The organism is Hansschlegelia sp., from assembly GCF_035538955.1.
Classification (GTDB): domain Bacteria; phylum Pseudomonadota; class Alphaproteobacteria; order Rhizobiales; family Methylopilaceae; genus Methylopila.
Genome location: NZ_DATLJK010000003.1, coordinates 1 through 55,610, shown reverse-complemented (window position 1 = coordinate 55,610; position 55,610 = coordinate 1). Strand labels below are relative to the sequence as shown.

At 69.4% G+C, this 55,610-nt stretch carries 54 protein-coding genes, 2 tRNA genes and 1 pseudogene (1 of these 57 running past the window's edge); 35 read left to right on the top strand and 22 right to left on the bottom strand.

Going from position 1 to position 55,610, the window contains the following annotated elements; all coding sequences use genetic code 11:
• Positions 1–1,028, top strand: partial view of a 3-isopropylmalate dehydratase large subunit gene (leuC, locus tag VM780_RS01190; RefSeq protein WP_325444268.1) — the 3' portion only. Its footprint begins 388 nt before the window's first position; the window shows 1,028 of its 1,416 coding nt (coding positions 389–1,416); its start codon lies beyond the left edge, outside the window; it ends in the stop codon at positions 1,026–1,028.
• Between the two features lie 57 nt (positions 1,029–1,085).
• Positions 1,086–1,544: a GNAT family N-acetyltransferase gene (locus VM780_RS01185; protein WP_325444266.1), complete on the top strand. Its 459-nt coding sequence runs from the start codon at positions 1,086–1,088 to the stop codon at positions 1,542–1,544.
• 3 nt (positions 1,545–1,547) lie between these two features.
• Here VM780_RS01185 and VM780_RS01180 read toward each other — a convergent pair whose 3' ends face one another.
• The 3 genes from VM780_RS01180 to VM780_RS01170 form a co-directional block, all read right to left on the bottom strand.
• Positions 1,548–1,826, bottom strand: a complete 279-nt coding sequence (locus VM780_RS01180; RefSeq protein WP_325444264.1) for a hypothetical protein — start codon at positions 1,824–1,826, stop codon at positions 1,548–1,550.
• A gap of 92 nt (positions 1,827–1,918) precedes the next feature.
• Positions 1,919–2,200 carry a hypothetical protein gene (locus VM780_RS01175; protein ID WP_325444262.1) on the bottom strand — a complete coding sequence of 94 codons (282 nt, stop codon included), beginning with the start codon at positions 2,198–2,200 and terminating at the stop codon, positions 1,919–1,921.
• Between the two features lie 246 nt (positions 2,201–2,446).
• Positions 2,447–2,740 carry a hypothetical protein gene (locus tag VM780_RS01170; protein ID WP_325444260.1) on the bottom strand — a complete coding sequence of 98 codons (294 nt, stop codon included), beginning with the start codon at positions 2,738–2,740 and terminating at the stop codon, positions 2,447–2,449.
• Between the two features lie 257 nt (positions 2,741–2,997).
• Here VM780_RS01170 and VM780_RS01165 point away from each other — a divergent pair, with 257 nt between their 5' ends.
• The 3 genes from VM780_RS01165 (at position 2,998) to VM780_RS01155 (ending at position 5,893) form a co-directional block, all read left to right on the top strand.
• A complete protein-coding gene (locus VM780_RS01165; RefSeq protein WP_325444258.1) occupies positions 2,998–3,411 on the top strand; it encodes a metallopeptidase family protein in 414 nt (137 codons plus the stop codon).
• Between the two features lie 53 nt (positions 3,412–3,464).
• Positions 3,465–3,806 (top strand): YkvA family protein, encoded by a 342-nt coding sequence (locus tag VM780_RS01160; protein WP_325444256.1) that lies wholly within the window; start codon positions 3,465–3,467, stop codon positions 3,804–3,806.
• A 95-nt stretch (positions 3,807–3,901) separates the two neighbouring features.
• A complete protein-coding gene (locus tag VM780_RS01155; RefSeq protein ID WP_325444254.1) occupies positions 3,902–5,893 on the top strand; it encodes a protein meaA in 1,992 nt (663 codons plus the stop codon).
• Positions 5,894–5,926: 33 nt separating this feature from the next.
• On the opposite strand, the gene VM780_RS01150 is transcribed toward VM780_RS01155, so the two are convergent.
• On the bottom strand, positions 5,927–7,030 hold the full coding sequence (locus VM780_RS01150) for a response regulator (RefSeq protein WP_325444252.1): 1,104 nt from the start codon (positions 7,028–7,030) through the stop codon (positions 5,927–5,929).
• 210 nt (positions 7,031–7,240) lie between these two features.
• Here VM780_RS01150 and VM780_RS01145 point away from each other — a divergent pair, with 210 nt between their 5' ends.
• Positions 7,241–8,176 (top strand): AEC family transporter, encoded by a 936-nt coding sequence (locus VM780_RS01145; RefSeq protein WP_325444250.1) that lies wholly within the window; start codon positions 7,241–7,243, stop codon positions 8,174–8,176.
• A gap of 1 nt (position 8,177) precedes the next feature.
• On the opposite strand, the gene hrpB is transcribed toward VM780_RS01145, so the two are convergent.
• Positions 8,178–10,658, bottom strand: a complete 2,481-nt coding sequence (hrpB, locus tag VM780_RS01140) for an ATP-dependent helicase HrpB (protein ID WP_325444248.1) — start codon at positions 10,656–10,658, stop codon at positions 8,178–8,180.
• Between the two features lie 73 nt (positions 10,659–10,731).
• On the opposite strand from hrpB, the gene ppa reads away from it, so the two are divergent.
• The gene (ppa, locus tag VM780_RS01135; RefSeq protein ID WP_325444246.1) at positions 10,732–11,271 is read left to right on the top strand and encodes an inorganic diphosphatase; all 540 of its coding nucleotides are present in this window, start codon (positions 10,732–10,734) and stop codon (positions 11,269–11,271) included.
• A 51-nt stretch (positions 11,272–11,322) separates the two neighbouring features.
• Here ppa and lptE read toward each other — a convergent pair whose 3' ends face one another.
• On the bottom strand, positions 11,323–11,868 hold the full coding sequence (gene lptE, locus VM780_RS01130; protein WP_325444244.1) for an LPS assembly lipoprotein LptE: 546 nt from the start codon (positions 11,866–11,868) through the stop codon (positions 11,323–11,325).
• On the bottom strand, positions 11,855–14,473 hold the full coding sequence (gene leuS / locus VM780_RS01125; protein ID WP_325444242.1) for a leucine--tRNA ligase: 2,619 nt from the start codon (positions 14,471–14,473) through the stop codon (positions 11,855–11,857). Before leuS ends, lptE begins: the two co-directional genes overlap by 14 nt.
• A gap of 168 nt (positions 14,474–14,641) precedes the next feature.
• Between leuS and VM780_RS01120 the strand changes: the two genes are divergently transcribed.
• Positions 14,642–15,331: a YggS family pyridoxal phosphate-dependent enzyme gene (locus tag VM780_RS01120; protein WP_414652761.1), complete on the top strand. Its 690-nt coding sequence runs from the start codon at positions 14,642–14,644 to the stop codon at positions 15,329–15,331.
• Between the two features lie 267 nt (positions 15,332–15,598).
• Here the strand turns inward: VM780_RS01120 and VM780_RS01115 are convergent, their stop codons facing one another.
• The 4 genes from VM780_RS01115 to VM780_RS01100 form a co-directional block, all read right to left on the bottom strand.
• On the bottom strand, positions 15,599–16,075 hold the full coding sequence (locus VM780_RS01115) for a TerB family tellurite resistance protein (protein ID WP_325444240.1): 477 nt from the start codon (positions 16,073–16,075) through the stop codon (positions 15,599–15,601).
• A gap of 116 nt (positions 16,076–16,191) precedes the next feature.
• Positions 16,192–16,267, bottom strand: a tRNA-Thr gene (locus VM780_RS01110).
• 62 nt (positions 16,268–16,329) lie between these two features.
• Entirely contained in the window at positions 16,330–17,970 is a 1,641-nt protein-coding gene (locus tag VM780_RS01105; protein ID WP_325444238.1) for a heme biosynthesis protein HemY, read from the bottom strand.
• Positions 17,971–17,985: 15 nt separating this feature from the next.
• A complete protein-coding gene (locus VM780_RS01100; RefSeq protein WP_325444236.1) occupies positions 17,986–19,059 on the bottom strand; it encodes a hypothetical protein in 1,074 nt (357 codons plus the stop codon).
• Between VM780_RS01100 and VM780_RS01095 the strand changes: the two genes are divergently transcribed.
• The gene (locus tag VM780_RS01095) at positions 19,049–19,255 is read left to right on the top strand and encodes a hypothetical protein (protein ID WP_325444234.1); all 207 of its coding nucleotides are present in this window, start codon (positions 19,049–19,051) and stop codon (positions 19,253–19,255) included. The genes VM780_RS01100 and VM780_RS01095 overlap by 11 nt on opposite strands.
• 459 nt (positions 19,256–19,714) lie before the next feature.
• Here the strand turns inward: VM780_RS01095 and VM780_RS01090 are convergent, their stop codons facing one another.
• Positions 19,715–20,464: a uroporphyrinogen-III synthase gene (locus VM780_RS01090; RefSeq protein ID WP_325444232.1), complete on the bottom strand. Its 750-nt coding sequence runs from the start codon at positions 20,462–20,464 to the stop codon at positions 19,715–19,717.
• 7 nt (positions 20,465–20,471) lie between these two features.
• Positions 20,472–21,401 (bottom strand): hydroxymethylbilane synthase, encoded by a 930-nt coding sequence (gene hemC, locus VM780_RS01085; protein WP_325444231.1) that lies wholly within the window; start codon positions 21,399–21,401, stop codon positions 20,472–20,474.
• Positions 21,402–21,514: 113 nt separating this feature from the next.
• Between hemC and tsaD the strand changes: the two genes are divergently transcribed.
• From tsaD to acs, 5 genes are all read left to right on the top strand, one after another.
• On the top strand, positions 21,515–22,570 hold the full coding sequence (gene tsaD / locus VM780_RS01080; protein ID WP_325444228.1) for a tRNA (adenosine(37)-N6)-threonylcarbamoyltransferase complex transferase subunit TsaD: 1,056 nt from the start codon (positions 21,515–21,517) through the stop codon (positions 22,568–22,570).
• The gene (locus tag VM780_RS01075; protein WP_325444226.1) at positions 22,525–23,538 is read left to right on the top strand and encodes an NAD(P)H-dependent glycerol-3-phosphate dehydrogenase; all 1,014 of its coding nucleotides are present in this window, start codon (positions 22,525–22,527) and stop codon (positions 23,536–23,538) included. The genes tsaD and VM780_RS01075 overlap by 46 nt, the downstream gene beginning before the upstream one ends.
• Positions 23,539–23,541: 3 nt before the next feature.
• Positions 23,542–23,967 (top strand): EVE domain-containing protein, encoded by a 426-nt coding sequence (locus VM780_RS01070; RefSeq protein ID WP_325444224.1) that lies wholly within the window; start codon positions 23,542–23,544, stop codon positions 23,965–23,967.
• Positions 23,922–24,629: a methyltransferase gene (locus tag VM780_RS01065; RefSeq protein WP_325444222.1), complete on the top strand. Its 708-nt coding sequence runs from the start codon at positions 23,922–23,924 to the stop codon at positions 24,627–24,629. Before VM780_RS01070 ends, VM780_RS01065 begins: the two co-directional genes overlap by 46 nt.
• Positions 24,630–24,748: 119 nt before the next feature.
• On the top strand, positions 24,749–26,704 hold the full coding sequence (gene acs, locus VM780_RS01060) for an acetate--CoA ligase (protein WP_325444220.1): 1,956 nt from the start codon (positions 24,749–24,751) through the stop codon (positions 26,702–26,704).
• 51 nt (positions 26,705–26,755) lie between these two features.
• Here the strand turns inward: acs and VM780_RS01055 are convergent, their stop codons facing one another.
• Positions 26,756–27,265, bottom strand: coding sequence for a thermonuclease family protein (locus VM780_RS01055; protein ID WP_325444217.1), 510 nt, complete (start codon positions 27,263–27,265; stop codon positions 26,756–26,758).
• Positions 27,266–27,451: 186 nt separating this feature from the next.
• On the opposite strand from VM780_RS01055, the gene VM780_RS01050 reads away from it, so the two are divergent.
• Entirely contained in the window at positions 27,452–27,970 is a 519-nt protein-coding gene (locus tag VM780_RS01050; RefSeq protein ID WP_325444215.1) for a L,D-transpeptidase, read from the top strand.
• Between the two features lie 2 nt (positions 27,971–27,972).
• On the opposite strand, the gene VM780_RS01045 is transcribed toward VM780_RS01050, so the two are convergent.
• Both VM780_RS01045 and VM780_RS01040 read right to left on the bottom strand, forming a co-directional pair.
• Positions 27,973–28,608: an extensin family protein gene (locus tag VM780_RS01045; RefSeq protein ID WP_325444213.1), complete on the bottom strand. Its 636-nt coding sequence runs from the start codon at positions 28,606–28,608 to the stop codon at positions 27,973–27,975.
• Between the two features lie 76 nt (positions 28,609–28,684).
• Positions 28,685–28,876 (bottom strand): DUF1674 domain-containing protein, encoded by a 192-nt coding sequence (locus VM780_RS01040; protein ID WP_325444211.1) that lies wholly within the window; start codon positions 28,874–28,876, stop codon positions 28,685–28,687.
• 117 nt (positions 28,877–28,993) lie between these two features.
• On the opposite strand from VM780_RS01040, the gene htpX reads away from it, so the two are divergent.
• The 6 genes from htpX to VM780_RS01010 all read left to right on the top strand — a co-directional run bounded on the left by htpX (position 28,994) and on the right by VM780_RS01010 (position 36,116).
• Complete coding sequence (gene htpX, locus VM780_RS01035) at positions 28,994–29,929, top strand: zinc metalloprotease HtpX (protein ID WP_325444209.1); 936 nt, start codon at positions 28,994–28,996, stop codon at positions 29,927–29,929.
• 71 nt (positions 29,930–30,000) lie between these two features.
• Positions 30,001–31,296, top strand: coding sequence for an RsmB/NOP family class I SAM-dependent RNA methyltransferase (locus tag VM780_RS01030; protein ID WP_325444355.1), 1,296 nt, complete (start codon positions 30,001–30,003; stop codon positions 31,294–31,296).
• A gap of 85 nt (positions 31,297–31,381) precedes the next feature.
• Positions 31,382–33,145, top strand: a complete 1,764-nt coding sequence (locus tag VM780_RS01025) for a heparinase II/III family protein (RefSeq protein ID WP_325444207.1) — start codon at positions 31,382–31,384, stop codon at positions 33,143–33,145.
• 83 nt (positions 33,146–33,228) lie between these two features.
• Positions 33,229–34,815 carry a bifunctional phosphoribosylaminoimidazolecarboxamide formyltransferase/IMP cyclohydrolase gene (gene purH / locus VM780_RS01020; RefSeq protein ID WP_325444205.1) on the top strand — a complete coding sequence of 529 codons (1,587 nt, stop codon included), beginning with the start codon at positions 33,229–33,231 and terminating at the stop codon, positions 34,813–34,815.
• Positions 34,816–34,955: 140 nt separating this feature from the next.
• Positions 34,956–35,732: an SGNH/GDSL hydrolase family protein gene (locus VM780_RS01015; RefSeq protein WP_325444203.1), complete on the top strand. Its 777-nt coding sequence runs from the start codon at positions 34,956–34,958 to the stop codon at positions 35,730–35,732.
• Positions 35,733–35,795: 63 nt separating this feature from the next.
• Positions 35,796–36,116 carry a heavy metal-binding domain-containing protein gene (locus VM780_RS01010; protein WP_325444201.1) on the top strand — a complete coding sequence of 107 codons (321 nt, stop codon included), beginning with the start codon at positions 35,796–35,798 and terminating at the stop codon, positions 36,114–36,116.
• A gap of 10 nt (positions 36,117–36,126) precedes the next feature.
• On the opposite strand, the gene VM780_RS01005 is transcribed toward VM780_RS01010, so the two are convergent.
• Positions 36,127–40,941: an NAD-glutamate dehydrogenase gene (locus tag VM780_RS01005; RefSeq protein WP_325444199.1), complete on the bottom strand. Its 4,815-nt coding sequence runs from the start codon at positions 40,939–40,941 to the stop codon at positions 36,127–36,129.
• A gap of 38 nt (positions 40,942–40,979) precedes the next feature.
• Positions 40,980–41,888, bottom strand: coding sequence for a tRNA glutamyl-Q(34) synthetase GluQRS (gluQRS, locus tag VM780_RS01000; RefSeq protein ID WP_325444197.1), 909 nt, complete (start codon positions 41,886–41,888; stop codon positions 40,980–40,982).
• Positions 41,889–41,948: 60 nt separating this feature from the next.
• Between gluQRS and VM780_RS00995 the strand changes: the two genes are divergently transcribed.
• The 4 genes from VM780_RS00995 (at position 41,949) to VM780_RS00980 (ending at position 44,906) form a co-directional block, all read left to right on the top strand.
• Entirely contained in the window at positions 41,949–42,635 is a 687-nt protein-coding gene (locus tag VM780_RS00995) for a DNA-3-methyladenine glycosylase 2 family protein (RefSeq protein WP_325444195.1), read from the top strand.
• On the top strand, positions 42,632–43,318 hold the full coding sequence (locus VM780_RS00990) for an alpha/beta hydrolase (RefSeq protein WP_325444193.1): 687 nt from the start codon (positions 42,632–42,634) through the stop codon (positions 43,316–43,318). Before VM780_RS00995 ends, VM780_RS00990 begins: the two co-directional genes overlap by 4 nt.
• A gap of 66 nt (positions 43,319–43,384) precedes the next feature.
• On the top strand, positions 43,385–43,942 hold the full coding sequence (locus tag VM780_RS00985; protein WP_325444191.1) for an HNH endonuclease: 558 nt from the start codon (positions 43,385–43,387) through the stop codon (positions 43,940–43,942).
• 232 nt (positions 43,943–44,174) lie between these two features.
• Positions 44,175–44,906 carry a L,D-transpeptidase gene (locus VM780_RS00980; RefSeq protein WP_325444189.1) on the top strand — a complete coding sequence of 244 codons (732 nt, stop codon included), beginning with the start codon at positions 44,175–44,177 and terminating at the stop codon, positions 44,904–44,906.
• On the opposite strand, the gene VM780_RS00975 is transcribed toward VM780_RS00980, so the two are convergent.
• Positions 44,884–45,384 (bottom strand): disulfide bond formation protein B, encoded by a 501-nt coding sequence (locus VM780_RS00975; RefSeq protein WP_325444187.1) that lies wholly within the window; start codon positions 45,382–45,384, stop codon positions 44,884–44,886. The two genes, VM780_RS00980 and VM780_RS00975, sit on opposite strands and share 23 nt — an antisense overlap.
• Before the next feature lie 61 nt (positions 45,385–45,445).
• Positions 45,446–46,027: a YqaA family protein gene (locus VM780_RS00970; protein WP_325444186.1), complete on the bottom strand. Its 582-nt coding sequence runs from the start codon at positions 46,025–46,027 to the stop codon at positions 45,446–45,448.
• A gap of 303 nt (positions 46,028–46,330) precedes the next feature.
• On the opposite strand from VM780_RS00970, the gene VM780_RS00965 reads away from it, so the two are divergent.
• Positions 46,331–46,726 (top strand): ester cyclase, encoded by a 396-nt coding sequence (locus tag VM780_RS00965; RefSeq protein WP_325444184.1) that lies wholly within the window; start codon positions 46,331–46,333, stop codon positions 46,724–46,726.
• Between the two features lie 74 nt (positions 46,727–46,800).
• Positions 46,801–46,887: transfer RNA gene (locus tag VM780_RS00960), tRNA-Leu, on the top strand.
• 47 nt (positions 46,888–46,934) lie between these two features.
• Here VM780_RS00960 and VM780_RS00955 read toward each other — a convergent pair.
• Both VM780_RS00955 and VM780_RS00950 read right to left on the bottom strand, forming a co-directional pair.
• Entirely contained in the window at positions 46,935–48,176 is a 1,242-nt protein-coding gene (locus tag VM780_RS00955) for an NAD(P)/FAD-dependent oxidoreductase (protein WP_325444182.1), read from the bottom strand.
• 125 nt (positions 48,177–48,301) lie between these two features.
• The gene (locus tag VM780_RS00950; protein ID WP_325444180.1) at positions 48,302–49,666 is read right to left on the bottom strand and encodes an NAD(P)/FAD-dependent oxidoreductase; all 1,365 of its coding nucleotides are present in this window, start codon (positions 49,664–49,666) and stop codon (positions 48,302–48,304) included.
• A gap of 306 nt (positions 49,667–49,972) precedes the next feature.
• On the opposite strand from VM780_RS00950, the gene VM780_RS00945 reads away from it, so the two are divergent.
• The 8 genes and pseudogenes from VM780_RS00945 to VM780_RS00910 all read left to right on the top strand — a co-directional run.
• On the top strand, positions 49,973–50,269 hold the full coding sequence (locus tag VM780_RS00945) for a hypothetical protein (RefSeq protein WP_325444178.1): 297 nt from the start codon (positions 49,973–49,975) through the stop codon (positions 50,267–50,269).
• A complete protein-coding gene (locus VM780_RS00940) occupies positions 50,266–50,661 on the top strand; it encodes a hypothetical protein (protein ID WP_325444176.1) in 396 nt (131 codons plus the stop codon). Before VM780_RS00945 ends, VM780_RS00940 begins: the two co-directional genes overlap by 4 nt.
• A 49-nt stretch (positions 50,662–50,710) precedes the next feature.
• Positions 50,711–50,869: a hypothetical protein gene (locus VM780_RS00935; protein WP_325444174.1), complete on the top strand. Its 159-nt coding sequence runs from the start codon at positions 50,711–50,713 to the stop codon at positions 50,867–50,869.
• On the top strand, positions 50,869–52,296 hold the full coding sequence (locus VM780_RS00930) for an APC family permease (protein ID WP_325444172.1): 1,428 nt from the start codon (positions 50,869–50,871) through the stop codon (positions 52,294–52,296). Before VM780_RS00935 ends, VM780_RS00930 begins: the two co-directional genes overlap by 1 nt.
• A gap of 7 nt (positions 52,297–52,303) precedes the next feature.
• Complete coding sequence (locus tag VM780_RS00925) at positions 52,304–53,008, top strand: hypothetical protein (RefSeq protein ID WP_325444170.1); 705 nt, start codon at positions 52,304–52,306, stop codon at positions 53,006–53,008.
• A complete protein-coding gene (locus VM780_RS00920; RefSeq protein WP_325444168.1) occupies positions 52,986–53,258 on the top strand; it encodes a hypothetical protein in 273 nt (90 codons plus the stop codon). Before VM780_RS00925 ends, VM780_RS00920 begins: the two co-directional genes overlap by 23 nt.
• Before the next feature lie 334 nt (positions 53,259–53,592).
• Entirely contained in the window at positions 53,593–55,212 is a 1,620-nt protein-coding gene (locus VM780_RS00915) for an APC family permease (RefSeq protein ID WP_325444166.1), read from the top strand.
• Between the two features lie 65 nt (positions 55,213–55,277).
• A pseudogene (locus tag VM780_RS00910) lies at positions 55,278–55,610 on the top strand (hypothetical protein); the annotation flags it as partial.

The following is a 55,610-nucleotide window of genomic DNA, read 5'->3' as shown; positions in this document are numbered from 1 at the left end:
TCTGCGGCGACAGCCACACCTCGACCCATGGCGCGTTTGGGGCCCTCGCCCATGGCATCGGGACGTCGGAGGTCGAGCATGTGCTCGCCACCCAGACGCTGATCCAGACGAAGGCGAAGAACATGCGCATCGTCGTCGACGGCAAGCTGCCGGAAGGCGTCGGGGCGAAGGACGTGATTCTCGCGATCATCGGCGAGATCGGCACGGCCGGCGGCACCGGTCACGTGATGGAATACGCCGGCGACGTCATCGAGAGCCTCTCGATGGAAGGCCGCATGACCGTCTGCAACATGTCGATCGAGGGCGGCGCCCGCGCCGGCATGATCGCGCCGGACGAGAAGGCCTACGCGTTCCTCAAGGACCGCCCGATGGCTCCGAAGGGCGCCGACTGGGACGCCGCGCGCCGCTACTGGGACACGCTGCGGACCGACGACGGCGCGCATTTCGATCGCGTCGTCCGGCTCGACGGCGCCAACCTGCCGCCGATCGTGTCCTGGGGCACCAGCCCGCAGGACGTCGTCGCCATCACCGGCGTGGTGCCCGATCCGGACGCGGCGGCCGACGAGGGCAAGCGCGCCGCGATCAAGCGGGCGCTCGCCTATATGGGTCTGACCGCGGGCGAGAAGATCACCGACATCACGCTCGACCGCGTGTTCATCGGCTCGTGCACCAACGGCCGCATCGAGGATCTCCGGCAGGCCGCGAAGGTGGTCGAAGGCAAGACCGTCAACGGCAATGTCAGCGCCATGGTGGTTCCGGGCTCCGGGCTCGTGAAGGAGCAGGCGGAGGCCGAAGGCCTGGACAAGATCTTCAAGGCCGCCGGCTTCGACTGGCGCGAGCCGGGCTGCTCCATGTGCCTCGCCATGAACCCCGACAAGCTGGCGCCGGAAGAGCGCTGCGCTTCGACCTCGAACCGCAATTTCGAGGGCCGCCAAGGCTTCCGGGGCCGCACGCATTTGGTCTCTCCCGCCATGGCGGCGGCGGCCGCGATCGCCGGCCGCTTCGTCGACATCCGCGAGTGGCGCTGAATGCCTGAAAGCGAGAAGCCCCGTCCCCGGGGCTTCTCGCCGATCGCGGCGGCAAGCATGACCCTGCGCATCATCCCGAGGCTGACGGTTGCCGACGCGCCTCGCCTGGCGGTTCTGCTGGCTGAGTATTCGGCGGCGCTGCTTGGCCGCGACGCCGGCGCGCCTGACGAAGTCTATGCGGCGAAGCTGATCTGCGAGCCCATGGTCGCGGTCGCAGGCGCCGAGCTCGACGGCAAGCTGGTTGGCTTTGCCGTCTATTATGACCTTCCCGAGGCTATCTCCGGGAAACGCGCCGGCCAGTTGGATGATCTGTTCGTCGCCTCCGCCTGCCGCGGGCGCGGCGTGGCGCAGGCGTTGATCGCATGCCTGGTCGAAGAGGGCGCGGCGCTCGGCTGGATCCATCTCCGCTGGATGGTCCCTGAAGCCAATCCGGCGGCCGCGCTCTACGATCGCATCGCCGAGCGGGCGCCTTGGCGCAACTACGTGATCAGGATCGACAAATCGGTCGCCTGGTGAGCTTCACCAGCGCTGACAGACCTCGACCGGGCGGTCGCCGCGCCTGCCGCGCTCCCACGCCAGCCGGCACACGAGTTGCGGCCTTACTTCGTAGCGGAGCCACGGGGTCGTCCGCACGTCGAGCCGGAAGTCGACCGGCCTGATGCGCGTGTAGTCTTCCGAGACCACCGTGCGGACGCGGCGCTCATGATAGCCGCGTCCGTATGGCAGATCCGCCGCAAAGGCGGACGAGGCCGACCCAATCGCGAGCGCCGCCGCCAGTCCCGCTTGCCACCGCTTCATCGTCGTTCCTCCGAACCGGGCGGTCTCGCCGACCCGGTTCGGAATTAGCGCGCCGCGCAAGCGGGAGAAGTGGCGCTGCGACGCCCGAAGCCTTACCAGCGCTCGCGGCAGGTCTCTATGCGCCGGCTGTGCGGGCCGAACGGCCCCCACTCGCGAACATAGGTGATGCGGCACACGCGGGGCGCAGGGCGCGGCGCATAGTAAACCCGCGCCGGAGCTCCGTAATAGACCGGCGGGCGGTGATAGAACGGGGGCGGCCGGTGGTAGCGCCCCGGCGCGTTGAACTCGACATAAACGCCGGCCTGCGCCGGCGCGGCCGCGATGCAAAGCGTCGACATCACGGCGGCGGAGAATGCAAGTGCGAGAGCCTTCATGGCAAATCCCCTAAGGCCGACCACTGACGCCCTCGACCAGGGCGCCTGCGGCTTGGCGGAGCGCCCCCTGGCGAACCGCGCCCGACTTCAGCGTCGATCGGCTTGATGGCGAAATCTCGGCCGCGGCAGGGAATTTGAAGTCCAGACCGCCTTAATAGTTTAGAGATTGAAAACGGAGACAGGCGAACAAAGAAAAGGCCCGGCGCGAGCGCCGGGCCTTCAACTATTTACTGCCGGACTACGTTCTTAGCGAACGTAAATCCCGATGCCCGGACGCGGCGCCGGGCGGTGGTAATAACGCGGGGCCGGGCGGTAACGACGCTCGACCACACGAGCCCGATCGCACTGGCGGGTCGTCACCGTCCGCTTCACGCCGTGGTTCCAGACGGTCTTGCGAACCGTGCGGCAGCCGACGTCGCTGGTGGCGGCAGGAGCCACGATCGTGGCGTGCGTGGCGATCGGCGCGGCGCTCGCCGGCGCGGCGGCGAATGCGCCGAGACCAAGCGCGACGGCGGCGGCTGAGAGAAGAGCAGTCTTCATGATCGTCTCCTTATCCCTCGGGTCGGAGCCGAAGAACGCCGACCTCAGGCTTGAACTATCGCTTGGCAGGGATGAACTCGCTGTGATGGCGGCGTTCACGTGGCGTTCATTGGCGAAGCGGTTGTCCCGCTTGCAAAAAAAGCGGTCAAACCTCGGGTCGGGCGCGCAGCGCATGACTTGCCGCGACAACGTCGCGAGATAGGATTCAGTTCCATCCTGCCTCACGCGATCGTGTCACCTTTTTGAGGACTGCAGATTTGGAATGGACCGATCGCCTCGCTCCGGACCTTGCGGATCTCGAGCGGCTCGCCGAAGAGAGTTTCGCGCGCCTTCCTGAGGCGTTCCGCGCCCTCGCCGCGCAGCCCGTGATCAGGGTCGACGACTTCCCCACCGATGAGGTTCTGGCCGAGCTTGGCGCCGAGAGCGAGTTCGACCTGCTCGGCCTGTTCACCGGCGTCGGCATGGCGCATGCGGACGCTGTCCCGCGCACCGGCCAGATGCCCAACGTCATTCACCTCTACCGGCGGCCGATCCTCGACTACTGGGCGGAGCATGAGGAGAAGCTCGGCGCGATCGTGACGCATGTTCTGGTTCACGAGATCGGCCACCATTTCGGTCTCTCGGACGATGACATCGAGGCCATCGAGGCCGCCGCAGCAGCAGAGGCTTGATCGTCCGCCGCGACGGGGCCACCTTCGGCCAGCCGCCGAGGAGAGACCCCGACATGGCTAAGGATAGCGCCTCGTCCGACGAGGCCCGCGTCAAGCGTGACTTCTGGCCGACCGTGAAGCGTGTGGCGCGGAGCATCCCGTTCGCGGAGGACGCCGTGGCGGCCTATTATTGCGCCTTCGACCGTGAGACCCCGACGCATGTCCGGGCGACGCTGATCGGCGCCCTGGCCTACTTCGTGCTGCCGCTCGACGCAGTCCCGGACTTCGTGCCGCTGATGGGGTTTGCTGACGACGCGAGCGTGATCGCCGCAGCGCTGGCGTTGGTGCGGACGCATCTCAACGACCGGCATCGCGAGGCCGCGCGCCGCACGCTCTCGGAGGAGGAGTTCGGCTGAGCCCGGCCGCCGCTCCGTCCGACGATCGGCTCATTGCGGCGCCGCACACGTCCGCTAAAGACTGTCCGGGGCGCGGCCGAAGCTGACGCCTCCCTGTGCGAGGCGGAGCGCGACGGATGCCCGATAAACCCTGGCTGTTCCGGACCTATGCGGGCCACTCCTCGCCCGTGGAGTCGAACAAGCTCTACAAGTCTAACCTCGCCAAGGGCCAGACGGGCCTCTCGGTCGCCTTCGATCTCCCGACGCAGACCGGCTACGATCCAGACCACGTCCTGTCGCGCGGCGAGGTCGGCAAGGTCGGCGTGCCGGTCTCCCATCTCGGCGACATGCGCACCCTGTTCGACGGCATTCCGCTCGAGCAGATGAACACCTCGATGACCATCAACGCGACCGCGGCCTGGCTGTTGTCGCTCTATGTCGCGCAGGCCGAGGAGCAGGGCGCGAACCGCGCTTCGCTGCAGGGCACCACGCAGAACGACATCATCAAGGAATATCTGTCCCGCGGGACCTATGTGTTCCCGCCCGCGCCCTCGCTGCGGCTGATCCGCGACGTCATCCTCTTCACCACGAAGGAGATGCCGAAGTGGAACCCGATGAACGTCTGCTCCTACCACCTGCAGGAAGCGGGGGCGACGCCGGTCCAGGAGCTCGCCTACGCGCTCGCCACCGCCATCGCCGTGCTGGACGAGGTCAAGGCGACGAATCCGAGCGAAGAGGCCTTCGCGCAGACGGTTCAGCGCATCTCGTTCTTCGTGAACGCGGGGATGAAGTTCATCACCGAGATCGCGAAGATGCGCGCCTTCGTGGACCTCTGGGACGAGATCACTCGCGACCGGTACGGCGTCACGGACGCAAAGTCGCGCCGGTTCCGCTATGGCGTGCAGGTGAACTCGCTTGGGCTCACCGAGCAGCAGCCCGAGAACAACGTCTACCGCATCCTGATCCAGACGCTCGCCGTCACGCTCTCGAAGGACGCGCGCGCCCGCGCCGTCCAGCTTCCGGCCTGGAACGAAGCGCTGGGGCTGCCCCGGCCGTGGGACCAACAGTGGTCGCTGCGCGCCCAGCAGATCCTCGCCTATGAGACCGACATCCTCGACTATGAGGACATCTTCACCGGCTCGAAGGTGATGGACGCCAAGGTCGAGCAGCTGAAGGAGGAGGCGCGCGCCGAGCTCGCCCGCATCGACGACATGGGCGGCGCGATCTCCGCGGTGCAAGCCGGCTACATGAAGGGCAGGCTCGTCGAGTCGAACGCCCGGCGCCTGGCGGCGATCGAATCCGGCGAGCGGATCGTGGTGGGCGTGAACAAGTTCCAGTCGACGGAGCCGTCGCCGCTCTCGACCGGCTCAGGCTCGATCCAGGTCGTGCCCGAGCATGTCGGCGAGGAGGCGATCGAACGTCTCAGGGCCTGGAAGGCCCAACGCGACGAGGCTGCCGTCGAAAAGGCGCTCGCCGATCTGGCCTCGGCGGCCCGCGAGGATCGCAACATCGTCGAGCCCTCGATCGTAGCCGCGAAGGCCGGCGTCACCACCGGAGAGTGGGGCGCGACCCTGCGCGAGATCTTCGGCGAATACCGCGCCCCCACTGGCGTCGGCCGCGCCGCGCGTGAGGCGAGCGACGGCGGCGAGATCGCCAAGGTCCGCGCTGCCGTCGAGGCCGCCTCGGTCACGCTCGGCAGACGGCTCAAACTGCTGGTCGGCAAACCGGGTCTCGATGGCCATTCCAACGGCGCCGAGCAGATCGCCGTGCGGGCGCGAGATTGCGGGTTCGAGGTCGTCTACGAGGGCATCCGGCTGACCCCGGCCGAGATCGTCAACGCGGCGCTCGAAGAGGGCGTCCACGTCGTGGGGCTCTCGATCCTCTCCGGCTCGCATCTTCCGCTGGTGCGCGACGTGATGGAGCGCATGCGCCGGAACGGGCTCGACGACGTGCCGGTGATCGTCGGCGGCATCATCCCGCCGGAGGACGAGCGTGAGCTGAAGGCGATGGGTGTCGCGGCGGTCTACACGCCCAAGAATTTCGACCTGACCGCGATCATGGCGGACATCGTCAAGATCGCCGAAGGCGCTGGCGAGAAGGCGGCCTGACGACCGCACGTCGTTAGGACCAGGCCGTCTCTCCTAACTCGCCTGACGGCGCTCGGGCTCGATCGCGATCGCCCGCCACAGCTCGGCGACTGAGATCGGCTTCGTAACGACCGCATCGGCGCCGGCCGCCAGAAACGCCCTGATCTCGCTGTCGAAGGCGCGCGCCGTGACGCCGACGATGCGCACATTCGCCGCCGGCCCCTTTAGCGCCCGGATCGCCTTCGCGGCCGCAAGGCCGTCGAGCCGAGGCATGGCGGCGTCCATCAGCACGATGTCATACGCCTGGCAGGAGGCCGCCTCGACGGCCGCGGCGCCATCCTCGACGATGTCGTACCGATGGCCGAAATGATCGAGCAGCGTGCCGATGACCCGCTGGTTCACCGCGTTGTCCTCGGCGACCAGGATGCGGAGGGCGGCGCCCGCACGCGGCGTCGCATCGGCGGCCGCGAGCCGCACCACCGCAGCCACTTCCGCGCCTCCCGCTGGCCGGTCAGCGGCCTCGGCGTGGCCGCCCATGCGGTTGGCGAGCTCGGCGACCAGCGAGAGGCCCAGCCCGGCCGCGCCAGCCGCGGCAGCGCCCTGCACGTAGGGCCTGAACAGTTTCTCCGGAGCGCTCCCGAGGCCCGGCCCGGTGTCCCGCACGACCAGCTTCAGCGTCACCGAACGAGCGTCGCCCTCGACGCGCTCGATCGCGAGCTCGACCGATCCGCGATCGGTCACGCGCAGCGCGTTGTCGGCAAGGTTTTCCACGATCTGCCGGAGCGCGCCCTCCTCCGCCATGACGCGGTCCGGCACGCCCGGCCCCCGGGTCGCCCGAAACACCAGCCCTTTCGCCGTCGCGCGCGCCGCGAGCGGCGCCGCGACCCGGCCGAGGAAAAGATCGATGTCGAGCGGCTCGGCTTTGGATGCTCCCGGCGCGCCGAGCAGCGTGGTCGCGACGCCCAGCAGATGCTCCGCCGCTGTCTTGAGCGCGGCGGCGTGCCCGCGCGCAGCCTCGGTGAGATCCTCCGCCAGCAGCAGGTCCGCCAGCGCCAGGATGCCGCCGAGCGGGGTCCTGATCTCATGGGCAGCCACGGCGATGCGATGCGACGCGTCGACGGCCGGAGCAGCGTCGGCAAGGCTCGCGGTCGCGCTCATGCGGCGGCTCCTGAGGCGGGTGTCGGGGAGGAAGGTTCGATCGGGAGAGTGACTTCCGGGGCTTTAACGATGGGCTAAGCCGATCGCGTAAAACAGCGTTGTTCACGCGTGATCCTCAGCCTCGCCGCCATCGGCCCGCGTTGACCTCCGCGTCCGCAATCCCTTAGGGCTCGGCCTCCGCCCGTGCGGCCTCCGGCTCGTTCTTCCCGCATGTCAGAACTCATCGCCATCGTGCTGCCGACCTTCGGGCTCATCGGCCTCGGCTATCTGGCCGGCAGGCTGGGCCTGCTCGGCGAGCGCGCGGGCGACGGCCTGTCCGACTACGTGTTCCTGATCGCCGTCCCCTCGCTCATCTTCCGCACGCTCGCCGAGGGCCATTCGCCGGCCGCAAATCCGTGGGGCTACTGGATCGCCTATTTCGGCGGCGTGACGGTGGTCTGGAGCATCGCCATGCTGGTCTCGATCCGCCGGTTCGGACGCGACCGGCGCGAGGCGGCGGTCCACGGCTTCGCCGCCGCGCAGTCCAACACCGTTCTGGTCGGCGTGCCGCTGATCCTGAACGTCTATGGGGAGGCCGGGGCGACGCCGCTGTTTCTGCTGCTCGCCATCCACCTGCCGATCATGATGACGGCCGCGGCGCTGCTCATCGAGACCGCCGGCCCGCGCGGCCCCTCGGGCGCCATGGCGGCGCGGCTCGCCCGTACGATCGTGACGCATCCGATCATCCTGGCGCTCATCGCCGGCCTCGTCGCCCAGCGCCAGGGCTATGTTCCGGACGGCCCCGTCGGAGCGGTCGTCGGCCAGCTCGCCGCGACCGCGAGCCCCTGCGCGCTGATCGCCATGGGGCTGGCGCTGAAGCGCTTCGGCTTCCTGAACGACCTCAAGGCCGTCTCGATGATCTCAGCGCTCAAGCTCGTGCTGCACCCCTTGCTGGTCTGGATGCTCGCCTTCCACGTGCTGGACGTTCCGCCGGTCTGGGCCGGCGTCGCGGTTCTGTTCGCGGCGATGCCGTGCGGCATCAACGCCTATCTGATCGCCGCGCGCTACCAGGTGGGCGAGACCACCGCCTCGGCGGCGATCGCGGTCTCGACCGCACTCTCGGTGCTGTCGGTCTCCGGCTGGCTGCTGGCGCTCGGCGCGGCCTAGCTCACCCGCCGCGCGGCTTGGCCCGACTGGTTGGCGCGGCGGCGGCTGGATCCTCGGGCCAGACATGCTTCGGGTAGCGCCCGCGCATTTCGGCGCGGACTTCCTTCCACGACCCGGCCCAGAAGCCCGGAAGGTCGCGGGTGACCTGGATCGGCCGGCGCGCCGGGGAAAGCAGGCGCAGCGTCAGCGGAATGCGCCCCCGCGCGATCGATGGATGCCGCTGAAGCCCGAACAGCTCCTGCACGCGGACGTCGAGCGCGGGCCCCTCCTCGGCGTCGTAGTCAATCGGCAGGCGTGAGCCCGACGGGGCGTCGAAATGGCTCGGCGCCTCGTCGTCAAGACGGCGGCGCAGCTCATAGGGAAGGAGCGCCGATATGGCGTTCGAGACCGCCTCCCCGGAGATTTCCCGCAGCGCTGCCGCGTCCCCGAGGAATGGCGCGAGCCAATCGACGACGGAGGCCGCGAGCGTCGCCTTCGACATGTCCGGCCAGCCGCCGTCGGGCTCCGCCCGCCGCAGGAACTCCACGCGGGCGACAAGCGCTTGCGCGCCAGCGCTCCAGGGCAGCCGCTGGAGGCCGAGCGCCGCGACGCCCTCTGCCAGCGCCGCCGCAGTGGCGGGGCCGGAGGCCGGCGCGAACGGCCGCTCCGACAGCGTGAGCGCGCCGAGCCTGCGCCGCGCTCGGCCGCGCACCGCCGCCGCCTGCGGGTCGAAGCCGATCTCCTCGCGCTCCTCGATCCGGTCGCCGGCCGCCTCGATGAGGTCCCGCTCGTTCAGCGGAGCGGCCAGCAGGATGCGTCCCTCCTGCGCCACCCCGGTCACGTCGAGCGCGACCAGGTAAGGTTCGCGCGCCAGCGGCGACGCCGGATCAATCGCGGCGCCGCGGCCATTCGCGAGCAGGAAGGCGCCGGGCCGACCGCCGCGGGCCTTCGCGATCCGGTCCGGAAAGGCTCGGGCGATCACCAGCCCTGCACGCCCAAGGTCGGTCGGCCCTTCCGTACGGCCGCCTACGGACGAGAGCCAGCCGGCGGCGAGCCGACGCGCGTCCTCGGCTCGCCGCCCGCGCTCGCGGCCGAAGCGTTCGAGCCGTTCGACCACATCCGGGCTGTCGCCGCCGAGGCCGCGCTCCACCGCGACAAGGGCGATCAGCGAGGCAAGCTCCCCATCGCCTGCGGACGCGGCGTCGACCAGCATCGCGGCGAGGCGCGGCGGCAGGGCGATCTCCCTGAGCCGCCGGCCGCGCTCGGTGATCCGCCCGTCCTTGTCGATCGCGCCGAGCGCCCGCAGCGTCGCTCTGCCTTCGGCGACGGCGGCGGCTGGCGGCGCGTCCAGAAAGGCGAGCTTGTCGGGGTCGGAAACGCCCCAGGCGGCGAGGTCGAGCAGGAAACCCGTTAGATCGCTCGCCAGTATCTCCGGGCGAGCGAACGGGTCGAGGCTTGCGGTCGCGGCCTCCTCCCACAGCCGATAGCACACGCCGGGCTCGGTCCGGCCGGCGCGACCGCGCCGCTGATCGGCGGCGGCGCGTGAGACCCGGACGGTCTCGAGCCGCGTCAGTCCAAGCCCCGGCTCGTGGCGGGGCTCGCGGGAGAGCCCGGAGTCGATCACCACCCGGACGCCTTCGATGGTCAGCGAGGTTTCGGCGATCGAGGTCGCGAGCACCACCTTGCGGCGTCCGTCAGGCGCCGGCGCGATCGCGTGGTCCTGAGCGCGCGGCTCCAGACCTCCATGCAGCTCGGCGATCTCCACGGACGGCCCGAGATCGGAAAGCCGCTCGGCGGTGCGGCGGATCTCGGCTCTGCCGGGCAGGAAGGCCAGGATCCCGCCGCGCTCCTCGGCAAGCGCGCGGCGGACGGCCGCCGCCATGGCGTCCTCGATCCGGACGCGCGCATCTCGAGGAAGGTGACGGGTCTCGACCGGATGCGAGCGACCCAGGCTTTCGATCGTTTCCGCCTGCCCCAGAAGACGCGCGACGCGCGCGCCGTCGAGCGTCGCCGACATCACCAGCAGCCTCAGATCCGGGCGCAGGCCCTCCTTGGCGTCGCGCGCCAGCGCGAGCCCGAGATCGGCGTCGAGCGAGCGTTCGTGGAACTCGTCGAACAGCACGGCGGCGACGCCGGACAGCTCCGGGTCTGTGATGATCCGGCGCGCGAACACGCCTTCGGTGACAACCTCGATCCGGGTCTTCGGCCCCACCTTCGAGCCAAGCCGCACGCGCAGCCCGACGGTCTCCCCGACGCGTTCGCCGAGCGTGCGCGCCATGCGCTCTGCCGCCGCGCGGGCCGCGATCCGGCGCGGCTCAAGCAGCAGGATCCGGCCGTCGCGGCGCCAAGGCGCGTCGAGCAGCGCGAGCGGGACCCGCGTGGTCTTGCCGGCGCCCGGCGGCGCGACCAGCACGGCGTCGCCGCGCTTAAGGGCGGCCGTCAAACGGGGCAAAGCCTCGTCGACCGGCAGAAAATCGCCTCCGAGCGCTCCGGAATCAGCCATTGCGGCTTCTAGCTGTTGCTCGCGCCCACGTCGCTCCGCTACAGAGGCGCACGACCGCCATATGAGGACGTCCATGCGTATCGAAGCCATCCCGATCGGCGCCAATCCTCCGAAGGACGTGAACGTCATCGTCGAGGTGCCGATGGGCGGCGAGCCCATCAAGTACGAGCTCGACAAGGCCGCCGGAACGCTGTTCGTCGACCGCTTCCTCTACACCTCGATGCGCTACCCGGGGAATTACGGCTTCATCCCCCACACCCTGTCGGAGGATGGCGACCCGATCGACGTGCTCGTCGCCAACACGCGCGCGATCGCGCCCGGCGCGGTGATGAGCTGCCGCCCGGTCGGCGTCTTCAAGATGGAGGACGAGAAGGGGCTCGACGAGAAGATCATCGCCGTGCCGTCTGCGCATCTCACCCGGCGCTACGAGCAGATCACGAGCTACGACCAGCTGCCCGGCATCACGCTCGACCAGATCACGCACTTCTTCGAGCACTACAAGGACCTCGAAGGCGACAAGTGGGTGAAGGCGCTGGGCTGGGGCGGCGTCGACGAAGCCGAGCGCATGATCATGGAAGCGGTCGAGCGCGCCAAGGCGGCGAAGGCGGACTGAGCCTGCCGGCGCGCTGACCTTCTGCGGGGCGGCCGTGAGCCGCCTCGCGACCTACTTGCCGGTCGCGAAATAGCTAACCAGCCGGGCGCGGATGCGCTCGGCGATCTGAGTCGCGGCGCGATCCTCCGCGTCTCTCTCCGCCCGCACATTCGCGAAGCGCTGGAGGCCGGCGAAGTAGGTCGCCGTCCCGAGCGCGTTCCCGGTGAACAGCGGGTCGAGCGAGCCTGCGCGCGTCAGAACGTACTGGACCGTCAACGAGATCGTCCGAGTCTCCTGAACGTCGGTCAGCGGATCGACCACCGCTGACTGGCCGAGCTCGTTGATGCTCTTCACCTCGAGCCGGTACGCCGTCGCGCCCGGCCCGTCGCCGCCGCGCAGCATGAAGATGAGCTCGTTGCGCATCTTGCCGCCGACCCGGCCTTCGATCGGCTTGATATCGACCGTCTTCAGCTGCGCTGCGACGTCCGAGCCGACATCCTTCGCCACGACGCCCGGCGTCGACATGTCGCCATAGACGGGTCGGAAACAGCCGGCGACCGCAAGCGCGAGGCCGAGAACGAGGCCAAGCCGGACGAAGCGCGGATCAAGCGACGACATTCACGATCCTCTGCGGAACGACGATGACCTTCCGGATCGGCTTGTCGCCGACCGCCTTCATGACCGCTTCGAGCTCTCGTACCATTTTTTCGACCGCCGCGGGGTTGGCGTCGCGGGCGACTACGATCTCGTCGCGCTTCTTCCCGTTTACCTGCACCGGCAGCGTCACGGTGTCGGAGGCGAGCAGCGCAGGATCAGCCTCCGGCCAGGCTTCCTCTGCGACGAGCGTCGCATGTCCGAGCGCCGCCCAGCACTCTTCCGCGAGATGCGGCGTGAACGGCGCGGTCATCCGCACCAGGATCTCCGCGGCCTCGCGAAGCGCGAAGCGCAGGTCGTCGCCCGGCTCCTCCGCGCTCTGGAGGGCTTGGCTGAGCGCATTGGTGAGTTCGTTCGCGGCGGCGACGCAGCGGTTGAAGTGGAAGCGTTCGATGCTGTCGCCGACCCGGGCGAGCGCTCCATGAGCGGCCCGCCGCAGCGTCTCCGCCGCAGCGCCGATCTCCGCCGGCGCCGCAGCCCCCTTGGCCGCGCCGCGCTCGGCGGCTTCGTTCACCAGCCGCCAGACGCGCTGAACGAAGCGGCTCGCGCCGTCCACGCCGGCCTCGGTCCAGATCACGTCGCGCTCGGGCGGGCTGTCCGACAGCATGAACCAGCGCGCGGTGTCGGCGCCGTAGGTCTCGATGATGTCGTTGGGGTCGACGGTGTTCTTCTTCGACTTCGACATCTTCTCGGTGGGGCCGATATCGATGGGCTCCCCGTTCGAGACGCGGATGGCGCGCCGCTGCCCCTCGGCCTCGTTGATCGCCACCTCGGACGGCGCGACCCACTGGCCGGAAGCGTCGCGATAGGTCTCGTGAACCACCATGCCTTGAGTGAACAGCCCGGCGAACGGCTCGTCCATGCCGAGATGCCCGGTCATCTTCATCGCGCGGGTGAAGAAGCGGGAATAGAGCAAGTGCAGGATCGCATGCTCAACGCCGCCGATATACTGATCCACCGGCAGCCAGCGGTTCGCGACCTCCTTATCGGTAGGGGTCGGCGCCCGCGGCGCCGTGAACCGCGCGTAGTACCAGGACGAATCCACGAAGGTGTCCATGGTGTCGGTCTCGCGCAGCGCCGGGCCGCCGCAGGCCGGACAAGCGACCTCGCGCCACGCCTTGTTGCGGTCGAGCGGATTGCCTGGGTGGTCGAAGCTGACGTCCTCGGGCAGCAGCACGGGGAGCTGCTCGTCCGGGACCGGCTGCGGCCCGCAGGCTTCGCAATGAATGATCGGGATCGGGCAGCCCCAATAGCGCTGCCGTGAGATGCCCCAGTCGCGCAGCCGCCAGTTCACCTTGCGCTGCGCGACCGGCCGGTTTCCGAGCGTCGCCGCCTCGAGCCGGCGGGCGACTTCCTCCTTGGCCGCGGAGACGTCGAGCCCGTCGAGGAAGCGCGAGTTCACCAGCACGCCATCGCCCTCATAGGCGGCGTTCGCGACCAGGGCCTCAGGGTCGGCGCCTTCAGGCGCGACCACCGGCCGGATCGGAAGTCCATATGCACGGGCGAACTCATAGTCCCGCTGGTCGTGCGCCGGGCAGCCGAATATCGCCCCCGTGCCGTAGTCCATCAGCACGAAATTCGCGACATAGACCGGCAGCTCCCACGCAGCATCGAACGGGTGCCTGGCGCGAAGCCCGGTGTCGTAGCCCTTCTTCTCGGCGGTCTCGAGCGCGGCGAGGCTCGTGCCGGCGCGGCGGCATTCCTCGACGAAAGCCGCGAGCTCGGGGTCGCAGGCAGCGCACGCCGCGGCGAGCGGGTGGTCGGCCGACACTGCAATGAAGCTCGCGCCGAACAGCGTGTCCGGACGGGTCGTATAGACCTCGACCTCGGTCAGGGCCTGGTCGCCATGGGCGTTCGCAAGCGCCCAACGGATCAGCAGCCCTTCCGAGCGGCCGATCCAGTTCTTCTGCATGGTGCGGACCTTCTCCGGCCAGCGCGGCAGGCCGTCGAGCGCCTCGAGCAGCTCTTCGGAGAAGGCGGTGATCTTGAGGAACCACTGCGTCAGCTCGCGCTGCTCGACGAGGGCGCCCGAGCGCCAGCCGCGGCCGTCGATCACCTGCTCGTTGGCCAGAACCGTGTTGTCGACAGGGTCCCAATTGACCTTGGACTTCCGCCGGTAGGCCAGGCCGGCCTTGAGGAAGTCCAGGAACAGCCGCTGCTGCTGCGCGTAATAGTCCGGATCGCAGGTCGCGATCTCCCGGCTCCAGTCGAGCGACAGCCCGATCGCCTTGAGCTGCGCGCGCATCGCGGCGATGTTGTCGTAGGTCCAGGTCTTGGGATGGACCTTGCGCTCGATGGCGGCGTTCTCGGCCGGCAGGCCGAAAGCGTCCCAGCCCATCGGGTGCAGCACGTCGAAGCCCTTGGCGCGCTTGTAGCGCGCCACGACGTCGCCCATCGCGTAATTGCGCACGTGGCCCATATGGATGCGCCCGGACGGGTACGGAAACATCTCGAGCACGTAATAGGTCGGCCGCCCATCGGCCTCATTGGTCTGGAAGAGCTTCCGCTCGTCCCAACGGGCCTGCCACCGGGGCTCGGCCTCGCGCGCGTTGTAGCGCTCCGTCGTCATGGGTACGCCAGGCATCCTGATAGGTGAGCGCGCCGCGGCGAACGCCGGTCGCGAAGCGGCCGGACCTTGGCGCGAACGATCGAACGGGTCAACCGAAGAGGGTTCTGAGCGCTTGAGCGCCGCCACGTTGCGGCTTATGCGCCACCTTCGACATGAGGATGAGCGCGCGTGAACACAACCGAGCCGAACGACGACGTCCCGTCCCGCCTTGCCGCCACCCTGAAGGCGATCCGCCGCGCCGAACGGAGCGCGGGCCGAACGGAAGGCGACGTCACCCTGGTCGCGGTGTCGAAGACCTTTGCGGCGGAAGACATCGAGCCCGCGCTGCAGGCTGGGCAGCGGGCGTTCGGCGAGAACCGGGTGCAGGAGGCGAAAGCCAAATGGCCGGCGCTGCGGGAGCGCTATCCAGACGTCGAGCTCCACCTGATCGGGCCGCTCCAGTCCAACAAGGCCGACGAGGCGGTCGCGCTGTTCGACGTGATCCACACCGTCGACCGGGCGAAGATCGCGCAGGCGCTCGCCAAGGAGATGCGGGACCAGGGGAAAACGCCGCGCCTGTTCGTGCAGGTCAACACTGGCGAGGAGCCCCAGAAGGCTGGCGTGCCGCCCCGTGAGGTCGACGCCTTTCTCGCCTCGTGCCGGAACGACCACGGACTGGCGATCGAGGGCCTGATGTGCATCCCCCCGGTCGACGAGACGCCTGCGCCGCATTTCGCGCTGCTGGAAAAGCTCGCGCGACGGAACGGGCTCAAAGGCCTCTCGATGGGGATGAGCTCGGATTTCGCGGAGGCGATCGCCTTCGGCGCGACGCACGTCCGGGTCGGAAGCGCGATCTTCGGCGCACGGCCGAAGCCTTGATCGATCGGCGCGGGAGAAGGTCGCCGGGGTCTGAAGCGCCCTCTCCCGCCCGAACAGATGCCGGTACGCATGAACCAAATCCGGCTGTCGACATCATCGCAAACGGCTTGCCAACCCTAACGGTCCATGATTGCCGCAAAATGTTGGGGCCAGAGACAAGCCCGGCACATGATGTAGATCGCCGATGATGGCGCGCTCGCAGACCGCGTCGCGAAATGCGAACGCCGTCGCGTTTTGCGAGTGGGCCTGTGTCCCGCTTCGGGGCGGTCAGCCGTGATCGGCGCTTAGCGGTCGAACCCGGGCTGCGATGCGGCGCTTCAGCTCGACCCGCTCGCGGGTCGACACGCCCAGCAGCTCGGCGGCCCGCCACACGATGTTGTCCTCGAGCTCGTGCACCGCGCCGTCAGCGAACACAATCTCCCACATCATTTCGACGATCTGCGCGCGACCGGCGGCGTCCAGCGAGCGCTTGAGGACGCTTGTGAACGCATAGAGGTCGACCGCCTCGGATTCCCGGCTCCGGGCCGCCGAGATGAGCTCGGCCGTCTCGGTCTCGTCGAGGCCGAAATGGGACTGCAGGCTGTCGTGCAGCGCAGTCCGCTCGGCGTCGGCCACCACGCCGTCGACGCCGCTGAGATTGATCAGCAAGGCGGCGGCCGCGACGCGATAATCGTCCACCGCGAAGCTGTCGCCTTCCGGCGCGCCGGCGAGGTCGCTGAGAAATCGTCGAAGAGTCTCGAGCATCAGGACCTCCGACGGCTCAGCCGCTTCGAGATGCGCCCACGCCGCTCGCGGCAGCGAGAGGCTTGGCGATCAATGTAGGGCGGATCGAGCAGGACGTCCGCGTCAGGGACGGAACATGGTGCCGCAAGAGGGACTCGAACCCCCGACCCCGTCATTACGAATGACGTGCTCTACCAGCTGAGCTATTGCGGCGACGGCGCTCCCTCTAGCGAAACGGCGCTTGCAATGCAAGGCGGGACCCGCGCTCGCGCTCCTCAGACCCCGTAAGTGGGCCTGGAAGCCGGAAATCCGCCGCCATTCACGGTGTCGTTCGCCTCCGGCCCGTTCGGCCCCGGATCGTCGGGCGCGCGGGCGAGCGGAAACACCGCCTGGGTCGGACGGGCTGCGCGGCCTTTCGCCGGGTCAGCAGTCGCTGCCCCGGTCACGATCGGCGGCGATGCCGGCGCGGCCTTTGCCTGGACCTTGCCCTCAGGCTTCGACGCCGTCTCCGAGTCGAGCAGGGCGGGCATGGACCGCGGCAGCGCCTCCGCCGCCGGCGCCGGCGCCGGCGCGATCACGGCGGGCGGCTCGCGCGGCGCCTCGTCCAGCCAGGCGTCCGCGGCGAGCTTCGGCCGGGTCTCCTCCACCGGAATCTTCCAGACGAAGGCGTCGAGCCGGCCCGTGACCGGCGAGATCGGGGCCCAGATCTCGCTCGCCACGCCGTCAGCGACCCAGGCCGGATCTCTTGGCGCGCGCAGAGCGCGGCCGAGCCATTCGCGGGCGCGGCCGGAGTCGCCGTTCTTCACGTCCTCGAGCTCCGCCATCAACATGCAGGCGCGTGCGGTCGGGCGGGTCGAGAGCAGCTTGCCGACGGCGGCGCTCGCCGTCTCGAACTCGCGGGCCGCGAGCGCCGCCCGCGCGACGGCGATGAGGCCCTCCGGATCGTCGCCGGAGCGCTCGGCCAGCATCCTGGCCCGCTTGAGCTTGTCCCGCGCCGCGTCGCCGGTGCGAACGTGGACGTAGACCTCTGCGAGATCCGGATGGGTCGCCTTCGCCCAAGTGGTCTCGACGATCTTCATCGCCTTGCGGACCTCGCCCTGCTCGGCGAGCAGCCTGGCGGCGAGCGCGGCAGCCGGCGTGAAGTCCGGCGCAAGCCCGTGCGCTTCGCGCGCCCGCCGGATCGCGAGCTGCACGTCGCCGGGCGCATCCATCGCCTGGGCGGTCAGCAGCACCGCACGACGGCGGCGGGTCTCGGTCTTGTCCACGAGCCGGTTCGCGCTCAGCCGCTCAAGCGTCGCGAGCGCCCCGGCCCAGTCGCGCTCGGCGCACTGGAAGTCGAACAGCGCCTGCCCGGCCCAGGGGGTTTCGGGCGACTGACGCGCCGCCTCCTCGGCGAGCGCCTTGGCGGCCACGAGGTCGCCGCGCCGCTCCGCCTCGACATAAAGGCCGCGAAGCCCGAGCGAACGCGTCTCGGGCTGATCCGTCATGGCGCGGAACGCGGCCTCGGCGCCCGGTCGGTCGCCGGACAGCTGAGCCGCCTGCGCGGCGAGCACGAGCGTCAGCGGCTCCTTGCCAAGCAACCTGCGCGCTTCCGCGGCCTCGCGTCCGGCGCGGCGGGCGTCGCCCGTGCCCACCGCGACCACGCCGCGGGTGACCGCGTCATAGCCCTTGGCGCGCCGGCGATTCCGCCGGAACAGCGCGAACGCCTCGGGCCCCGCGAGAATCCAGCGCATGACGTTCCAGAGCACGACCGCCCCACAGGCGACCGCCGCCACAAAGGCGACCGCCGCCGCGACGCTGGTCTCGATCCGGTAGCCCTGCCAGTCGATCATCAGATCGCCCGGCCGATCGGCGATCCAGATCGCCCCGAAGGCGAAAAGTCCGACGAGGGCGAGATAGAGCAGAACGCGAACCATGATTTTCCCCGCCCCTTACTCGGTCGCCGCCAGGCGGGCGAGCGCAGCCGTGCGCGCCCCCGCCACGGCCTTTTCGGCGGCCACGCGCGCCGTCGCCTTGCCGGCCCAGTCGGCGGTGGCCGCCTGGGCCTCCGGATCCAGGCTCTCGCGCGCGGCGAGGGCCTGCTCGACGTCGCCGGCCGCAGCGAGCGCCGCGACCCGCGCCCGCGGATTTTCGGTTTGAGCGGGGCCGGCGTCCTTCGGCGTCACCTTCACCACCGATCCTGCGCTAGCCACGAACTTGTCGAACAATGACGCGTTCTCGGCGGGTTTTTGGCCCGGAAGGCCGGCCATGATTCCGGACAGTTCCCGCGCCAGAGCCGGGCGCGTCGGCACGCCCGACGCGGCGAGCGGATCAAGCCCCGAAAGCTCTCCGTTGGACGACGACGCCTTGACCGCGTCGAGCTCCGCCGCGAACGGCCGGCCGGCGTCGAGCGCTTGCTCGAGCGCGCCGAGCGCCACGAGGTTGCGCGCAGCCGGATCGCCGACCGGTCTCGCCTTGAGAGCCCTCTCGAGGGCCGCCACCCGGCCGTCAAGCGGCTTCACGGCCTTGTCGACGGCCTCGGGAACCTTGGACGCCACCGCGTCGAGCTGCTCGCCGGTCGCGACCTTCCCGAGACGGGCGTCCAAGTCCGCGATCCGCTTGTCGAGCTTTGCGACAGCGTCCGCGGTCGAGCCGCCCTGCTCAATGGCGTCGATCCGACTCGCGAGAGCGGCGACGGCAGGCTGGTCGCCGCCCGACGTCTGGACCTTGTCTGCCAGTTCGCCGACCTGCTTCTCGAGCGCCTCGACCCGACCGTTCGAGGCCTCGATCGTCTTTCCGAGCTCGGCGAGCCGCTGCTCGATCGCGCCGGCGTCGCTCGCCTGCGCGGTCTGACCGACCCGATCGCGCAGCGCGGCCACGTCACGACCGACCGCGTCGAGCTTGGTTTCTGCGGCGGCGACCCGCGCGCTGTCGGGCTGGACGGCCGGGATCAATTCGCGGCCGAACAGAGCGATCGCCAGCACGGCGAGCGCCGCGCCGCCCAGCATCGCCACGATGGCGGCCAACCATCCCATCCCGCTCGACCGGCTCGCGGCCGCAGGCGCGCTCGCGGGCCGCCCAGGGGCCGAGGCGCCGAACCGCGGCGAAGAGCCGGGGGGCGGCGTGTCGGCCTTGCCCGCGGCCGACGGCCCGGCGGTGGAAGCGCTTTGCCCGGGCGAGGAAGAGCTGGACGCGGAGGCCGGCTTCGTCCCGCTGGACTGAGGCGCGGCCGATGAAGCGGCCGCGGAATTGGCCGCGGATGAAGCGGCGGCGGATGACGCGGCGGAAGATGCGGAGGGCGACGTCTTCGGCGCTCCGCCTGAGGCGCTGGCGGCCGGCGGCGCGGCGGGCTCGGACGCAGCGCCGCTCTCGGGCGTCGCGGACGCGCCCGCGGGACCGGCCGACGGCGTTCCGGCTGGCGGCGCGCTCGGACTGGGCGACGGCTTGGGGGACGCCGCAGCGGGCTTGGACGCGGCCGCCCCTGCAGGCCTGCCGTTGTCGGGCGCAGAGGCCCCTGCAGGCTTTGGCGTGAGGTCGGTGGCCGAAAGGTTGAGCGTTTGGGGCTTCGGACGAGCGCTTTGCCCGCTCCTGCCGCTCTGTTCGCTCCCGGGTCCCTTCGGGTCCGCCATTGGCCGTTTCCTTACGATGCGAGAAGAGGCCGCCGGCCGACGACCCGCTGTCCTACTTAGACCGGCCATCCCCGGAAGGCGAGACGCCGACCGCAAACGTCTCAAGCGCGCTGAACAGCGCCGCCTCGTCGGGGCGGGGCGCGACCGCGACCCGCTCGCAGGCGACAGCCCGCAGCGCTCCCGCGACACGCTCCGAGAGCGCGACATGGCCGAGCGCCCGGACGCGCGGCCCGAGACCGGCCGCTTCAGACAGCGACAGGAAGGTCTCGGCGATTCGCCGGGAATGGTGCAGCACGGCGTCGATCTCGCCGTCGCCCAGCGCCGCCGCGGCTGCGGCCGGCAGCGCGGTCGCGGCCGTCGCGCGGTAGAGCTCGATCACGGTGACGTCATGGCCGTGGCGCGCGAGCGCGCCGGCGACGTCGAACGCCCGGTCGGCGCCTGCCGCATGCAGGAAGCGCGCGGGCGCCGAAAACAGCCTGCTGGCCTCGGCCACTAGAGCGCGGCCGTCACCCTCGGCGACATGGATGGTTAGGAAGCCGGCCTCGCGTCCGGCCTCCGCAGTGCGGTCGCCGACGGCGATCAGCGGAAGCCGCGACAGTCGCCCGATCTCGGGCCGCCGGGCGAGCTTTCGCAGACCGTTGGCGCTGGTGGCGAGCACCGCCTGATAGTCTTGCGCGGGGATCTCCGACGGGATGTCCTCGATCGTCAGGACAGGCGCGACAATCGGCGTATGGCCCAGACGCCGAAGGCCTTCGGCGGTGCGGATGGCGGCGCGTTCCGGCCGGAGCACGAGGACGTCCACGGCCGCCTCAGCCGAACGCCGCCAGGAGATCGGCGGGAGCGCGCGACCTGACGTCCTCCCCTGCCGCAGCGCCGATTGCGGCGGCGTCCGTCGCATGGCCCGCGCCGCCCCCCTCGACGGTCCGGGCGCCGTCGACGGACAGCACCATTCCGCGGAAGGACAGCGTGCCGTCCTTCACCCGGGCTAACCCCGCGATCGGCGTCCGGCATGAGCCGTCGAGCACCGCCAGGAAGGCGCGTTCGCAAATCAGCGCGGCTGCGGTGTTCGGGCAGTCGAGCCGCGCGAGCGCCTCATGGGTCGCCGCATCTTCGGCCCGCGCCGTGACCGCGATCGCGCCCTGCCCGAGCGCTGGCGGAAACGCTTCCTCGTCCATGATCTCGGTGGCGTGGCCTTCGAGCCCGAGCCGGGTCAGGCCCGCGAGCGCCAGCAGGGTGGCGTCGACCTCGGAGCGGGCGAGCTTTTCCAAGCGGCTATGCACGTTTCCTCGGAAGGTGACGACCTTGAGATCGGGCCGCTTGCGGCGGACGAGCGCGCCGCGACGGAGCGAGGCGGTTCCGACCACCGCGCCTTCGCGAAGCGCGTCGAGCGTTCGCGCCGAGCCGCCGATCAACGCGTCCCGAACGTCAGCCCGAGGCAGCGTGGCGGCAAGTCCGGTGCCCTCGGCCAGCGCCGTCGGCAGGTCCTTCGCCGAATGCACCGCGAGGTCGACGCGGCCGCCGAGCAGCGCCTCGTCGATCTCCTTCACGAACAGGCCTTTGCCGCCGGCTTCGCTGAGCGGACGGTCTTGGATCGCGTCGCCGGTGGTGCGGATCACGACGATCTCCACGGCGTCCGGCGCGAGACCCCAGGCCTCGATCAGGCCGTCCCGCACGCGGTTCGCCTGCCACAGCGCAAGCGGACTGCCGCGGGTGCCGATGCGAAACGTCTGCTGGCTCATGCCTGAGAGAAACTCCATCGTGACCGGCGCGGAACGAGGCCGGGGCGGCTTGGTAGCGCGATCCTTCGTCTCCGGCTATGTCTCGCGTGGTCCCTTCCCGAATATGAGGCGTCATGCTGGTTCTCGGCCTGGAAACCACCTGCGACGAGACCGCCGCAGCCGTCGTCCGCCGGAGCGGCGACGGACCGGGAGAAATCCTCTCGAATGTGGTCCGGGCCCAGTTGGACGAGCACGCCGCGTTCGGCGGCGTGGTGCCCGAGATCGCCGCAAGGGCGCATGTCGAGGCGCTGGACGGCGTGCTTGCCGCCGCGCTTGAAGGCGCCGGACTGAAGCTGCGCGATCTCGACGGCGTGGCGGCTGCGGCTGGGCCCGGGCTGGTCGGCGGCGTCATCGTCGGCCTCACGGCGGCCAAGGCGCTCGCGATCGTCGCGGAAAAGCCGTTCATCGCCGTGAACCATCTCGAGGCGCACGCGCTGACCGCTCGGCTCACGGACGGGATCGCATTTCCGTACCTGCTGCTGCTGGCTTCCGGCGGCCATACCCAATTGCTCGCGGTTCTCGGAGTCGGGCGGTATGTGCGGCTCGGAACGACGGTCGACGACGCCCTCGGCGAGGCCTTCGACAAGGTCGCGAAGATGCTCGGCCTCGGCTACCCGGGCGGCCCCGAGGTCGAGCGGCGCGCCGAGAACGGCGACGCCGAGCGGTTTTCCCTGCCGAGGCCGATGCTCGGGCGCGCGGAGCCGAACTTCTCGCTGTCCGGCCTGAAGACGGCCGTGCGTCTCGAAGCCGAGCGGATCGCGCCGCTGTCGTCGCAGGACATCGACGATCTTTGCGCGAGCTTCCAGGCCGCCGTCGCCGATGTCGTCGCGAACCGCGTTCGGGTCGCGTTCCGGATGTTCTGCGAGCGCCATGGCGCGCCGAGCGCAATCGTCACGGCCGGCGGCGTCGCCGCCAACGCCCAGATCAGGCGGGCGCTCCAGAGGGTGTCGAGCGAGGTCGGAACGCGTCTCGTCGCGCCGCCTCTCGCGCTTTGCGGCGACAACGGCGCGATGATCGCCTGGGCCGGCGCGGAGCGGCTGGCGCTGGGCCTGGAAGACGATCTGGCGTTTGCGCCGCGCCCGCGATGGCCGCTGGACGTGGCGGCCGCGGCGCCGGGAGCCAAGGCGTGAAGGTCGCGGTCGTCGGAGCGGGCGCCTGGGGCACCGCCCTCGCCAATGTCGCCGCTGAGGCGACCGGCGAGCTTACGCCGCTGATCGGCCGAGACCCGGCCCGCATGACGGAGATCGCGCGCGACCGGGTCAACGCGGCGCGCCTGCCGAACATCCCGCTGCACAAGGGCGTCTACCCGACCGCGGACAAGACGACGCTCGCGGACGCCGACATCGTGCTGATGGTCGTGCCGACCCAGACGCTGCGCGCGGTCTGCACGGAGATCGCGGCGCTCGTCCCGACGGAGACGGTGGTCGTCAGCGGCTGCAAGGGCGTCGAGAAAGGCACGCTGGCGTTGCCGCACGTCGTGCTCCAGGAGGCGTTGCCCCGCTCGCGCCGCGCCCTGCTCTCAGGACCGAGCTTCGCGGAGGACGTCGCGCTCGGCTTGCCGACCGCCGTCACGCTCGCCTCTCCCGACGAAGCGGCCGCGGCGCTCGTTTGCGAGGCGCTCGCGACGCGCTCGTTCCGCCCCTATCGCTCGACGGACATCGTCGGGGCGGCGCTCGGCGGCGCGGCCAAGAACGTGCTCGCGATCGCGGCCGGCGCGGTCGCCGGGCGCGGCCTCGGAGCAAGCGCCGTCGCCGCGATGGTGGCGCGCGGCTTCGCAGAGCTCGGCCGTCTCGGACTGGCGCTCGGCGCCCGCCCCGAGACGCTTGCCGGGCTCTCGGGCCTCGGCGACCTCGTGCTCACGGCCTCCTCCACGCAATCCCGCAACTTCTCGCTGGGGCTCGCGCTCGGACGCGGCGAGCCGCCGCCGAACAAGCTCGCGGAGGGCGCGGCGACCGTCGAGGCGCTGGTGGCCCTCGCGGCCGAACGCGGCGTCGAAATGCCGATCTCTGCGGCCGTCGCGGAAGTCCTGGCCGGGCGCGTCAGCGTCGGAGCGGCCGTCGCCGGACTGCTCGCCAGGCCGCTCAAGTCCGAGATCTGATCCGTGGCCTACTGGCTGTTCAAATCCGAGCCCGCCGCATGGTCGTGGGACCAGCAGAAGGCCGCAGGCGTCGCCGGAACCGAGTGGACCGGCGTGCGCAACTACCTCGCGCGCAACAACATGCGGGCGATGAAGATCGGCGACCGCGGGTTTTTCTATCACTCCAATGACGGCAAGGAGATCGTCGGCATCGTCGAGGTCGCGCGGCTCGCGCATGCCGATTCCACGGCGGACAATCCCACCTGGGAATGCGTCGACATCCGCGCCGTGAGGGACATGCCGACGCCGGTGACGCTGGCCGCCGTCAAGGCCAATCCCAAGCTTGCCGGAATGGCGCTCGTCACCTCCATGCGGCTTTCGGTCCAGCCGGTGACCGAGGCCGAATGGGCCGAGATCTGCCGGATGGGCGGACTGGCCGAGACTGCGTGACCGATCACGCCGACAGGCTCGCCTTCATTCGCGCGAACACCACGCTGCGGCCGGTCCCCCACGCGCCCGAGATTGCGCTCCACGTCGCCGACGAAGCCGTGCCGCTGTGGTCGAAGACCGAGGAGGAACTCGCCCAGGCAGGGCTTCCTCCGCCGTTCTGGGCGTTCGCCTGGGCAGGCGGACAGGCGCTCGCCCGCTATGTGCTCGATCATCCGCAGAGCGTCGCGGGACGCGCCGCGCTGGACGTCGGCTCAGGCTCAGGACTGGTCGCGATCGCCGCCATGAAGGCCGGCGCGGCTTCGGTGACGGCGGCCGACCCGGATCCGTTCGCCCGCGCCGCAATGATGCTGAACGCGCAGGCCAATGGCGTCGCCGTGACGCCAGAGGCGGAGGACCCCATCGGCGCGGCGCCGCGGGGCTTCAAGGTCGTGCTGGTCGGCGACCTGTTCTACGAGCGCGACCTCGCCGCGCGGCTGATCGACTGGCTGGAGCGTTGCGCGGCGAGCGGCGCCGAAATCCTCGTGGGCGATCCCGGCCGAAGCTATTTGCCGCGAGAACGGTTGCAGGCGGTAGCCGAATACGCGGTGCCGGTCACCCGGGAACTCGAGGATTCCGAGATCAAGCGGACGACGGTGTGGCGGCTCGCGCGCTCCGGCGGCTGACCGCTATTTTCTCCGCCAAACTGCCGAGAGCGGCCGCTTGTGGGCGCTTGCGGGCGCGGCCTAGACTGCGCGTAGCCGCCTGAAGAGCTGGCGAATGACGACGCTTGGGAGCGAGCGCAATGTCCGACAAAGTCCATCCTGTGCCGGAAGGCTGGGCGAAGCGCGCCTACATCGACAAGGCGCGATACGAGGCGGATTACCGTCGCTCTGTCGAAGATCCCGATGGGTACTGGGGCGAAGTCGGCAAGCGCGTCGACTGGATCAAGCCGTTCACCAAGGTGAAGAACGTTTCGTTCGCGCCGGGGAACGTCTCGATCAAATGGTATGAGGACGGCGTCCTCAACGTCTCCGCCAACTGCATCGATCGGCATCTCGCGAGCCGGGGCGACCAGACTGCGATCCTCTGGGAAGGCGACGACCCGAAGGATTCGCGGGCGATCACCTATCGTGAGCTGCACGAGCAGGTCTGCCGGCTCGCGAACGCGCTCAAGGCGCGCGGCGTCAAGAAGGGCGACCGGGTCACGATCTACCTGCCGATGATCCCCGAAGCCGCCTATGCGATGCTCGCCTGCGCCCGCATCGGCGCGGTGCACTCCATCGTGTTCGGCGGGTTCTCGCCAGACAGCCTGGCCGGCCGGATCGAGGGCTGTGAGTCGCGCTGCGTGATCACCGCGGACGAGGGCCTGCGCGGCGGACGCAAGGTCCCGCTCAAGGCCAATACCGACGCCGCGATCGAGAAGGTCGGGGGCGTCGACACCGTGTTCGTCGTCTCACGCACCGGCGGGAACGTCCCCATGATCGAGGGTCGCGACCTCCGCTACGAAGACGCCGTCGCGGCGGCCTCGCCCGATTGCCCGCCGGAAGAGATGAACGCCGAGGATCCGCTGTTCATCCTCTACACGTCCGGCTCCACCGGCAAGCCGAAGGGCGTGCTGCACACGACCGGCGGCTATCTGGTCTTCGCGTCCTTCACGCATCAACTGATCTTCGACTACCATCCGGGCGACGTGTACTGGTGCACCGCGGACGTGGGGTGGGTGACCGGGCACTCCTACATCGTCTATGGGCCGCTTGCGAACGGTGCGATCACGCTGATGTTCGAGGGGGTCCCGAACTATCCGTCGACCTCGCGCTTCTGGGAGGTGGTCGACAAGCACAAGGTCAACATCTTCTACACCGCGCCGACTGCGATCCGGGCGCTGATGGGCGGCGGCGAGGAGGCGGTGAAGAAGACCTCGCGCGCCAGCCTTCGCCTGCTCGGCTCAGTCGGCGAGCCGATCAATCCGGAAGCCTGGGAGTGGTATTATCGGGTTGTCGGCGAAGAGCGCTGCCCGATCGTCGACACCTGGTGGCAGACCGAGACCGGCGGGATCCTGATCACGCCCTTGCCCGGCGCGACCGACCTGAAGCCCGGCTCGGCGACCAAGCCGTTCTTCGGGGTGAGGCCGGAGCTCGTCGACGCCGAAGGCAATGTGCTGGAGGGCGCCGCGGAGGGCAATCTCGTGATCGCCGACAGCTGGCCGGGCCAGATGCGCACCGTCTATGGCGACCACAAGCGCTTCGAGGAGACCTACTTCTCGACCTACCCGAACAAGTATTTCACCGGCGACGGCTGCCGGCGCGACGCTGACGGCTACTACTGGATCACCGGTCGGGTGGACGATGTCATCAACGTCTCTGGCCACCGCATGGGCACCGCCGAGGTCGAGAGCTCGCTGGTGGCGCACGCGAAGGTGTCGGAGGCCGCCGTCGTGGGCTATCCGCACGATCTGAAGGGCCAGGGCATCTACGCCTATGTCACGCTGATGGCGGGCGTCGAAGGCACCGACGAGCTCAAGAAGGAGCTCGTCGCCTGGGTCCGCAAGGACATCGGCCCGATCGCTTCGCCGGACCTGATCCAGTTCGCGCCGGGCCTGCCCAAGACCCGCTCAGGCAAGATCATGCGCCGCATCCTGCGCAAGATCGCCGAGGACGAGTTCGGCGCGCTCGGCGACACCTCGACGCTTGCGGACCCGGGCGTCGTCGACGACCTGATCCAGCACCGCCAGAACCGGCGCAAGGGCGAGGCGGCCTGAGAGGCCCACCTCGCCCATCGGCCGTCGCCCTGTGAGCGGCGGCCCCGGGAGCTAGCACCACCCGGCGCGGCGGCCCCCGTCATAGGGGCGGCCGTTGCCGCCTGCGATCAGGGTCTCGGCGACGTCGCCGGCGCTACTGGCCACGCGGGCGATCACCCGCCCGAAGTACTTGTCTCCGCGCACCTCGGTCAGGGTGAGCCGGCGACCCTCCACCAGCGCTCTCAGGGCGCTGGTCGCTCGCTCGGCCGCGGCGGTCTCCGCCGCGCAGCGCCCCCGGCGCTCTGGCGCGTCGACTCCCGCAAGCCGAACCCGGGTGACGATCTCCTGCCCGGGAAAGACCACGACCCGGGCCTCGAACGTGTCGCCGTCCAGGACCGCGAGCGCCGTCGCCGGCATCCCTTGTGGCGCCGAGAGGGAGCCGTGGTCGAGGAACGGCCGCGTTTTCGGCGCTTCGCTGCTCATCCCAGTCGAGAGCGCGAGCGTCGCGCCGAGGCAGGCTCCTGCGCCCAGATCAGCGCAACGCCGCAGCGACCAGGGCTTGGAATTCGAAGGCGAGATCATGATCCTATCGAATGGCAAAGCGCGCCCTAAGTAAAGGATTATTTTCCGCTCTTTCCAAAGCTTTGCGGTTCGATGAACAAATTCCCGCGCCTGCTCAACCCGGTGTTCATCGGCGGCATGGTCTAAGCGCACGGCAGCGGGTATTCGGCCTGCATGGCTGCAGGCGGCGCAGTCGAGGCGTGAAGGATGGCGGCAATCGGATCGGTCGGGCGGAGCTTTGCGGCGGCGCTTGCTCTTTGGGGGTTTGGCGTCGGCCCTGCTCAGGCGCGCGAGGTCGTAAGGCTTGAAAACAACCAGTACCGCGCCGGCACGATCCTCATCCGCAACGCAGAGCGGAGGCTCTATTTCATCCTCAACGACGGCGCCGCCTATCGGTATCCGATTGCGGTCGGCAAGCGCGGCAAGCAGTGGCTCGGATCGGCCTATATCAAGGGCAAGTATGTCGCTCCGGCGTGGTCGCCGCCCGCAGACGTGAAGCGCGACAAGCCGTTCCTTCCCGACGTCATTCCCGGCGGCTCGCCAAGAAACCCGATGGGCCCGCGCGCCCTGGTGCTCGATCGCGACCAGTACGCGATCCACGGCACCAACCGACCGAGCTCGATCGGCACTTTCGCGTCCTATGGCTGCATCCGCATGCGCAACGCCGACATCATGGACCTCTATGAGCGCGTCAGCGTGGGCGACAAGGTCGTCGTCCTTCCCTGAGCTCAACGGCAGATGTCGACGGAGCCCATGTCGAGATGGAAATGATCGCTGTGCGCGGCGTTCCAGTCGGGCGAAAGCACGCCGGCCATAAGCCCGCAGGCGCCGGTCCGCGCCTCCCGCAGAAACGCCGCTTTCCCTCCGCCTCGGCTCCAGTCTGACGCAACCGAGACGACGCTTCCGTCCGACAGTTCGAAGGCCGAAACGTCGAGCGCGTTGCCGGTCGCGTGCTGCGACCGGCGGCCCGGCCGGCCCGCTATGTCGCGGCACGAATAGGCGCCGAGATGTCGGATCCCGACAATCTCGGCGTGAAGCCCACTTCGCGCCGCCGGCTGCAGCACGTGACGCTCCCAGGCGACGACGGCCGCCGCCAGCGGACATCTCATGACCGGCAGATCGGAAAGGGCGCCGCCCGAGAGCGTCACCCCGTCGGCATAGCCGCAGCTGTTGACCGATCGGCGTTCAGGAGCGCGGCGGACCGTCACCTGCGAGCGCCGCAGGACGCGCAGACAGCCCTCAGGGTCGGCCGACAGCGCGCGCAGCCGCCACTGCGTCAGAAAGCCCGGCGGCTCGCGCAGATCGAGCGGCGCGTAGCGATCGAGGTCCGACAGAACGATGCCGGCAACGGCCCCGGCGATCACCAGGACGCCGGCGAGGAGCCGCCCCAGCAGTCGACCGAGGATCGGCCGCCTCGGACGGCCTGCAGGCGCCTCCGGCTCAGAAATCGCTCGTCAGCCCCTTCCGCTCCCAATCGCCATAGCGGACGGGATCGGGGCCGTCGCGTCCGGCGATCTCGCGCTTGCGGGCGAGTTCCGCCTCCGCCTGCTCATATCGCGTCCGGCGCTCCGCGGCCTCGGCCAGCGCACGCGCCGCGGCCTCGCTGATCGGCTTCCTGCGCTCCTCGTCCATAGACGCCATTCCCAACGGGTAAGATGACCACGCCCAGCGGTAGCGAAGGACGCGTAGCGCTCACATATATGGCGCGTGCAGAATCCGCACGTCACGCTCTCAGGAGGCGAAGCTCACATGAACTACTTCCGCACGGCCATTCTGCTCGCAGGACTGACCGCGCTGTTCATGGGCGTCGGCTTCCTGATCGGCGGCAAGGGCGGCATGGTGCTGGCGCTCGGCGTCGCGGTCGCGATGAACGCATTCACCTACTGGAACGGCGACAAGCTCGTGCTCTCGATGCATGGCGCCCAGCAGGTCGACGAGCGCACCGCGCCGGAGTTCTATGCGCTGGTCCGGGAGCTCTCGCAGCGCGCGGGGCTGCCGATGCCGCGCGTCTATCTGATGCATGAGGACCAGCCGAACGCCTTCGCGACCGGCCGTAACCCCCAGAACGCCGCCGTGGCCGCGACGACCGGCTTGCTCAACACGCTGAGCCGCGAGGAGGTCGCGGGGGTGATGGCGCACGAGCTCGCACATGTGAAGAACCACGATACGCTGATCATGACGATCACGGCGACGATCGCCGGCGCCATCTCCATGCTGGCCAATTTCGGGTACTTCTTCTCCGGCAATCGCGATAACAACGCGCCCTTCGGGGTGTTCGGCACGATCGCGATGATGATCCTTGCGCCGATCGCCGCGATGGTGGTCCAGATGGCTATCAGCCGCTCGCGCGAATATGCGGCCGACCGCGGCGGCGCCGAGATCTGCGGCCGACCTGACTGGCTGGCTTCGGCGCTCGGCAAGATTGCGGGGAGCGCCGCCCGAATTCCGAACGCCGCGGCGGAACACAATCCCGCCACGGCGCATATGTTCATTATCAATCCCCTGTCAGGCGAGCGTATGGACAATCTGTTCTCCACCCACCCGGCGACCGAGAACCGCATCGCGGCGCTGCTTGAGCTCGCGCGCCGCACCGGCGCCGGCCAGCGGGGCTTTGCGGCCGCGCCGGCGGGTGGATCCTACGGTCCCTGGAGCTCGACGGGCACGCGCGGCGGCCCGTGGGGTTGAGCCGTCCGCCTCAAGGCAGGTCCTTCGGCGGCCGGCGCTTTCAGGGCGGTCCCGGTCGCCCGCAGCCTGAGATACCCGGCCTCGCGCCGCGGCGGGTCGCGGCGCGGCTCGTAGACGGCGTGCTGTCGCGGACCCGTTCGCTCGACGCTTCGCTCGAGATCGAGCACGACCCTTGCGATTTCCGGGCGCTGGACCCGCGCGATCGAGCGCTCGCCCGGGCCATCGCGGGCGTCACGCTGCGGCGGTTGGGAACGCTCCGGAGCCTGGTCGCGGGCAAGCTCGAAAAGGGCCTGCCCAAGAAGGCGGGGCTGCTGGAGGCGATCCTCGTAACCGGGGCGGCGCAGGCCCTCTACATGCAGGCGCCGGCCCACACAGCCGTCGATCTCGCCGTCGCGACCGCGCGGGCCGACCCTGACGCGCGCCATTTCGCAGGGCTCGCCAATGCGGTTCTGCGCGGCATCGTGGCCGATGGCCTGCCCGCGGAGAGGCCCGGCGCGGACGTGCCAGGCTGGCTCTATGCGCGCTGGTCGCGCAGCTATGGCGCGGACGTCGCGGCCCGGATCGCAGCGAGCGTCGGAGTCGAACCCGCGCTCGATCTCTCGGTGAAGGAGAACCCGGCGCAATGGGCCGAGCGGCTCGGCGGCGTCGCGCTGCCGACCGGCTCCGTCCGGCTCGTGGCGAGCGGTCTTGTTTCCGCGCTCGAGGGGTTCGCGGAAGGCGCCTGGTGGGTGCAGGACGCGGCCGCCGCGCTGCCGGCGCGCCTGTTCGGCGACCTCGACGGCCGCAGCGTCATCGATCTGTGCGCGGCGCCTGGCGGCAAGACCGCCCAGTTGGCCGCCGCGGGCGCGGAGGTCGTCGCCGTCGATAAATCGGCCGAACGCCTGATGCGGCTTTCACAAAACCTTTCGCGGCTCGGCCTCTCGGCTGCCACGCGGGTCGCGGACGCTGCCACCCTTTCGGCCGAGCCGGCCGACGCGGTGCTGCTCGACGCGCCATGCAGCGCGACGGGCACCACCCGGCGCCACCCTGACGTCGGCTGGCTGAAGCGTGAGAGCGACATCGCAGGCCTTGCGCGGGTCCAGGCGCAGTTGCTGGATTGCGCGGTCAAACTGGTGAAACCGGGCGGCCTGCTGGTTTATTGCGTCTGCTCGCTCGAGCCCGAGGAGGGAGAGCGCCAGATCGCCGCCCTTCTGGCGCGTAACCCGCGCGTTTCCGTGGAGCCGGCGCGCGCCGAGGAGCTCCCGGGAATCGAAGACGCGATCGACGCGACAGGCTGCGTGCGGACGCTGCCGTTCCACTTCCCGCATGAGGATCCCCGACTTGCGGGCTGCGACGGCTTCTTCATGGCGCGGCTGCGCGTCGGCTGACGCCCGCGAATCGCGACAGTGGCGGCTTCATGTGCGAGACTCGCGCGGGGTGGCGCTGAGGCGTCGAGATCGGGCGGGAGAAGGTATGGGCGTGGCGGCGCTCGGCGAAAAGGCGCGGCTCGCCGGCATCGTCTCGACCATCTGGGCGCGCGCCGTCTGGAGACGGCTGGCCGGGCTCGTGGCTCTGCCGCGCGAGGTCGCGCATCGCACGCCCGAAAAGCTGCTGATCGCGCCGCACGACCTCCGGACGACCGACCCCACGCGGGCCGCTGAGATCTACGCCGGGACGTTTTCGCTTGGCGGCCGGGTCCTGGAGACCCGCGGCGCCTCGCCCTTCCTGGCGGCGGCGCCGTCGGAGGAATGGGCCGACGCGCTGCACGGCTTCGCCTGGCTGCGTCACCTGCGGGCGGCCGACACGACCCTGGCGCGGGCCAATGGGCGCGCGCTCGTCAACGAGTGGATCGGCCTGCGGGGCGGCCTGGCTCCCAGCGCGCAGAGACCCGAGGTCGCCGCGCGCCGGCTGATCTCCTGGTTCTGCCACGCGCCGCTCATCCTGGACGGGGCGGATCGCGCTTTCTATCGGCGCTTCCTGAAAAGCGCGAGCCGCCAAACCCGCCGCCTGGACCGCATGTTCCACCAGACGCCGGACGGGCTGCCGCGGCTCACCGCCGCCGCGGCTTTGGCATATGCCGGCCTGTGCCTGTCCGGGGAGGCGCGCCTGCTGAAGGCCGCCTCGAAGCGGCTGTCGCAGGAGCTCGATCGGCAGATCCTCCCCGACGGCGGGCATGTGAGCCGCAATCCTGCCGCGCTCGTCGGCGCGCTGCTCGACCTGCTGCCGTTGCGGCAGGCTTTCACGGCGCGCAACGCGCAGCCGCCGCAGACGCTTCTCAGCGCGATCGACCGGATGATGCCGATGCTGCGCTTCTTCCGGCATGGCGACGGCGAATTCGCCCAGTTCAACGGCGCAGGCCCCACACCATTCGATCTGGTCGCCACGGCGCTCGCCTATGACGACGCGCGCGGCGCGCCGGTGGAGGATGCGCAGTACTCCGGCTACCAGCGGCTGGCGGCGGCTGGCGCTCTGGCGATCATGGACGCCGGCGCCCCGCCCCCGTTCGACGTGTCGCAGCAGGCGCATGCCGGCTGCCTGTCTTTCGAGTTTTCCTGGGATGAAGAGCGCATCATCGTGAACTGCGGCTCGCCCCGTTTCCAGGGCGGCGACTGGTTCGCGGCCGGACGCGCGACCGCAGCGCATTCCACGGCGACGGTGGGAGAAGTCTCGTCCTGCCGATTCACCTCCGCCGGGCTGCGCCGCGTCGCCGGCGCGCGGGTGCTGACCGGGCCGTCCGCAGTCGCGGCGCGGCGGGAGCGAAGCGACGCCGGCGTGCGGGTCGTGGCGAGCCATGACGGCTACGCGACGCGGTTCGGCGTGGTGCACGAGCGCTCGGTGCTGCTCTCCCATGACGGCCGCAGCCTGATCGGCGAGGATGTGTTTCGCCGCGTCGAGGGATCCCGCTCGGAGAGCGATCCATCAGTGGCGCTCCGCTTCCACCTCCACCCCCATGTTCGCGCGACGCTGCGGCAGGACGGCCTCGGCGCTCTGCTGGCGCTGCCGAGCGGCGCCGCCTGGATGTTTTCGACGCGCGACGCGGCGGTCTCCCTCGAGGAGAGCGTCTACCTCTCGGACCCGCGCGGGCCGCGGCGATCCGAGCAGCTCGTGATCCGCGCCAGCGTGCGAGGAGCTCCCAGCATCGCCTGGGCTCTCGAGGCCGCAGACGAGGAGTCCGGACGCGCGTCGCGGCTCCCCGCGGCTTCGACGCTGTTCGGCCCGCCGCCCCAGCCGACCTGACGCATCCGCGGGCGGGCGTTCGGCTCTTCAGCTCTGCGGCCCGAGATGCTACCGGCAGGGCCCCGCCGCCCGGAATCGAAGCCATGCCCGACCGTCCCATCGCCCGCGCGCTGCTCTCCGTCTCCGACAAGAGCGGGCTCGTCGCGTTCGCCACGGCGCTTCACGACCGTGGGGTCGCCCTCGTCTCGACGGGCGGAACCGCCAGGGCGCTGAGCGAGGCCGGTCTTCCGGTTCAGGACGTATCGGCGCTGACCGGCTTTCCGGAGATGATGGACGGGCGCGTCAAGACGCTGCATCCGAAGGTCCATGGCGGCCTTCTGGCGGTTCGGGACGACGCCGGCCACCAGCGCTCGATGCAGGAGCACGGCATCGCCGCCATCGATCTCCTCGTCGTCAATCTTTACCCGTTCGAGGCGACGCTGGCGCGCGCAGCGCCGTTCGACGAGATGATCGAGAACATCGACGTCGGCGGTCCGGCCATGATCCGCGGCGCCGCGAAGAACCACGCCGACGTCACCGTCGTGGTCGAGCCGTCAGATTATGACGAGGTGCTCGCCGCGATGTCCGCGAATGGCGGCGCCACGACGCCTGAGCTGCGCCGCCGGCTCGCCGCCAAGGCGTTCTCCCGCACGGCGGCCTATGACGCGGCGATCGGAACCTGGCTGTCCCGCGAAGTCGGCGATGAGACGCCCGCGTTCCGGGCCTTGGGCGGCGCGCTCGCGCAGACCCTGCGCTATGGCGAGAACCCGCACCAGAGCGCCGCCTTCTACCGTACGGCGGAGAGCCGGCCCGGCGTCGCGACCGCCGTACAGGTCCAGGGCAAGGAGCTGTCCTACAACAACATCAACGACACCGACGCCGCCTATGAGCTTGCCGGCGAGTTCGATCCGCAGAGGACGGCGGCCTGCGTCATCGTCAAGCACGCCAATCCGTGCGGCGCCGCCGAGGCCGCGAGCCTCGCCGAAGCCTATGAGCGGGCGCTCGCCTGCGACCCCGTCTCGGCTTTCGGGGGGATCGTCGCCTTCAACAGGCGGCTCGACGCCGCGGCCGCGAGAGAAGTCGTCAAGATCTTCACGGAGGTGATCGTCGCGCCCGACGCCGACGAGGAGGCCAAGGCCATCATCGCCGGCAAGAAGAACCTGCGGCTCCTGCTCGCCGGCGACCTCCCCGACCCGCGAGCGCCGGGCCTCGCCATCCGCACCGTCGCGGGCGGCTTCCTGGCCCAGACCCGCGATGCGGCCGTGGTCGACGACCTCGAGCTGAAGATCGTGACGAAGCGTGCGCCGACCGAGCAAGAGCTCGCGGATCTGCGCTTCGCCTTCCGGGTCGCGAAACACGTCAAGTCGAACGCGATCGTCTACGCGCGCAACGGCGCGACGGTCGGCGTCGGCGCCGGCCAGATGAGCCGCGTCGACAGCGCGCGCATCGCGGCCCACAAGGCGCGCGAGGCTGCGGAAGCCGCGGGCCTGCCGCGCCCCGGCACGGAGGGTTCGGTCGTCGCGTCGGACGCCTTCTTCCCGTTCGCCGACGGATTGGACGCGGCGATCGAGGCCGGCGCCACCGCGGTCATCCAGCCCGGCGGCTCCATGCGGGACGCGGAGGTGATCGCTCGCGCGGATGAAGCCGGCCTTGCGATGGCGTTCACCGGAGTGCGACACTTTCGCCACTGAGCAGCGCCGCCGCAGCGTCGTTCACGCCAAGTTCAACATACGGGTTCGCCCTGACCTGACTCGTCCCCCTTGCCCGTGTTATTCGGACCCTCGGGCTGGGGAGTACCTCCGCACCCTTTGCTTCACATCGGGGTCCGTGCATGGCGTCCGTTGTCTCGGTCCTTCGCGCCGGCGCGCTGCTGGGCTGCCTTGCTTTGTGCGCGCCTGGGGCGGTCGGCGAGCCGCTACGCGCGCCATGCCGGGTGGCGGACGAATATCTCGCCCTCAACGGCCGGCTCGATCGCGCGGCGTCCCATTTGAAGGACAGCGACGGCTTCAAGATCCTCGTGGTCGGCTCGTCGTCGACTGCAGGCGTCGGCGCCACCTCGCCGAACAACGCGTTTACGGCGCGCCTTCAACAGGAACTCGCACAGCGCCTCCCGGGCGTGAGCGTCACCGTGATGGCGCGCGGCGTCGGCGGCGAAACGGCCATCGGAGCCGAGGCCCGGCTGCACCGCGAGATCTCTTCGGCCAAACCCGATCTGGTGGTCTGGCAGATCGGCACCAATGACGCGGAGCGGGGGCTCGACCTCGCCACATTCCGCCGCGTCGCCGCGGACGGCCTCCGGGCGATCGCCGGAACCGGCGTCGACGTCGCCATGCTGGACCCGCAATTCGTGCCCCAGGACGAGGCGCTCTACGCTCCTTACGTCGACGCGATCGAATCCCTCGCGAAGGCGAGCGGCGTGCCGCTCGCGCGCCGCTATGCCGCCATGCGGGCGATCGCCAAGGCGGGCGGCGCCGCGATGATCTCGCGCGATCACCTGCACATGAACGACGTCGGCCATGCCTGCGTCGGCGCCTTCCTGGCGGAGGCGCTCGACCGCAAGCTGGCGCCGCCGCCGCCGGCTGTCGCCGAGGCCGGACGCCAGTCCTGACGGGACTTATTCGATACGACGAGCTAGCCTGCCGTGGCGCGGTTGCGCCGGAGGAGAGGTCTCATGCTCGTCACGACCACGCATTCGGTCGAAGGTCGCCGGATCCTCGAATATCAGGGCCTTGTCACCGGCGAAGCCATTCTGGGCGCCAACATTTTCCGGGATCTGTTCGCCGCCGTCCGCGATATCGTTGGCGGCCGCTCCGGCGCCTATGAGCGCGAGTTGAAGAGCGCGCGCGACATCGCGATCGACGAGATGGTCGCCGAGGCGCGCGCCCGGGGAGCAAACGCCGTCATCGGAGTCGATCTCGATTACGAGACGGTCGGACGTGAAAGCTCGATGCTGATGGTCACCGCCTCCGGTACGGCGGTGCTCCTCGACTGAAGCCCTCCGGTCAGCCGCCTTGATGGCCGAGATCGCGCATCAATCCCGCCGCGACCGACAACCTGGCCAGCGTCAGCCCCGACTCGGCGATCTCGATCACGGCCCGCCGGACCCGCGCGGCGTCCTCGGCTTGGCCGAGCCACGCCTCGACCGCCGCGCGTCCGTCCGCCTGCGGCGCGTCCGCCAGCGCCTTCATCGCCACGCCGCGCGCGGCGACCCCGATCTGGTCCAGCGCCTGGTCGATGGCGAGACGCTCGTAGTAATCGGCGGCGGTAATCGCCTGCGCGGCGCGCACCAGCCGCCCGATCTCGAACAGATCCGCCACCGCGAACAGCGCGGCGGCCGCGACATCGGTAGAGCGGCCGGCCCGCTCGGCGATCAGCACCGCATCCGTCGCGCCTTCGAGGGCGAGCAGCGCGGAGAACCGCTGCGCCAGCGGTTCTGGCAGTCCAGACCTGAGCAGTTCCTCGGCGCGGGCGGAGCGCCGCCCCGCCGCATCCGGGCTGAGCGCCTGGTCGAGACCCGCCGCGACTGCGTCGACCCCGCGCTGGAAGCGGCTGGCGAGCGCCTCAAGGTCGTTCTCCAGATCGACGTTCCGCAGGAACCAGACCATGCGATGAAGCAGAAGTTCCTGCAGGCGCGCATAGAGGCCCAGTTGCAGGTCGCCGCCGATCTTGGTGTCGAGCGCGTCGATCTGAGCGTGGACCTCCTCCATCCGGAAGGCCTCGCGGGCGACCGCAAAAGCCACGGCCGCACGGGCTGCGCTGGCGCCGGTCTGATCCGCGAGGCGAACCAGAATGGCCGGACCGCCCCTGTTCACCATGGCGTTGGCGACCGAGGTCGCGAGGATTTCACGCCTGAGCCGATGGCCGGCGATCTGATCCCGAAAACGCGCCCGCATGGGGGCCGGGAAGTAGCTGACGAGTTCGCGGGCGAAATAGGCGCCGTCGGGGACGTCGGAGGCCAGAATGTCGTCGTAGAGCGCGATCTTGGACCAGGCGAGCAGCACGGCCAGTTCAGGCCGCGTCAGCCCTTCGCCGGCGCGCGCGCGTTCAGCGAGGGCTGCGTCGTCGGGCAGATCCTCCACCGTGCGGTCGAGTAGACCCCGCGCCTCGAGGCTGCGCATCAGCCGCGCGTGGAACCCGGCCTCGGCGGCCGCCGAGCGCTGAGCGAGCGACAGCGCGAGGGTCTGGTCGTAATTGTTGCGCAGGACGAGCCGCGCGACCTCCTCGGTCATTTCGCCGAGCAGCCGGTTACGGTCCTCCAGACGGAGCGCGCCGTCCCGGACCGGCCCGGAGAGCGCGATCTTCAGGTTCACCTCCACGTCCGAGGTGTTCACGCCGGCGGAATTGTCGATCGCGTCCGTGTTCAGCCGCACGCCGCGCTGGGCGGCTTCGATCCGGCCGCGCTGCGTGACGCCGAGATTCGCGCCCTCGCCGATTACCTTGGCGCGAACATCCTGGGCGGTGACCCGGATGGCGTCGTTGCCGCGGTCGCCAACGGCCTCGTCGGTCTCGTCCGAGGCGCGCACATAGGCGCCCACGCCCCCGAACCAGAGCAGATCGGCGGGCGCCCGCAGGATGGCGCTCATCACCTCGCGCGGGGTCGCCGAGGCGCGTTCAAGGCCGAGCGCGGCCTGCGCCTCCGGCGACAGCCGGATCGACTTCAGCGCGCGCGAGAACACTCCGCCGCCGCGGGAGATCTTCTGCGGATCATAATCCGCCCAGCTTGAGCGTGGCAGGGCGAACAGCCGCCGGCGCTCCTCCAGCGAGATCGCCGGATCAGGGCTCGGGTCGATGAAGATGTCGCGATGGTCGAAAGCGGCGATCAGCTTGATCGCCGGCGACAGCAGCATGCCGTTGCCAAACACGTCGCCGGACATGTCGCCGACGCCGACCACCGTGAACGGCGTGGTCTGGATGTCGACGTCCATTTCGCGGAAATGCCGCTTCACCGCCTCCCAGGCCCCGCGGGCAGTGATGCCCATGCGCTTGTGGTCGTATCCGGCCGAGCCGCCGGAGGCGAAGGCGTCGCGCAGCCAATAGCCGCGCTGCTCCGCGATCTCATTCGCCGTGTCGGAAAAGGCGGCGGTGCCCTTGTCGGCCGCGACCACCAGATAGGGGTCGTCGCCGTCATGGCGGACCATCTTCGGCGGCGGGGCCGCGCGCCCCTCGCGCAAATCATCGGTGACGTCGAGCAAGGCGTGGACGAACAGCCGGTAGGCCTCCGTGCCTTCGGCGAGCCACGCCTCGCGGGGACCCGCGGGAAGGCGCTTCGGCACGAAGCCGCCCTTCGCCCCGACGGGCACGATCACCGCGTTCTTCACCTGCTGGGCCTTCACGAGGCCGAGGATTTCGGTCCGGAAATCCTGCGGCCGGTCCGACCAGCGCAGACCGCCGCGCGCGACCTTGCCGAAGCGCAGATGAACGCCCTCCACGCGCGGCGAGTAGACCCAGATCTCATAAAGCGGGCGCGGCGCCGGCAGATCCTCGATCTTGCCGCTCTCGAACTTGAACGCCAGCGTCTCCTTCGGCGCGCCGTCGCTGTCGGTCTGGTAGAAGTTCGTCCGAACCATCGCTCGAACGAGATTGAGGAATCGGCGGAGAATGCTGTCTTCGTCGAGACTGTCGACGCCTTCGAGGGCGGTTTCGATCTCCCCCGCAAGCGCCGCCTCCCTGTCCTCGCCGTTCGAGCCCGCGCCGGGATCAAAGCGCGCTTCAAAGAGCGCGACGATCCTTGCGGCGATCGCCGCGTGCTTCACCAGGGTGCGCCCCATATAGTCCTGGTCGTAAGGCGCGCGGGCTTGCCGGAGATAGCGCGACAGAGCCCGCAGCAGGGACACCTCGCGCCATCCGAGCGAGCCCTCGAGCGCGAGGGCTGCGTAACCATCGCTTTCCGCGTCGCCACGCAGCGCGGCGATCAGCAGCGCCTCCAGTTTCGCGTCGAGTTCGGGCGTGAGATCGACAGCGCCGCCGCCCGCGCGCTCCAGCGTCATATCGTGCAGCCAGACGCGGGCGCCTCCCGCGGGCGCGATCTCGAAGGTGCGCTCCTCGATGACCCGGAATCCCATGTCCTCGAGCATCGGGACGCGCTGCGACAGCGGAACCGGACGCCCGCGCGAAAAGACCTTCAGATTCAGCCGCGTCTCCGGCTCGTCGCCGCGGGCGTAGAAATCGACAGCGAAGAACCGGGTCTCGTCGAGCCGTTCGATCTGGTCGACGTCCGTCACGGCCTCGGACGGGGCCACGCGCGACTCGTAGGCAGGTCCAAAAGCCCGGCCATAGCGCTGCGCCAAGGCGCGCGCGACCGGGCCCGGCCGCGCGGCCGCCAGAGCCAGCCGGAGCCCGTCGCCCCATGTCCGGACAATCGCGCCGAGCTCCGCGTCGAGCGCAGCGGGATCGACCGGGTCCGGGGCGCGATCGAGCCCGATGATGAAGTGAACGCGCGCGAGCGGACCTTCGGGAAAGCTCGGATTATACGCCGAGACCCGGCCGCCGAGACGCTGGGCGAGATGCGCGCCCAGCCTCGCACGGACCTCGGAGTCGTAGCGCTCCCGCGGCACGTAAACGAGCGCCGAGACGAACCGCCCGAAGCGGTCCGGCCGCAGCAGCGCCTTCACGCGCGGCCGTCCGTAGAGCGCGAGGATCTCCATCGCCGCCGCGAACAGCGTTTCGGGGCCTGCCTGAAACAGCTCTTCGCGCGGATAGGTCTCGAGCAGGTCCGCGAGCCCCTTGCCCGAATGGCTCTCCGGATCGAAGCCGGCGCGGCGTATCACCTCCGCGATCTTGCGCCGGATCAGCGGCGTCTCCCGCGCCGGCCGCATGAAGGCCGAGCCGGTGAACAGACCGACGATGCGCAGTTCTCCCGAGAGACGGCCATCCTCGCCGAAGCGCTTGACCCCGACATAGTCCATGTAGAGCCGTCGGAAGACGCGCGACTTCACGCTCGCCTTTGTGACGATCAGAGGCTTGGGCTCATGGAGAAACGCCCGGATCTCCGGCGTCATCACGACGAGCTCGCCGCGCCGTTTGAGCACGCGCACTTGCGGGTCCCGCAGCAAGCCGAGGCCGGTCTCGGCGACCGGCTCCAGGTTCTCCTCCTCCCCGGCTCCGGCGAGCGCGTATTCCCGCACGCCAAGGAAGACGAAATCCTCCTCGGCCAGCCATTCGAGAAACTGCACGGCCTCCGCGATCTCGTCGGCTGGCAGCGGCGGCGGCGCCTCGCGGAACGCCGCGATCGCCGAACGGATCGCAGCGAGCATGGGCTTATGGTCCGCCGTCGCGCTGCGGACCTCGCCAAGAACGCCTGCGAGCGCTTCCACGAGCGCCTGGCGGTCCTCCGCGTCGTCGATGCGGTCGAGGTGAAGGTGGATCAGGCTTTCGCGCGGCGCGTTCTCGAAATCCGCGCGATCGGCGTCTCCGCCGAAGCCGGAGAGCGTCCCGTCGGGCGCGCGTGTGACGGCGAGGATCGGATGGACGACGAAGCGAACCTGAAGGCGCCGCTCCGCGAGCTCGGCGAGCACGCTGTCGAGCAAGAAGGGCATGTCGTCATTGGCGATCTCCAGCACGGTGATTTCACCGAGCCCGGGAAGGTCGTGGTCGCTCAGCCGGATGTCGGCCGTTCCGGGCGATCTGCGGCCAAGATGGCCCCACGCCGCGCGGGCGAGGCTGGCGAGCGCCTCGGGGCTGAAAGGCGCGAGATCCTCAGGTGAAGCGTGGCCGAACACCGCCTCGACGAAGCCCGACGGGGGCGCGGCCGGCGCCTCTCCGAGCTGGCGGCCGGCCTCGATCAAGAGCGAGGCTCGCTCGGCGTCGGGCTGATCCATCGCTTCCTCCCTCGCCGCGATGTGCGGCCCGTGGGCGCTCAGGGGCTCTGTTGTTGCGTCCGGATCGCGTCTGAACACCCCGCAGCCGCGATCAGCACGTCGTGAGGCGTCCAGCCCGCCGCTCTCAGCGATCGCAGCGAAGGGGAGCCGCGGGTCTTGGCGAGCTTATGGCCATCCGAGGCCACGATCAGGGAGTGGTGGCGATAGATCGGCGTCGGCAAGCCGAGCAGGCGCTGCAGCAGGCGATGGACGGACGTCGCTTCGAAGAGATCCTGACCGCGCACCACATGCGTGACGCCCTGCAGCGCGTCGTCGACCGTCACCGAGACATGATAGCTCGTCGGCGTATCCTTGCGCGCCAGCACGACATCGCCCCAGAGTTCCGGCCGGGCCTCGACGACGCAGCGTTCGCCTGCAGGGCCGCGGCCCTCCTCGAGCCACGTCAGCCGCTCGCCGGCGAGCTCGGCCAGCGCCTTACGCATATCGAGCCGGAGCGCGAACGATCCGTCGATCGGGCCCTTCGCGTCCGGAACCGGCAGGCGCGGCGAGCCGTCGGGATCGCGCGGCCACGGGACCCCCTGGGCCGCCTCCGCCCGCGCGACCGCAGCCGCGATGTCGGATCGGCTGAGGCTGCAGCGATAGAGCAGGCCGCGCCGGTCGAGCGCGTCGAGCGCAAGGCGATAATCCTCGAGATGTTCCGACTGCCGGCGCGGCGCGCCGTCCCAGCGAAAGCCCAGCCAGGCCAGATCCTCTTCGATCGCCTCGGCGAATTCCGGCCGGGAACGCACCGGGTCGATGTCCTCTATCCGCAGCAGCACCCGCCCTCCGACCGCCTCGGCCGCGCGCCATACCGCAAGCGCCGACAGGGCATGGCCGAGGTGCAGATAACCGGTGGGCGATGGGGCAAAGCGGAAGGTCGGCCTCGCGGCAGCGCCAGCCGGCTCCATGACTCCCTCTCCCGGCCGGAGCGAAGGCGGTTCCTGCATCGGTCCTTTCCCGCTAGCCTGATGGCGGTGAGCCATCTGCGCATTCTTAGCAGGACCGAGCTCGACGCGGCGCTCGACGCGCTCTGCGCCCTCGATCCCGAAATGGCGCGCCTGCGGACCGTCGGCGCGGAGCCGCCGCTGCGCACCCTCAGCGGCGACCTCCCCGGACTGGTCTGGGTCGTCAACTCCCAGATGATCTCCGTAGCGGCCGCGCGCGCCATCCATGCGCGGCTTGAGGCCGCGCTTGGCGCCATCGGGCATATGCGGCTCTCACAGGCCCCCGACGAACTGTTCCGCGCCGCCGGCGTGTCGCGGGGGAAACTCCGCACCATCCGAGCGCTGTGCGCGGCCGTCGACGGCGGCCTGGACATAGCAGGGCTCGCTGACCGCGAGGAGGAGGAGGCGCGGGCGCTGCTCACCGCCGTGCCCGGGATCGGGCCGTGGACGGCCGACGTCTTTCTGCTGTTCGCGCACGGCCGCGCCGACGCCTTTCCGGCCGGAGACGTCGCCGTGCAGGCGGCGCTCCAGGCCGCGTTCGATCTGCCGGCGCGGCCTGACCGCGCCGAGGCCGAGCGCATGGCGGAACGTTGGCGGCCGCTGCGCGGAGTGGCGGCGCAACTGCTCTGGGCCTATTACGGCGCCATGCGCGGCGGGCCTGATGCGGTCGCTGCGCCGACCCGACCCGCGACCGTGGAAGAGATCCTATGAGCCAGCAGATCGACGGCCCCCGCCTTCCGCCCGCTTCCGGGGCCGCCAAGTCGCTCGTCGTCTTCCTGCACGGCTATGGGGCCGACGGGAACGATCTGATCGCGATCGGCCGGGAGTGGGCGCGGCTGCTGCCGGACGCCGCTTTCGTCGCGCCGCACGCGCCGGAGCGCTGCATGGCCTCGCCCTCCGGCCGCCAATGGTTTCCGCTCACCTTCCGCGATCCCGACGAGCGCCGGCGCGGCGTGATCGCAGCCCGGCCGGGCCTCGACGCGTTTCTGGACGCCGAGCTCGCCCGCCATGGCCTGACCGGCGACCGGCTGGCTCTTGTGGGCTTCAGCCAGGGAACCATGATGGCGCTGCATGTCGGCCTGAGGCGGGCCGCGCCGCCGGCCGCGATCCTCGGCTATTCGGGCATGCTGGTGTCGCCGGAAGTCCTGCAAGCGGAGGCGACGGGCAAGCCGCCGATCCTGCTGGTGCATGGCGAGCGCGACGACGTCATCCCGGTCGACGCGTTGTTCGCCGCAATGGACTCGCTCGGCGCAGCCGAGATCCCGGTGGAGTGGCATCTTTCGCCCGGCGTCGGCCACGGCATCGACCCGGAAGGACTGCGCCAGGGCGGCGCCTTCCTGGCGAGCGCGCTCAAACCTCGCAGAACAAGCCTTCGTGCGACTTCACAAGCCTGACGCACGACATATAGGATACTCCGCAAGCGCGGGGTGTTGCGCCTGCGCGCGCTTAGGGAGTGCGTGGTGACGGTCGCCGTCTCGCCTGATGCGTGCCCGGCTCTGGTTCTCAACGCGGACTACCGTCCGCTCAGCTACTATCCGTTGTCGCTCTGGGCCTGGCAGGACGCCATCAAGGCGATCTTCCTCGATCGGGTGAACGTGCTGTCTCGCTACGATCGGACGGTGCACAGCCCGTCCTTCGAGATGAGGCTGCCCTCGGTCGTCTGCCTGAAGACCTACGTGAAGCCGTCGCGCAATCCGGCGTTCACGCGGTTCAACGTCTTCCTGCGCGACCGGTTCTCCTGCCAGTACTGCGGCGCGCGCGAGGACCTGACCTTCGACCACGTCATTCCGCGTTCGCGCGGCGGCCAGACGACGTGGGAGAACGTGGTCGCGGCCTGCTCCCCCTGTAATCTGCGGAAGGGCGGGCAGATGCCCGAGGACTGCGGCATGCGGCCGACCCAGGCGCCGTTCCAGCCGTCGGTCCACGACCTTCACCGCAACGGTCGGGCCTTCCCGCCGAACTATCTCCACGACAGCTGGCTCGACTACCTCTACTGGGATTCCGAACTGGAGCCCTGATGAGCAGCCGCGCCAGTTTCGTTCAGTTACGGCGTGCGCCGCTCAAGAATACGTGATCGTGGATCTCCGACTTGTCCTGCACAGCAGTGCCGTAACAAGCGTGGCAGATTAGCAACTCGTCTCGCGCCGCCACTGTTTCGAACGGGTTTTGACGTCTCACTGCCTCGATCACAGCCGATCGCTGCTGCGTCCAGCCACCGCTGGACTATCCTGCGATCACACGGCGACAATCATGACATTCTTTTCTTGGGCCACGCTCCGTGGGGGCGGTCGATGCTGCGCGCTGATCTGTGGCGCGCTCGCTCTTTCGGCCTGTGCTTCATCGGGTCCCCGTACTGCGGCTGGCCCGGTCCACGATCCGGCGACGCTCGCCATGTATGGTCCCGAGCCCGACGAGCGCTTTGCCCTGCCGGCCACTGATATTTCGAAGGTCGACCCCAGGTGGCTGCGCCAGCAGGTCGCCTACGCCACGCAGGAGCGGCCCGGCTCCATCGTGATCGATACGCGCGCACGGTACCTGTACCTCGTTCAGGAGAACGGCATGGCGCTCCGTTACGGCATCGGGGTCGGCAAGGCCGGGCTCGAATTCGCCGGGGCCGCGCGCGTGGGCCGGAAGGCCGAATGGCCGCGCTGGACTCCGACGCGGGACATGATCGCGCGCGAACCGGAGCGCTATGGCCCGGCCGCGGATGGGGTCCCGCCCGGCCTGCAAAATCCGCTGGGACCGCGCGCGCTCTACCTCTTCGAGGGAGACCGGGACACGTTGTTCCGCATCCACGGCACGTCGGAGCCGTGGTCCATCGGCAGGGCGGTGTCGAGCGGCTGCATCCGCCTGTTCAACCAGGACATCATTGATCTCTACGCCCGGGTACCGAAGGACACGCCCGTCATCGTGCTGCAGGACGCCGCCGATCTGCCGACGGCGGATGTGGCGGCGCCCGCTATCGGGCCGTCGGAAGCCTGAGCGCGTAGGCGGCGAGAGCCGCAAGGCCGGCTGAGATCAGCGCATTGTAGCCGGCCAGCGAGACCCCGAGCAGCCGCCAGGCTGCCGCGTCGCACGGCACCACGCGGGTGCCGCTCATCTGCTCGAGCAGATCGCTCGCCGATGTCGGCGCGGCGTTCGCGCCGGCGCAACTCGCGGGGCCCGGCCAGAAGCCCCATTCGACGCCGGCGTGGTAGCCGCCAAGGACGGCCCCTCCGAGGAACAGAAGCCCCGCGGCGGCGAGCAGCAGCCGCGCGGCGCCGGGCGCGCCTGCCGCCGCGACCAGCCCCGCGGCGAGCGCGAGCGGCGCGCCGACGTAATAGGGCCACCGCTCCCACAGGCAGAGCATGCAGGGCACGTAGCCGAAGCCGTGCTGGAACACGAGCGCCGCGCCGACCGTCAGGGCTGCGGCCGCGGCGATCGCGAAGGCCAGGATCGCCATTGAAGGGGCGCGGCTCATGAGGCTCGATATCACCGATCTCGCGCGGGCTGTCGCCGGGGCCGTTGGCCGCGAAGCCCGCTCACACCACGTATTTGACCAGCACGAAGCCGCCCACGACGAAGGCCAGAAGCAGGATCGTCGCGACCTCGAGGCGCTTCTCGATGAACTCCCGCACCGGCTCGCCATAGCGCTTGAGCAGCCAGGCGACGAGCAGGAACCGCAACGTCCGTGAGATGATCGTCAGCAGCACGAACAGGAAGATGTTGTAGCCCGCGAAGCCGGACACGATGGTCACCAGCTTGTAGGGGATCGGCGTCAGGCCCTTGAGCAGGATGATCCACAGCCCGTACTCGGCGTAGGCGTGCCGGAACGCCTCCATCTTGTCGCCGTAGCCGTAGAGATTGATGATCCAGAGGCCGACGCTGTCATAGAGCAGAGCGCCGATGGCGTAGCCGAGCAGACCGCCGAGCGTCGACGCGATCCCGCACAGGATCGCGTAGTAATAGGCGCGCTCGGGCCGCGCGATCGTCATCGGCACCAGCAGGACGTCGGGCGGCAGCGGGAAGAACGAGCTCTCCGTGAAAGCGACCCAGAACAGGGCCTGGTCCGCTTTCGGGCCCGCGGCCAGCGAAAGCGTCCACTCGTAAAGGCGTCTCAGCATTCCCGACCCTTCGCTGAGACGCGGAGCATGCCCCGAATCGTCCCCGTTCTGACCGCGCCTGGCGTGACGGCGCCGAGGTTAAAGGCCGAAGCCTAATGAGGGCTTTGCGCGCCCGGCGCAAGTCGTGAGTTTCTCGGCCCTGGGGCGAGGCGGCTTGAACGCGTTCACCTTCATTTGAGGGCGCCTGTCACGCACAGCGGCGTCATCGCCCCCCGCTTCAGCGGCGGCGTCAGCGAACCTCGCCGCGAACCGGCCGTTGACGCCGAGGCCGGACCCTCCTGTCCGGCGAAGGGAGGAGGATCGATGACCCGCGACGAGCTCGAAGCGCTGTACCGGCGCTACATCGCGTGCCTGAACGACCGCAGTCTGGACGAGGCCGAGGGCTTCTACTGGGAGGAGTTGCTCTACAATGGCGGCCGCATGAGCCGCGCCGAGTGGCGCGCCCGAGCGATCGAGGACAGCTTCGCCGCGATGCCCGACCTTCAGTGGAGCGTCGAGAAGCTCGTCATCGAGGGCGACTTCGTCGCTGCGCGGCTGCGCGACACCGCAACGCTGACGCGTCAGTGGCAGGGCCTTGCGCCGACAGGGAGGCGCGCCGCCTTCGGCGAGAACGTCTTCTACCATTTCCGGGACGGCAGGATCGACGAGGTGTGGTCGATCGCGGACGTCGTCGCGCTCGGTTCGCCGGATCAGGACTAGCCATCTGGCGCCCCCGCCCGAGGTGGGTTACAGGAGCCAGACGCCTGCGGGCGTCCTGCACGACTGGCAGCGCCGCGGGCGTGGCGGAACTGGTAGACGCAGCGGACTCAAAATCCGCCGTCCTCACGGATATGTCGGTTCGAGTCCGACCGCCCGCACCATCGCTTTCCTTGCCATCGCCGAGCTTCGACGGCTGCGTGCATACGGGCTACCGGCGTTCGCGGGCGGCGAGAATCGCCTCCGCTGCCGCGAGGCCGGTCCGGAGCGCGCCATGCGCGGTCGAATAGTCCCGCGTCGAACACGCTTCGCCGGCGAAGAACAGCCGGTCATCCACCGGAGCCGCCAGGATCTCGCGCTGCCCCGCCATGCCTGGCAGCGCGAAGGAGTAGGACCCGCGCGCATACGGATCGGCGCGCCAGGAATGGCTCGCGAGCGGCCGCAGCCGATCTTTGAAGGCCGCGCCGAACAGGCCCGTCAGCTCCTGCCTCGCAAAGTCGAAGAAGCCGTCGGGGCCGCCGCGTTCCAGATCGGCCGCGAGCGCGCCGCCAAAATAGGCTTCGATCAGCGGCCGCCCGAGCGGGCGAAAATGATAGGCCCCCGTTGCGGCGCGGTCGGTGCGGCCGAAGGCGCGGCTGTCGACCTCGAACGCCTCCGCGCCTTCAAGCGCGATGTAGAGCTTGTCGGCGAGTCCGAGCGGCAAGCCGGCCGCGGCCGCAGCCTTCTCTGGCAGAGCCGGCCTGAACACGATTGCCTCCTCGGCGAGGAGATCGGTCGGCAGAGTGATGATGACGCGCTCGGCGGAGATCACGCCCTGCGGCGTCGTGATCCGGACGCGCCTGCCGCTATGGTCGATCTCGCTCACCGGGCAACCGAGCGCGAGCGGCGCGCCGTCTGCATGCGCCGCGATGACGGCGCCGTAGCCTGCGCTCACCCGCCAGTTCACGCCGGTGTCGCGATAGGCGGCGAGGTCACGGGCGGAGACGCGATGCAGTTCGGCGCCGCTCACATAGGTGCTCACCGCGTCGAGCAGCTCGTTCCAGCGACCGCCGGGCTCGAGGCAGTCAGACGCCGGCCGGTCTGGCTCTGCGGCCGCGACCTCGGCCAGCCGCGCATGAAACCGCTCGCTCGCGGCGCGGAAGCGCGCCTGCTCCTCGGCGGGAAACGCGTCCCCGAGAGCAGCCTTGCTCCAAGGCGCGGGCGATCGGTCGACGGACCGTCCCTGCCGCTCGGTGATCTCGGTCCAGGGGTTCTCGTCGCCCGAATGCAGCCAGCCGCAGCCGAGGTCCAGCGCGCCGCCGATCGGGTCCGACACCGTGAAGCTGCGGCCGCCGAGTCGCGACCGCGCCTCGATCAGCAGGACGTCGACGCCCGCCTCGTGCAGGCGCCGGGCGGCGCCGATCCCTGCTGCGCCCGCGCCGACGACCGCGACTTCGACTTCCGCCTTGCCCATGAGTCAAGCCACGCCCGCGCCCCGTCGCGGACGCGCGGACCTTCTGGCGCCTGAGGCCTGCGCCCGCAAGCACAGACCCGACGCAGCTTGGCTGCGCGGCTCTCCACGAACAGGCCGGGACGCCTTTACTCGGCGGCCCGTTGCTCCGGTTGATTGAGGAACGCCTCGAGCGAGTCGTCCATCGCCTTCATCCACACCGTGTGGTGAACCGGCGCCATGTTGCCGGTGATCGTCGATGGGTAGGAGCGATCCCGGTAGGTCAGGATGCCCTCGACCTTGTGGTGCTCCCACTCCTTGAAGAGCTCCGCCACCCGGTCGACGTCGAGACGCGGGTAGTCGGTCGCGCTCAGCAGGTCGCGGACATACTCCGTCTGGAAGTCGATCGCCTGATACGGATCCTCGAGCGCCTCCTCGCGGCGCACCCAGGACTCGCTGTCCTCATGCATCGCCGCGCGGTCGGGCAGCGCGATCCGGCCGAGCACGACGTCGCGGGCGTACCAGGCCTGCGCGTCGAACATGTTGAACGTATAATACTGATCCTGCGCGCCGATATACATCAGCTTCGGGTTCGGCTCCCAGAAGATGCCCTTGTAGAGGTTCGGCGGAAACAGCCGATTGCGCGTCTCGAGCCTGAGATCGTCCGGCAGGAACGGATAGTGGTTGAGGTAGCCGGTGCAGAAGATGATGGCGTCGACGTCGTCGACCGAAGAGCCGTCCTTGAAGTAGCAGGTCGAGCCCTCGACCCGGGTGAGCAGCGGCTTCTCCTCAAAACCCTCCGGCCAGTCGAAGCCCATCGGCTTGGTGCGATAACTGAAGGTGATCCGCTTCGCGCCGTATTTGTGACACTGGGTGCCGATGTCCTCGGCCGAGTAGCTCGAGCCGATCATCAGAACGTGCTTGCCGGCGAACTCGTCGGCGCAGCGGAAATCATGGGCGTGCAGCACGCGGCCCAGGAACTTGTCGATGCCCTCGAACTGAGGAACGTTCGGCGTGGAGAAGTGGCCGTTGGCCACGATCACATAGTCGAACTCTTCAGTAATATGCTTCTTCGCCACAAGGTCCTTGACCGTCACGGTGAACTTTTCGGCGACGTCATCATAATGGACGTCGCGGACGGCATGATTGAACTTGCAGTACTTGCGGACGCCTGACTTCTCGACCCGGCCGGCGATGTAGTCGTGCAGCACGGCGCGCGGCGGATAGGACGGGATCGGCCGGCCGAAATGCTCCTCGAAGGAATAGTCGGCGAACTCCAGACACTCCTTCGGGCCGTTCGACCAGAGATAGCGGTACATCGAGCCGTGGACCGGCTCGCCGAATTCGTCGAGGCCGGCGCGCCATGTGTAGTTCCACAGGCCGCCCCAGTTCGACTGCTTCTCGTAGCAGACCACCTCAGGAACGTCCGCGCCCTTCTGGCGGGCGGATTCGAAGGCCCGGAGAGCGGCCAAACCGCTCGGACCAGCGCCGATGACTGCGATGCGCTTGTTCAACGGATCTCTCCTTCACGGCTCACGCCGAGGCGCCGCCCCGCCTCGAGCATTGCTAAGCTCAGCCTAGCCGGCAGCGGCGAGCTAAGTCACCGCTTTCCTCTATGTCAATATAGTTTCCTTGAGTGAAACGTTCATATTTTGGAGTCCGACGCCGCCCTGAAGTTCTTGAGCATTGCATCGGATTCCGATGTGCTCAAACGATTGTCGCGCTGCACATTCATGAGGCCCTTGACGCCCGCAAAATAGGCGGTCAACCTTTCCTCAAAAGAGCGAAATTTTCTTCGCAAGAACATGGGGAGGATGGCTATGCGCGATCATCAGGCGCGTGTCGAAAGTATGTACCGGCGGGACAAACTCGCGGCCTACGTGTCCGTAACGGCCGTGTGGGCGGTCTACGCCTTCGCCTTCTGGCGCATGGCCGATCAGTTCGCAGCAAGCGGCGTGACGCTGCTGATGCTCATCCTCGCCGGGCTGGTGCTGCTGCTGAACACGGCGGCGGTCTGGGCCCTGATCCGGCATTATCAGGAGGACAAGGCCGCCATCTACGGCACCGACATCTACTATCTGGACCGCATCATCGCCGAGCGGAGGGCCGCCCGATGAGGAAGCAGCCTTACGAGCCGCCGGTTCAGTCGATCTTCGGTCAGGTCGTCGACGCCTTCATCATGCTCGCGCTGGTTCTGGTGACGCTTTACCTGCCGCTCCTGCTGAAGCTCGCCGGCGGCGGCACCACCACGACCGCCTACGACAATCCGACCTGGGAAGCGCTCGGCCAGAACCCCACCATGGCGGCGCAGTGGGAAAAGCTCGGGTTTGATCCCGCCTCAGCCGCCGCGATCATCGGCGTGAAGTTCGACTACACCTTCTCCTGGATCGCCTGCGCGATCACGGCGGCGGTCGTGATCGCCTATTTCGTCGGAATGATCCGCTGGTCGGACAAGGAATACCGTGAAGTCATCGCCGAGCGCTTCGGCGACGACGGCCCGTCCGCCTGATCCGCCCGATGTCAGAAGCCATACCGAGGAGGCCGAAATGATATCGGCAATGAACATTTGCGCCTGGTCTGCAGCCGCCGCGCTCGCGCTCTGGATGCTCTGGGACATGCTGCGAACCAACCGGTCCTATTCGGAGGAATACCTGACCTCCTCCGCCGAGGGCGAGATCATCGACGCCGAGCTCGGCGAAACCACGGCGAGGTCGTGATGGTGGACGTCGCTCATCCTGTAAGCCCGGCCGCTCCAGCGGCCGCCGCCTCCGCCACTCCGGCGCGCGTCGCGCTCAAGCGCGTGCTTGGCCCCGCGCATGTCTGGGGCCTCGGCGTCGGCATCGTGCTCGTCGGCGAGTTCATGGGCTGGAACTTCGCGGTCGGCAAAGGCGGCGCGATCGCCGCGCTCACCGCCTGCTGGCTGGCCGGCATCCTCTACACCTGCGTCGCCATGATCGACTCGGAGGTGACCTCGACGGTCGCCGCCGCCGGCGGCCAGTACGCCCAGGCCAAACACATCATCGGCCCGCTCGCGGCCTTCAATGTCGGCCTCTACCTCGTGATGGCCTACACCATGCTCGAGGTCTCGAACGCCATCGTCACCGGCGACCTGATCGAGGCGTTCACCCACAATATGGGGCTCGTCGGCGAACTCGATAAACGCGCCTTCATGGTGCTGACGATCGTGTTCCTGGCTTGGCTCAACTACCGCGGCGTGCTCGCTACGCTGACCGTGAACTATGTCATCACGGCCATCGCGTTCTCGGCGATCCTGGTCCTGTTCGTCGCGATCCGTCCCTGGGCGCCCGGCGAAGTCACCAAGCACGCCGAACTCCTGACCGGCCTGCCCTATGGCGGCCTCGGCATCCTGGCCGCGATGCATTTCGGCCTCTGGTACTATCTCGGCATCGAGGGCACGACCCAGGCCGCCGAAGAGGTCCGCTCGCCGGCTCGCTCGCTGCCGCTCGGGACGCTGACCGGCATCATGACGCTGCTGATCGCGGCGACCCTGACCTGGTATGTCGGCGCCGGCCTGATGCCCTGGGAATATCTCGGCCAGGCGATCACGCCGCTCTACGACGCCGGCCGCCTCACCGGCAGCGCGCCGCTCGAAGTGTTCCTGTTCGTCGGCACGCTGTTCGCGACGCTCGCCTCCGCCAATGGCTGCATCAACGACGCGTCCCGCGCATGGTTCGCGATGGGCCGCGATCGCTACATGCCGGTGTGGTTCGGCGGCGTCCATCCGAAGTACCGGACGCCGTTCCGCTCGATCGTGTTCTTCGTGCCGATCGCGATCCTGTTCGCGGTCTCCACCCCGCTCGACCAGACGATCACCTTCTCGATCCTCTCCGGCCTGCTGGGCTACACGATCATGGCGATCGCGGTGATCATCTTCCGCCGCAAATGGCCGCTCGGATCGATCACGCGGGGCTACATCCACCCGCTTCACCCGCTTCCCGCGATCCTGCTGGTGACGCTGTGCGCCGTGACCTACTTCGCGGTCTTCCTCGGCTACGGCACGCAGTTGCTCGCCATGATGAGCTTCTACATCCTGGCGTCGGCCTGGTTCGTCCTGCACCGCTACAAATACTGCCGTCGCGGCGAGCAGTTCACGATGCCCTGGCCGAAGCCCCGGGGATACTGAGGCGGCGATGATCGGAACCGCCGTTCTCGCAGGGATCTCCGCGGCGGCGCTCGCCGTCGCGGCGATCCGTCTCAAGAGAGCGGCGGACGCCGAGAACGACGGGCGCCGCGACATTCTCGCGGACTGCCTGCCGCTCCTCGAGGGGCCCGACCTGAAGCCGGATCCCTCGAGCTACGGCGTCTTGCGGGGCCGCTACCGCGGCTTCGAGGTCGCGCTTCGGCCGGTCGCCGAACAACTCGCCTTCCGTCGCCTTCCGCAACTCTGGCTGATCGCCTCGGTCCGCCTTCCGACGGGCGCTCAGGCCACCATCGACGTCTTGCGGCGTCCGACGGGCGCGGAATTCTTTGCGCTCGGAGGACAACTTCCACTGGGCTTGAGGCCGCCGGCATCGTGGCCGCAGGATTCAAGCGTCCGCGGCTCGCGCGACGCACAGCGGCTGCTTTCCGGCCTGGAGACTGCGCTCGCCGCCCCGCTCGCTGACGATCTCACCAAGGAAATCTCTGTCACGCCCGCGGGCGCCCGCGTCGTGCGCCAGCTCCGGCAGGGCGCGCGAGGCGCCTATCTGCTGTTTCGCGACAGCCGCTTCGAAAATCCCCGCGCGCAGCCGGCCGAAGCCGCCGCCGCGCTGGATCTTGCGATTTCCGCGGCGCGCGCCGCCGCGGACGCCAGCCAAAGGGAAGGTCTCGCCGATGCCGCTCCGCACGCCGCCTGACCCACGGCTTGCTCTGCTGGTCGCCGCCATTCTGCCGGGCATGGGCCATGTCATGATCGGCCGCGCGGCGCGCGGGCTGGGATTCGCCTTCTTCACGCTGATCCTCGGATGGCTTTCCACGAAGTTCGCCCCGCCGGACGCCAACTTCATCGGCAGACATGCCGGAGGCTTCTTCGTCTGGGCGCTGTCCCTGCCGGATGCCTATAAAAGCGCCCGCATCGACGCTGCTCGCTCAAAAATGCGACAATAGATGCCCGCCTCGAAGGCGGGCGCCGAGCATAAATTTTCCTCACGGGAAAAACTTTTGACAAGAACCAAAAGTGCTGCATGATCCCGCTCCGGGTCGCGCAGGACATGGCGGAGGTCGTCCTCTTCCAGGCCGATAGAGCGTGCCGACGTCCGCACGGACTGCACTTGCGGAGCGCGTCGGAAGCGAAGTCGGTCCTGTCGCCCAATTAGGTAGTGACAAGCATACCCCGGCAATGACGCCAGACTCTGCAGAGGCCAGTCTCTCGGATCAGCGGCACGGGGCGGCGGCCTGCGCCGGCTGACGGCGCACACTTCAGGGGCACGGGGAAACACCAATGACGATAGCAATGACCGAGACGCCGGTCTCAGCCGACGACACGCATCATCTGCGGCGAAGCATTTCCTGGACTGGCGCGTTCTGGGTGGCGAGCGGCGTTCCGCCGCTCGTGCTGTTCTCGATCGGCGGCATCGCCGGCACCACCGGCACGCCCGCTTTCGCGATCTGGGCGGCGTCGATGATGATGGGCTTCCTGCAGTCCTTCGTATACGCCGAGATCGCCGGTCTGTTCCCCAACAAGTCGGGCGGCGCCTCGATCTATGGCGCGGCCGCCTGGGTGCGCTACGCAAAGCCGATCGCGCCGCTCTCGGTCTGGTGCAACTGGTTCGCCTGGTCGCCCGTCCTCTCGCTCGGCTGCTCGATCGCCGCCGGCTACATCCTGACCGCGATCGCCCCCGTCACGCCCGGTCTGGCGGGCTGGACGCTGTTTTCCGGCTCCCTCGGTCCGGTGTCGTTCTCGTTGAACTCGGCGTTCTTCATCGGCGCGGCGCTGATGCTCGCCACCTTCGCGGTTCAGCATCGCGGGATCCTGGGAACGGCGCGGGTTCAGCGGATCGTCGGCGTGCTGGTTCTGGTGCCGCTCGTCATCGTCGGCGTCGCTCCGCTGCTGCAGCACGGCGTCAACTGGTCGAACTTCCAGCCCTTCGTGCCGATCGCCGAAGCCTACAAGCCTGAGCCGGGCGCGTGGAACATCCCTGGCTGGACCCTTGTGCTCGGCGGCATGTTCATCGCCGCCTGGTCGACCTACGGCTTCGAGACCGCGATCTGCTACACGAGCGAATTCAAGGATCCCGCTCGCGACACCTTCAAGGCGATCTTCTTCTCGGGCCTGCTGTGCATCGCGATCTTCGTGATCGTGCCCTTCACCTTCCAGAGCGAGCTCGGCCTGACGGGCATGCTCGAGACGCCGATCGTCGACGGCTCCGGCGTCGCTTCGGCGCTCGCCCATATGGTCGGCGGCGGGCCGATCATCGAGAACGCGCTGGTCATGCTGATGATCCTCGCGCTCATGCTCTGCCTCATGACCGCCATGGCGGGCTCCTCGCGGACGCTCTACCAGGGCTCGGTCGACGGCTGGCTCCCGCGCTACCTGTCCTACGTCAATCATCATGGCGCGCCGACCAACGCCATGTGGACGGACCTCTGCGTGAACCTCGTCCTGCTGGCGATCGCCTGCGCGGACGCCACGTCGTTCTTCTTCATCCTCGCCGTGTCGAACTGCGGCTACATCATCTTCAACTTCCTCAACCTGAACTCGGGCTGGATCCACCGGATCGACAGCGGCCACATCCCGCGCCCCTACAAGGCGCCCGCCTTCATCATCGGGCTCGGCGCAGTGTTCGCCTTCGTCAACGCCATCTTCATGGGGGCCGGCGCGAAGGTCTGGAACCCGATGGCGCTGTGGGCGGGCATGATCACGGCCGCCATGATCATCCCGGTGTTCTTCTACCGGCACTATGTGCAGGACAAGGGCAAGTTCCCGGCGCAGATGCTTGAGGATCTTCAGGTCGGATCCGAGGGCTTCTCCGCCTCACGCAAGGCCGGCATGCTGCCTTACCTCACGCTTGTCGCCGGCGTGGTGGTGGTCCTGATCGCGAACGCCGTCTTCCAACTCTGACACCCGAACCAGCCCCGGCGCGTCCGCGCGCCGGGGCTTTTTGTTGAGCGCAGAGTCCCTGTGACATGAATCTTTCCGAGATAAAGAGCCGTCCGGTTTATGGCGGGCTGCGGGTTGACGGCGCGGCGCGGCGGCATTTGGTGGCGGCGGAGGGCGAGGGGGCGCTTGCGGCGCTTGCGGCGTTCGGCGCGGCGCCCGAGGCGCTGGGGCGGACCGCGATCCTGTACTGTCCGGCGGGCTCGGCCGGCCAGGGCCGCGAGGCGGCGCTGCAGGCGCTCGGGGCGGACGCGGTCTATGTGACGCCGTCGGTCGAGACCCTGCTGTTCCGGCTGAACGTGATGCTCGGCGTCGCCACGATGGGGACCCGGATCTACGCCGCCGGCCGCGAGGGCTTCATC

Excerpts from the sequence above, each read along its gene's own strand:
- VM780_RS01185 (WP_325444266.1), top strand. The coding sequence starts at position 1,086 with ATGACCCTGCGCATCATCCCGAGGCTGACGGTTGCCGACGCGCCTCGC.
- VM780_RS01180 (WP_325444264.1), bottom strand. The coding sequence starts at position 1,826 with ATGAAGCGGTGGCAAGCGGGACTGGCGGCGGCGCTCGCGATTGGGTCG.
- VM780_RS01175 (WP_325444262.1), bottom strand. The coding sequence starts at position 2,200 with ATGAAGGCTCTCGCACTTGCATTCTCCGCCGCCGTGATGTCGACGCTT.
- VM780_RS01170 (WP_325444260.1), bottom strand. The coding sequence starts at position 2,740 with ATGAAGACTGCTCTTCTCTCAGCCGCCGCCGTCGCGCTTGGTCTCGGC.
- VM780_RS01160 (WP_325444256.1), top strand. The coding sequence starts at position 3,465 with ATGGCTAAGGATAGCGCCTCGTCCGACGAGGCCCGCGTCAAGCGTGAC.
- VM780_RS01150 (WP_325444252.1), bottom strand. The coding sequence starts at position 7,030 with ATGAGCGCGACCGCGAGCCTTGCCGACGCTGCTCCGGCCGTCGACGCG.
- VM780_RS01145 (WP_325444250.1), top strand. The coding sequence starts at position 7,241 with ATGTCAGAACTCATCGCCATCGTGCTGCCGACCTTCGGGCTCATCGGC.
- hrpB (WP_325444248.1), bottom strand. The coding sequence starts at position 10,658 with ATGGCTGATTCCGGAGCGCTCGGAGGCGATTTTCTGCCGGTCGACGAG.
- ppa (WP_325444246.1), top strand. The coding sequence starts at position 10,732 with ATGCGTATCGAAGCCATCCCGATCGGCGCCAATCCTCCGAAGGACGTG.
- lptE (WP_325444244.1), bottom strand. The coding sequence starts at position 11,868 with ATGTCGTCGCTTGATCCGCGCTTCGTCCGGCTTGGCCTCGTTCTCGGC.
- leuS (WP_325444242.1), bottom strand. The coding sequence starts at position 14,473 with ATGACGACGGAGCGCTACAACGCGCGCGAGGCCGAGCCCCGGTGGCAG.
- VM780_RS01115 (WP_325444240.1), bottom strand. The coding sequence starts at position 16,075 with ATGCTCGAGACTCTTCGACGATTTCTCAGCGACCTCGCCGGCGCGCCG.
- VM780_RS01105 (WP_325444238.1), bottom strand. The coding sequence starts at position 17,970 with ATGGTTCGCGTTCTGCTCTATCTCGCCCTCGTCGGACTTTTCGCCTTC.
- VM780_RS01095 (WP_325444234.1), top strand. The coding sequence starts at position 19,049 with ATGGCGGCCAACCATCCCATCCCGCTCGACCGGCTCGCGGCCGCAGGC.
- hemC (WP_325444231.1), bottom strand. The coding sequence starts at position 21,401 with ATGAGCCAGCAGACGTTTCGCATCGGCACCCGCGGCAGTCCGCTTGCG.
- tsaD (WP_325444228.1), top strand. The coding sequence starts at position 21,515 with ATGCTGGTTCTCGGCCTGGAAACCACCTGCGACGAGACCGCCGCAGCC.
- VM780_RS01075 (WP_325444226.1), top strand. The coding sequence starts at position 22,525 with ATGGCCGCTGGACGTGGCGGCCGCGGCGCCGGGAGCCAAGGCGTGAAG.
- VM780_RS01065 (WP_325444222.1), top strand. The coding sequence starts at position 23,922 with ATGGGCCGAGATCTGCCGGATGGGCGGACTGGCCGAGACTGCGTGACC.
- acs (WP_325444220.1), top strand. The coding sequence starts at position 24,749 with ATGTCCGACAAAGTCCATCCTGTGCCGGAAGGCTGGGCGAAGCGCGCC.
- VM780_RS01055 (WP_325444217.1), bottom strand. The coding sequence starts at position 27,265 with ATGATCTCGCCTTCGAATTCCAAGCCCTGGTCGCTGCGGCGTTGCGCT.
- VM780_RS01050 (WP_325444215.1), top strand. The coding sequence starts at position 27,452 with ATGGCGGCAATCGGATCGGTCGGGCGGAGCTTTGCGGCGGCGCTTGCT.
- VM780_RS01040 (WP_325444211.1), bottom strand. The coding sequence starts at position 28,876 with ATGGACGAGGAGCGCAGGAAGCCGATCAGCGAGGCCGCGGCGCGTGCG.
- htpX (WP_325444209.1), top strand. The coding sequence starts at position 28,994 with ATGAACTACTTCCGCACGGCCATTCTGCTCGCAGGACTGACCGCGCTG.
- VM780_RS01025 (WP_325444207.1), top strand. The coding sequence starts at position 31,382 with ATGGGCGTGGCGGCGCTCGGCGAAAAGGCGCGGCTCGCCGGCATCGTC.
- purH (WP_325444205.1), top strand. The coding sequence starts at position 33,229 with ATGCCCGACCGTCCCATCGCCCGCGCGCTGCTCTCCGTCTCCGACAAG.
- VM780_RS01015 (WP_325444203.1), top strand. The coding sequence starts at position 34,956 with ATGGCGTCCGTTGTCTCGGTCCTTCGCGCCGGCGCGCTGCTGGGCTGC.
- VM780_RS01010 (WP_325444201.1), top strand. The coding sequence starts at position 35,796 with ATGCTCGTCACGACCACGCATTCGGTCGAAGGTCGCCGGATCCTCGAA.
- VM780_RS01005 (WP_325444199.1), bottom strand. The coding sequence starts at position 40,941 with ATGGATCAGCCCGACGCCGAGCGAGCCTCGCTCTTGATCGAGGCCGGC.
- gluQRS (WP_325444197.1), bottom strand. The coding sequence starts at position 41,888 with ATGGAGCCGGCTGGCGCTGCCGCGAGGCCGACCTTCCGCTTTGCCCCA.
- VM780_RS00995 (WP_325444195.1), top strand. The coding sequence starts at position 41,949 with ATGGCGGTGAGCCATCTGCGCATTCTTAGCAGGACCGAGCTCGACGCG.
- VM780_RS00990 (WP_325444193.1), top strand. The coding sequence starts at position 42,632 with ATGAGCCAGCAGATCGACGGCCCCCGCCTTCCGCCCGCTTCCGGGGCC.
- VM780_RS00980 (WP_325444189.1), top strand. The coding sequence starts at position 44,175 with ATGACATTCTTTTCTTGGGCCACGCTCCGTGGGGGCGGTCGATGCTGC.
- VM780_RS00975 (WP_325444187.1), bottom strand. The coding sequence starts at position 45,384 with ATGAGCCGCGCCCCTTCAATGGCGATCCTGGCCTTCGCGATCGCCGCG.
- VM780_RS00970 (WP_325444186.1), bottom strand. The coding sequence starts at position 46,027 with ATGCTGAGACGCCTTTACGAGTGGACGCTTTCGCTGGCCGCGGGCCCG.
- VM780_RS00965 (WP_325444184.1), top strand. The coding sequence starts at position 46,331 with ATGACCCGCGACGAGCTCGAAGCGCTGTACCGGCGCTACATCGCGTGC.
- VM780_RS00955 (WP_325444182.1), bottom strand. The coding sequence starts at position 48,176 with ATGGGCAAGGCGGAAGTCGAAGTCGCGGTCGTCGGCGCGGGCGCAGCA.
- VM780_RS00945 (WP_325444178.1), top strand. The coding sequence starts at position 49,973 with ATGCGCGATCATCAGGCGCGTGTCGAAAGTATGTACCGGCGGGACAAA.
- VM780_RS00940 (WP_325444176.1), top strand. The coding sequence starts at position 50,266 with ATGAGGAAGCAGCCTTACGAGCCGCCGGTTCAGTCGATCTTCGGTCAG.
- VM780_RS00935 (WP_325444174.1), top strand. The coding sequence starts at position 50,711 with ATGAACATTTGCGCCTGGTCTGCAGCCGCCGCGCTCGCGCTCTGGATG.
- VM780_RS00930 (WP_325444172.1), top strand. The coding sequence starts at position 50,869 with ATGGTGGACGTCGCTCATCCTGTAAGCCCGGCCGCTCCAGCGGCCGCC.
- VM780_RS00925 (WP_325444170.1), top strand. The coding sequence starts at position 52,304 with ATGATCGGAACCGCCGTTCTCGCAGGGATCTCCGCGGCGGCGCTCGCC.
- VM780_RS00920 (WP_325444168.1), top strand. The coding sequence starts at position 52,986 with ATGCCGCTCCGCACGCCGCCTGACCCACGGCTTGCTCTGCTGGTCGCC.
- VM780_RS00915 (WP_325444166.1), top strand. The coding sequence starts at position 53,593 with ATGACGATAGCAATGACCGAGACGCCGGTCTCAGCCGACGACACGCAT.